This window comes from Ferrimicrobium sp. (assembly GCF_027364955.1).
Taxonomy (GTDB): Bacteria; Actinomycetota; Acidimicrobiia; order Acidimicrobiales; family Acidimicrobiaceae; genus Ferrimicrobium.
Genome location: NZ_DAHXOI010000005.1, coordinates 115,343 through 173,013 on the forward strand (window position 1 = coordinate 115,343; position 57,671 = coordinate 173,013).

Consider the following 57,671-nt stretch of genomic DNA (forward strand, 5'->3'; position numbering starts at 1 on the left):
TCGGGAAGACAGGTGGTCGGCCTTCGGCTCTGTCGCGATCAACCTTGATCGGCTATCGCCTGCTAGGAACACTACAGTGACACAGCGAGCCCGTGTAGTGACTGACTACACCGCTAAAGAACCTGGAGCCAACAAGGAGCATATCGTCAACCCCAATCGGATGGAGGTGGCCACTGCCGCCACCCATCCCCGTGTTTTTGAGCATCAATGGCCTATGATGGCAGGAATCAGCGTGTGACTCTCAAACAATCTGATGGACCACAAAGGAGCAGAACATGACCAACAGTCAGTCCCGAGCTGCAGGCAGGTACGTGTCGGTTCGCGCACAGGAAATCCTCGAGTTGGCTGCATCATTTTCAAACAGCGAAGGATATCAAAAAACTACTGCCATCCACGTGCTGCAGGCGATGCTCGCCGTTGGACGATCGCCGATTCGCGACACCCTAAACCAACTTGGGTTGACTGGCGAGCTCCTCCATCGCTTCCTCACCGAACATCGAGGCCGCCTAGAAACCATGTTGGCGAATGAGCATGATTGCTATCTTGAGTGGGACCAGATCGTGACCTATTCCTTTGGTGCCAGCGCGTCGCATCGCTTTGCGATGGCGAAGCTAGTCGATGATGTAGACCTACTCTACGGGTTCGCTCTTATGTCACGGATGGCAGGACTCGCTGATCTCATCCGTCAAGCTCATGGACGCCCTCGCATGTTCACCATCCGCGTGATCCACAACTGCAAGAGGATGAGTAAGGATGGCAACATTGCAGCGACCGTTGATCCTACATCTAAGATTCATCTTCTTCTCACCGATGTTCGCGATCGCTCAGCCCTTTTTGCGGCCCGGAATGATCCTGGTCCCTACGCGTACACCCTAGCGTTGTGGATGGTGTTTGCTGGAACACTACACTATTACTACCACAACCCGTGGGTGTTCGCCTCCATTGTTGGCCTGCTAGTCGCCTACGTACTAGGTGCTAGTATCGCGAAGGCTCTTCTATTCGTGAGGAAACGTATCTCCCTTCGGAGCGATGAGCCCTATGTATTTCAGTAACAACACTGCCAGAGGGACGGCCGCCCTTTTCCTCGTCTGAGGAACGAGCAATCGGCCAATGTCCATTCCAGAACTATCGACCCACGATACTGATACTCTGTTGGACTATTGACCCACTAGAGTGGACCGGTTTGGCGGTAAACACAAGGATGATGATGGGCAAGGTCACCACAAGGATGGCAATCACCAAAGCAATTGCAATTGCGCGGCCACTCCAGGTTCTCGTAGGCTCACTCGGCTGCACCTCACCTCCGTAACACTCCCAGTGTAGTGCGTGCTCGAACTCATGACCACCTCACTCGATCAGCACAACCTGGTTATCACGATACAACTTCGGGGCTCCGCTTCGAGCGGCGCGACTATCTCGGTCCCTCTTGGACAGAGGCTGGGCTCACCGTCATCGTTTGCGCTGGATCGCCGTTCTTTTCTCTACGCATCCACCAGAAGGGAAGATTGAGAAGGAGAAAGAAGACGATAGCGACGAGCCCTGCAACGACGATATACCAAGGCCACGGTCCAAAGAGGTTGAGAATACTCCAAGAGTGCGGGGTCCTGCGTAAGAACATGTAGTTGCCACCGGTCAACCAATCGATTAGCCCGGTGCCAGCAGTGAAGAGTAGCGTAAACCCATAGACCTTGACAATGGCGAACCGCCGAGGATAAAGCTTTAGCCCGACAACTAGATAGACCGCAGCTGCAACGACGGCGAGATGTCCGAAGGTGTACTGAAAGACGAGTAGATGGGAGAGGGTGCGTGGTAGATCGGGCGTGATCAATGCCTGAACCACCCCCGCGAGTGCCCAGAAATAGGTGACCTCGACTAGCAGTGGCGTGCGCCACCAGCAGGCGGCTGCAGCAACGAAGACCGCAAAATCACACAGGTAAAGGGGCAGGCCATAGCTTGCATGCCATGGCCCATCGGTGAAGATTGTATAAAACCATAACGCACCTTTGGCCAGGAGAAGGATTGCGAGCACCCGAGAGAGGACGATGCCCTTACCACCGGGATCGGTGCGCGCAACGCGGCAAGCAGCGACCGTCAGGATGATGGCAAGGCCAATTCCACCCAGGTAGCAATCCAACGTGTCTGGTGTCATCTTCACCCAACTCTACGGTGCTCTGGTAGAAATTCTATCCACAAACCAACAGTGGTACGGTGTGCCACGACCGGGCTCGCTTCAGATGGGTATTATGGCGGCTATGAATGCGTCGCTGTTACCGTTCTTTCGGCGTGATCGAGGTGGTGCGCATAGGGGTCGTAAATAAGAACGCCGGTACCGCACGCTCGCAGCGCCTGTAAGCGATGGCCAGCGCCTATGCACATGGTTTCACTTATCCGATCTTGGCAACGCGATGGATCACCACAACTTTGAAGGCGGTGCAACGGCTGCGCGACCTGTCAAGTTAGGACCCCCGCAAAAGTAGCCAGTGCTCAGGCAGACGCACCGGACCCGGACCCAAGTACTGGATAGCAGCGATCCTTGAGGCAAGCGTTACCCGTTCCTGGTGCAACGGTCCCTGGTAAGGCAAGACTCCCAGACGATCGCTTTGACTGCTCTATCCATCAAAGCCGTGGCCGCAGCCTTCACTAACGCACCATGACACCACCGCTTACCCAACCAAGTTGCCATCCAGGTCTGTCCTCAGCTGGGCGCATCAGGTGATGACGATAGATCATCGTAGAAGTTTCTATCCGCACTAGTGTGATAGATGCCGCAGACAAGTAGATAGGTGTCGGCGGAAGTAGCGAAGAATGCCTAGCATGGAGTTAGGTTTTGTTCAGCACGATCCGATCCAATGACAAGAAACCCTAGGGTGGTTCGGATGTCAAGAAACCTCGGACGTGCCCTATTGGCCAAGCGAGAGGAGTCAATATGAAGAGAACCTGGGGATTCAGGACCGGCCCAGGACGCCGAACGCTTATCGGTGCCACTGTTCTCGTGGCCGCTGGCCTCACGCTATCAGCCTGCGGCTCCTCATCGAAGCCGACATCGAATTCACAAAGTTCGACGAGTAAAACGAACTCCTCAAAGGCCACTAACAAAACGACTAAGTCAACTGACACCTCCACCGCGAATCGCGCAGGACGTTGTCGGTCAGCCAATCTGGTGGCACACATGGTCTCTGTAGAGGGTGCTGCTGGCAGCACCATTCGTACCTATACCCTGGTGAACACCGGAACAAACACTTGTACGTTATATGGCTATCCCGGACTCCAGCTTCTCGGTACAGGCGGCACCAAGTTGACGACCCGGGTGGTCCGAACTCCAGCGACCGAAAAGTCAGTGAAGCTCGCCCATGATGCAAAGGTCGCATTCATGATGCAGTTCGCCAATGCAACGGGGTACGGTAACGAATCTTGTCCGACGTCCTCCTCGCTAGAGATTACCCCACCCAATGACTATCACTACCTTACGCTCACGGGTCCGGCAGGAACCATCCAGGCCTTTGGTGGCACCGTACAAGATCTCAAATGCGGCACTATTGAAGTACAACCCGTAGCGGCTGAACCTTCCTAGGGCCAAAGACGGCTGAACCATCCCAAGACATGAGCTCATGGTCCCAATGAGCCATCAAATCGGTTGTAGTCCGGTAACGTGATATCGTTACCATAGGTCGTTTCGTGCTTGCGAGGGAGAATCAATGTCTGACGCCAACGAGTTGCGGTCCTTAACCTCGACCTATCAAGAACTAGCGGCGCGAGTAGAGAAGATCGAGCGAGAGCTGCTTACGCGTAAGCAGGAATCTCCCGCGCAACCGTTGCGCCAAGTGGGAGCACACTCGCGAGCCATCCTCCGAGAGCTCGAAGAGGCAGTACGACGTCTCGAGCGACATGAGGGAGGCCAATGACCTCATCCAAAGCACTCGGAACGCGATGGGTCGCGCTCGTTGTCACCGCGATATTCATTGTCGGCATGGGCGTCGAGGGCCTCACAGCTGGTAAGAGTGCGCACACAGGAGTCGATCACCGAGCTCTGTTGACCGCTCTGGTGCGTGCACTCATTAGTGCGCTGATGGTTCTCTTCGTCGTCGGTGTGGGTCTGGTGGTTTTCGCGGCCTTGCGTCGAAACGCAGGACAAGGCGCCCGCTGGTTCACCGGCCAACAGAGCCCCTTCACCTTCCCGCTATGGTTGCGGATACTCATCGCCACTGGGGCCGTCTTCTTCTTAGCCTTCCTCGGGTTCCTGTTTTATGCATTTGCTCCACGTCGCAAACATCAACAAGCGTCGATCGAACGACTCAGGGCGAATACGGGTATCCATACGAAAGGACCGGTTCCGGCACCCACCCACTTCGATTACCTGCTTCCCGTCGTGGTAGGCCTCCTCTTCCTGGTCGCCTTGGGTGTTGCTACCGTCCTACGACAACGTGCGCGACGCCGCAGCTATGCTGGTCATGAGCGCAAATTGCCACGGCATACGACAGCCGGTCAACGACTTCGCCCAATCCAAGAACTCGAAGACATCGAGGATCCCCACGATCAGATCCTTGCCTGCTGGGGTTATGCGGAGGCTCGCCTAACGCAGCTTGGCTTTGCACGTTTGCAGTATGAATCATCCAGCGAATTTGTGCAAAGACTAGCGCCAAGCCTTCCATTTCCTCCTCTGGAACTGCAAACACTGGCAAACCTGTTCGTGGAGGCGCGGTACTCGAATCATCGCGTGAGTCAGCGAGACGGAGAACTCGCCTACACACTCATCACGCTCTTTGAAGCCTCTTGCACGAGGTCCACGACCAATGCGTAACTCGACCATCCTTGGTGTACTGGTTATCATCACCTTAGGGGCCGCTCTTGCCTTTTTCCATATCCTCACCACCGTGGTGGCGCTCCAGGCCGTGCTCATCACGAGTAGCGTACTGCTCATCCTTGCCTCGCTGCCTCTCGAGGTCCGCGCCTGGTGGAGCTTGGGAAGCAGTCGGTCGCGAAATTTCGATTGCCCACTTGACTCTGACCCCATCGACATTTTGCTCGCCACCTATACCGTTGACAACGTCGCGGCACAGAACCTGAACGCTATCTTGAATGACCTTCTCTTCGCTGCCGAACGTAGGTCAACTAGCGGCGAAATCACCACCCTTAGATCAACACTCTCGGCAACAGCGCGTTCAGAGGTCGACCGATCCCGTGCGCTCGACGACGATCTGCTACAACGCGCACTTTCACTACTGGAGGAAAGTTGGAACCAGCAATAGCGAGATATCACGCCACCATGCGAGACATTATCGATGAGATGAATCATGCCATTCATGGCAAAGATGAAGTAGTGGAGCTGGTTGTTGCATCGGTGTTTGCCGGTGGCCACGTACTCTTAGAGGACGTGCCAGGAGTGGCGAAGACGCTACTTGCGCGTAGCCTGGCAGGGACATTAGGTCTTGGTTTCGCACGCATTCAGTTCACCCCCGACCTCCTGCCAAGTGATATCATTGGTCTCACGATTTGGGATGCCAAGAACCAGCACATGCAGTTCAAGAAGGGGCCAATATTTACCAATATATTGCTTGCCGACGAACTCAATCGTGCCTCACCGAAGACACAGTCAGCGCTTCTCGAGGCGATGGCAGAATCCCAGGTCACCGTCGATGGCGTCACATACCCGCTACCGGACCCCTTTATCGTGATTGCGACACAGAACCCAATCGAGTTCGAGGGAACATACCCGCTGCCAGAGGCCCAGGTAGATCGCTTTCTCGCCGCTACCACAATCGGCTATCCCAGCCAAACCGATGAGGAACAGATCGTGAACGATCATCTTATAACCGGACTGACAAACACCTCTGTGCAGCAGATCTTTCATAGCGAACAGCTTCAAGAGGTTCGGGAAACACTGCCGAAGGTGTTCGTCTCCGATGCGATCGTCGCCTATATCGTTGCTCTCACGCGCTACACGCGTGATCGTTCCTCGGTTTCGTTAGGTGCGAGCCCGCGAGGAGCCATCGCACTTGCGTTACTTGCCCGAGCATCGGCGGCGGTAGCTGGTCGTGACTTCGTCACCCCGGAGGATGTGAAGGCGATGGCGCTGCCCGCTCTAGGCCATCGCATTCGACTGAGTCCAGAGGCGTGGATTCGCGGAGTACGCCGAGAAAGCATCGTCAAGGAAGCGGTGCAGGCGGTGCCAGCACCCGTCACTCTCAACGAGGGTAGCAGTCCACGCTAATGCAGCGCCGCTACACGGCTCGATTTGCACTGTTGTTACTAGTGACATGGGTAACCCTTATCTTGGCGGCAATCGATGGCCCCGTCATCATCGCCATCGGCACGCCTCTCATACTCCTGGTCGCCATCGGACTGCTGTGGCCTCGGACACCCTTTGGTGCTGTCAGGCTCGAGGCTTGCGGCTCTGGGATTTGCTTTGAGGGTGATTCGGTTACGTTCCGGATCAGCATCGAGGAGCTGCGATCCCAACGCTATCGAATCCAGATACGTAGCGGAGATCAGCTTTTTGGGGATGCTAACGTTACGTCTGATTCAACGATGATCACCGTCACTTTCCCCCGTTTCGGGGATCACCACCTCGACGCGAGTACCCTCGTGAGGGAAGGACCATTCGGACTCTTTGAGGATGTCCTACACCCCGAAATAACTGACTCTATCAAAGTCTTTCCCGCTATCGAGGAGATCAGTCCACTCTCTCGAGCCGTGGATGCACAGTTCGCCATTGGACGTCATCGCTCGACCATGAAGACCCATGCTGGTCTCGAATTTGTCGATGTTCGCCAGGCAGGTCCTGGTGACGTCCTCGCTGACGTCAACTGGAAGGCGACTGCCCGGACCGGTACAGTATGGTTGAACCAACGTAGCAGTGAGCTTCCACTTGACCTCGTCATTTTCCTCGACAGCTTTTCACCAATGCAGCTTGCCAACCTCACCAAAATCGCCTCCAACCTAGCCCGGGTCCATCTACGCAACTACGATCGCGTAGGTCTTGTCGTTTTTGGTGGAACCATCGGTTGGATTCCTCCGGCCTCCGGTCGCTATCAGGAACGGTTGATCGCCGAGCGCCTCCTGCTCGTTCGACCGTACGCGACCGCTGCTGACAAACGCATCGATCTCCTGCCGCGAAACGCAATCCCTCGGTCAGCGGCGATCGTGGTTCTCAGCGCGCTCCAAGATCGTCGAATGGTGCAGGCAGTGCGAGACTTACGCTTGGCAGGGCATCCCCTGACGGTCGTTGGGCCCTTGGGGGCGCAGACGACCGATGGCAACGACGCCCAACGGCTGGGCGCCTTGATGCGCCGGCAGCTCCTCGAGGACATCGCACGGCTCGGTGTCACCGTGGTGAACTCAGAGAACCCGACCCTCTCCCCTACGTTCGGACCATCCCCTCGTGTCGGTTAGTTCGACCAGATATAGCGGCATGGCCCTTCTCGTTGTCGGCGTCGCCTTAGCCCTTGTCGTCGTGGCTCATCGAAGCACTGTGACCTGGCTCATCGGCGCAGTGACCATTGTGGCGATTGTCATCGGCACGGCGAAGGGAAAGAAAAGTGCTTCGCTTTTGGCCGGAGCCGGCTTGGTTGGCCCAATTGCGATGGTGGCCATTAGCCCGCCTCGCACGACACTACATCTCCTCCTTCTGGTCCCCCTGGGCCTCTTGGACCTCATTGGCTTTCTTCTCGCTAGCTCTCCGGAGCCATTACGCTCCACATTAGGTCCGCTAGAGTGGAGCCTCCTGCTTGGTGCCGGCGTCGTCTCCGCTCTGGTCATGGTCGTCACCTTGGTCACCCCGCTCACCAACCTCGTGGGTCACCTGATCTCAGGTATCCTCATCTTGGCAGTTGTTTTCGCCCTCTACCGACTGGTTCCGGAGGCGAGACAGAACCCACCACGATGAAGTAGGCCTGACTCGTTCTCGGTGGCGCCGGTCACTCGCTCGCGGACGGATGATTAGTCATCTTGATAACGATCGGTGATCGAAAGAAAACCCTCGCCCACGATCTGGACCTTGATTAAGTTGGTGGTGCCGCGCACACCAAAGGGAATGCCAGCCACCAGAGCGCAGAGATCACCCGACTCACACAGGTGGAGGTCGATGGCGTTCTCGATCGCCTCCTGGATCATGACCTCTGTGCTTGGAGAGCGGGGAATCACGACCGGGATAACACCGTAGCTGAGTGTCAAGGATCGTGCGGCGAAGCTATCCGGTGTCGCTCCCAGGATCGGTACACTTGGGCGATAGCGGGAGATCGTCCGAGCGGAATGGCCCGACTCGGTCACCGCGATCACCACCTTGAGCAGCAGATGACGGCTCAGATCGGCGGCAGCGGATCCGATCGCGTCGGCAGTCGAGTGGATCGTCCTGGTGGGATGCGTGAGCAGCGTGAGACTTTGGTCCGATACGATCCCTTCGGTAGCGCGGGCAATACGATCCATCTGCCCTACCGCATCGACAGGATAGGATCCAACTGCCGTCTCGGCGGAGAGCATGATCGCATCGGTTCCATCGAGGATCGCATTGGCCACATCAGAGGCCTCAGCTCTCGTCGGAGTTGGCGCACTAATCATCGACTCAAGCATCTGCGTGGCGGTGATCACCATCTTGCCGCGAGCATTGGCCATGTGAATGATGCGCTTTTGCTCGATCGGCACCTCCTCGACCGGGATCTCAACACCGAGATCACCTCTCGCCACCATGACCGCGTCGGCAACATCGATAATCTCACCGATATGTCCCAGGGCATCACGACGTTCGATCTTGGCGACCAGTCGCGGCGTGTTTTGGGTCGTGGCGTGAGATCGGATAAATTCACGAGCTAGAGTCAGATCTTGGGGTCCCCCCACAAATGATAACGCAAGGAAGTCGATATCATGCTCGAGGAGAAAACTGGCATCGGCAAAGTCCTTGTCAGTCATCGCAGGGATTGAGAGATGCGAGTCGGGCAGGTTTACGCCTTTGCGCATCGCGAGTGAACCACCCTGGGTCACGAGTACCGAGACTCCTTCGTCGGAGATACCCTCGATGACACCACGAACTGCCCCGTCGGCAAAGGCGATGCTTTCGCCCACCGCAACCTCACCCAACACGCCAAGCGACGTGATGGTAAGTTTCTGGGGAACCTCCTCGGGGTCACTCTCCGAGAGGATAAATTGATCTCCAGGCTTGACGAGATGGAGACGCGCTGGCAACCCAGTAATCCGTAACTTCGGTCCACAGAGGTCACCGAGAATCCCGATGATCTGGCCAGTTCGTTTGGCCGCCTCTCGGACGTTCTCGATGGTCATGGTGTGCTCGGCGTAGGTTCCATGGGACATGTTGACGCGAGCCACATTCATCCCGGCTTCCACAAGTGCTACAAGGCTCTCAACTTCTTGAGAGGCGGGTCCAATACTGCAGACGATCTTCGTTCGCCGAGGTGCGTTCATCAAGGCTCCAGTCACATTTGCCTATCACCCTACTTCGCCTCTGGACAGAACGCGATGAGACGAGCACGCAATTCCGTGAATGACCTCAATAACCGGCCGCTGACACGAGAGCTGGCGAGTCATGGCGCCAGAGGAACGCTCCTCGGTTACGGGACCTCGTCGTCTTGGACCTGACTCTTGAGTGAACGAGCAAGCCGTAACAAAAATCCACGAATACTCGAGTCGGCGAGTCGATGAAAGACCGCTTGATCCATAAGCTGGCCAGGTCTCCCGAGTGGCGCACGATAGGTGCCCTCGAGCCAGAGCTGACTCATCTCGGCCTCCATGCGTGAAATCCCTAGTGTACCCTCGAAAGTCGGAAGCAGGCGCGATCCCGAAACGGGCGCCCACGTGATGGGAAATATTACGCTGTCTCTCGAACGTGACGGTGCAGCAAGGGTCACCACCACGGAGGCACCAAAAATCCTCGCAGCTCGCAACCCCATGCGGGCCTGCACAGGACTCTGACTGAGGCGTGTTCCCGTGATCAGCTCTCCGAGCCAGCTGCTGGGGTGCTGGGTCAGCTGCAGCGCTGCCATCTCCCAATTCATATCGAGGTCAACAAAATCTCGGACAAAACGGACCGGAGACTCGTCACCACTAAACGCAGCGTCGCGATCTGCATACTCAACCATCGTGGACCTTCATCTTGTCCTTTATCGTAGGGAGAACCACGGTTAAAGACCAACACCTACACGCAGGTGTGACTTAAGTCCCTTAGGTAGAGGACTCTTGGGGTAATGTCGCCCCGCCTGGCGGGGTGATGGAGACGAGAATCATGGCCACTACGACGATCATACCACCGATCCAGACGGTCAAACCCTCCTGTTGGTGGAGCGCGATGAGGGCAACGAGGGCAGCGAAAACTGGTTCAAGGGAGTAGATCACCGATAGCTCAATCGAATTGAGCCAGCGCAAGGACCAGGTTTGGGCCATGAACCCGAGGGCTGAGGCGCCAACACCGTTGATAGCGACGGTTACCCAAGCCTCCTGGGACGCATGCAGTGGAAACAACCCCCCTCCTCCAGGTGCCATCGCCACCAAGGCTGCCAAGGCGGTGACGGCTAGCATCTGAAAAAGGGTGAAGCGGATGACAGCCACTGTGGTAATACGGTAGTATTCGACAGCGACCAGCTGGAGGGCGAAGAAGAGCGCGCAGGCCAGTACAAGGGCGATACCAAGCAAGCCCTCGTGCCCTTGGGGCCTTGCGAGTAGGTAGAGGCCAGCAGCCGCGATCAGGGTTGCACCAAGCTGACGACGGGTAAGACCCCGATGTAACACCCACAGGATCAGGGGTACGAGCACAACCGAGAGGCCAGTCAAAAAGCCCGCTAACGATGCTGAAAGAAAGCGCTGCCCCTCCGTCTGTGTGAGGTAGCCGCCAAACAGCAGAGACCCGGTGAGTAGCCCGCCAAGGAGTTCGGCACGGTGCACGTCGTGCCAAAACGACCGACGGAGGCCAAAGCCCAACAGAAGGAAGAGAGAGGCTACCAAAAAACGGAGGAACGTCAGCGTCGGAGCCGCCATCGAATGGAGCGCGACTTGGTTGAGCGAGAAGGTCACGCCCCACAGAGCGGTGACCGATACGAGGCCGAGGCGAGCTCGTCGGTGACGAGAATCGATCATCGCCGACCTAAGATCGCCAGTGGAGCAGATATGCTACCCTGCACATGAGTAACTCCCCCCTCAAATCATCGAAGCTGGCGAACTATATCTCAGGAACCGAGACGGTATTTTATCTCATCGTAGCGTTGTTCTTGGCCCTCATGGCCGCAGCTGTCCTCTACCAAGCGGCCCATAGCTTCATTGACATCAATCTCGACGCCGATGTCACACGCTCTCTCGTTGCCACGCTCAATGAGATCCTGTTTGTCATCATCCTGCTAGAGCTCATGAGTACCGTCTATAACCACCTCAAACACGGCGGCTTTCAGCTCCGACCCTTCCTCATCATCGGAATCGTCTCCTCGGTACGACGCATTCTGGTGCTCGGCGCCGAACTCTCGACGATTAATCATGCGTTAAATGCACCAGAGTTTCACTCGGCCGTCACCGAGCTTCTCGTCGAGACACTCGTCGTGCTGGCACTCACGGTGGCCCTCTACCTTCATGCGCTGACCAAGCGCAAGCAGAAAGCTTCTACAGAGGCCGCTGATCCTCGGTGAGGATTGGCTTTCTCGCTGCAAGCGCCTCATCGAGGCGGCGAACCGGGGTATTGCGCGGCATCGCGAGGATGGCTTCTGCGTCCTTATAGGCGGTCGCGACGATCTCCTCCAACGCCAACGCCAACGCCTCAAGCGTCTGCGGGGACTCGGTCTCGGTTGGCTCGATCATCAGTGCTTCATGCACCACAAGGGGGAAATACACGGTTGGCGAATGGAAGCCACTGTCGAGAAGTGCCTTCGCAACATCAAGGGCGCGTACACCCGTCTTTGTCTTGAGGGCCTCTGCTGACACGACGAACTCATGCATGCAGGGTTGCTCGTAGGCAACTGCAAAAGAATCGGCTATCCGAGCACGCAGCCAGTTCGCGTTTAGAACTGCCAACTCTGACATGGTCCGCATGCCATCACTTCCAAGGTACTTCATGAAGGCCAGAGCACGCGCAAGCACCACCGCGTTACCGTAGAAGGCATGCACCCGTCCAATCGAGCGCTCCGGGGTCACCCACGAGTAGGAGGAGCCACCATCGAGCGAGCGCGGGAGCGGACCAGGGAGAAATCCCGCAAGATGCTCGACAACGGCGACCGGTCCAGCTCCTGGGCCCCCACCCCCGTGGGGTGTCGCAAAGGTTTTGTGGAGATTGGAGTGCACGATGTCAAACCCCATATCACCTGGACGTGCGACTCCAACAATCGCATTCAAGTTCGCTCCGTCGTAGTAGGCAAGGCCATCCACCGCATGTATCACCGCGAGTATCTCGCGGATCTCCTCCTCAAAGAGACCGAGGGTATTGGGATTCGTGAGCATGATACCGGCGGTATCAGCGTCGACTAGATCGCGCAGCTTCGCCAAGTCCACGAGTCCATTGGCGCCACTTGGTACGGTGACGGCTTCAAATCCGGCCAGCGATACCGAGGCAGGATTAGTTCCGTGTGCGGAGTCCGGAATAACTACCTTGCGCGGTGAGCGACCACGTGACGCGTGGTACGCACGCATGATCAACAGTCCCGTCAGCTCACCGCTCGCCCCCGCCGGCGGTTGCAGCGTTGCTTGAGCCATGCCGGTAATTTCACACACATAGCGTTCGAGCTCATGAAAGAGTCGAAGCCAACCCTGAATGGCCTCTGGTGGTGTGGCGGGGTGGACGTTGGCAAGTCCGTCGATGCCAGCTACCTGATCTGCAAACTTTGGGTTGTACTTCATCGTGCACGAGCCCAGAGGATACGCGCCAAGGTCGACTGAGTAGTTTCTGCTTGCGAGACGTGTGTAGTGAGCGACGAGGTCTCGCTCAGACACCTCCGGCAACTCGACAGGCTCATCGCGAATCCATGCCACTATCGGGGCAAGATCCATCGCCGGGACCCCAGTGTCACGGAGGGAGAAGGCTCGGCGTGTCGGGACCGAAAGTTCAAAGATTGTCGGCTCCTCAGCGTCACCAACGAGTGGCGCTGAACGAGCCCGTCCACCTGGGGCACTGGTCGAAGCGAATCTCATCGCAGCTCCTTCGCAATCGTATCAACAAAACTATCGATCTCTACCCGTCGACGTGCCTCAGTGACGGCGATGACCAGTCGATCATCAAAGCCTGGAGGGATAACCCCGGCGAGAAAACCATGGGTAAGCAGTCGATGCGCCAGCTCGCTAGCACTGATCGGTGTGCGCACCGTGAACTCACGAAAAAAATGCGTGGTGCTCGGTGCCAGACCGATCTCGTTGAGCCGCTCCGCAAGGTAGTGGGCGCCATCGTAGTTCCGGCGAGCGAGTATTCCAAACCCTTGTTTGCCGAGCCAAGCCATGTGGATAGCTGCTTGGATAGCCATGAGTGTTTGATTGGTACAGACATTCGATGTCGCCTTCTCACGGCGAATATCCTGCTCACGGGTGCGAAGTGTCGTCACAAATGCCCGTCGTCCCTCCGTATCGAGAGTCTCGCCAACAAGCCGCCCTGGCATCAATCGGACATATTCGCTCCTTGCGGCGAAGAGTCCTAGATACGGACCACCAAAGGACAGCGGTATGCCAAGCGGTTGCCCCTCCCCCACCACGATATCCGCGCCAAACTCCCCAGGAGACCGAAGGAGTCCGAGCGCAATGGGGTCAGCAACCACGATCAGCAGTGCCCCGTGTCGATCCGCTAATGCCCGCGCAGCCTTTAGGTCTTCGATGGCACCGAAGTAGTTTGGGTAGCCAACGATCACCGCTCCAGCCTTGGTGTCATCTGTTCCATCGTCTGTGAACGGAAATGATGTGGCGTCACCGGCGCCGAGTTCAATCGTCTCGAACGATAGACGGGTACCGGCACCAAAGGTAGCGAGCGCCTCGCGATAGGCGGGGTTCACGCCAGCGGAGACAAGGATGTGTCGCTCCTTGGTGAAGCCGACTGCCATATTCACCGCTTCAACCAGACTGGCTGCCCCGTCATAGAGGGATGCATTGGCAATCGGAAGACCAAAAAGACGCGCAATGATCGTCTGAAATTCAAAAAGAGCCTGGAGAACACCCTGAGCCACCTCAGGCTGATACGGAGTGTAGGCGGTGACAAAGGCAGATTGGGTGCCGAGGTGGCGTGCAGCGGCGGAGAGGTCATGGTCGTAGGCTCCGCCTCCCGCAAAGCTGACCAGGGCAGTGCGCACGGCAGCGTTCTGGGCACCATACTGGACGAATTGTTCGAGGACTTCGATCTCCGACTGATCCTTGGCAACTGCAAGGGGCTCGGTCCGCAACAGTGCGGCAGGTATCGAGGAGTAGAGTTCTTGGAGCGAACTCATCCCCAGATCCGCCAACATCTGTTGGATCTCTTCATCGGTGTGCGGCGCGAAAGATGGCAACCGATCCTCCTTCTCCATTCAATCAGTCATTCAATCAGTCATTCAATCAGTCATTCAATCAGTCATTCAATCAGTATGGCCTATAGGACGCTGACAACCGGTGACCCACAACGCCGCTATCCACTCTAGTGCGCCCGTTTGAATGCTGCTTGCTACCGAGGGAGGTCAACGAAGGGGTAGGTGCATCGCTGGAGCGCAATAGTGGAGGTACCACGCCGCAGGTGCAGCGCGTCTGGGGCATCAGCGTCGAGAAAAGCCAGTCCGATGCCTTCCTTGAGCAGCGGCGAGAATCCACCACTCGAGACCCAGCCGACCTCGACATCGCCGGCATAGACACGCTCCCCGGTGCGCAACGGAGCCCGCGAACCCGAACGCAATCCAGCCAGAAGGGGGGAGACCCCTCGACGTCGCTGTTCGAGCAACGCTCCTTTGCCAGGGAACTCACCTTTCTCAAACTTTACCACCCAATCGAGCCGCGCATTCAAGGGGGTGAGACCATTGCCGAGCTCGTGACCATGGAGTGGTAGCCCTGCTTCAAGTCGAAGGGTATCGCGTGACCCAAGCCCACACGGGCGGACACCCGCCTCGACGAGTGCGAGGAAACACTCCTCGGCAACGGCGTTGGGGAGCGATAGCTCTACCCCATCGCCTCCTGTATACCCCGTTCCCGCAATAAGAACCGAAGCACCACGGTAGGTCCCAGCGATGATATGGTTCTTAGCCGGTAGCTCTTCGATGGCTAGTACACCGCGGACATACCCGCGCGCCAAAGGTCCTTGGACGGCGAGAATCGTCCGGTCGCGGGTGATGTCCTCGCCGCCGATACTGGCTAGCACATTCGCCGTATTGGCCGCATTAGGCATCACCTGAAAGCGATCATCATCGAGCCACCAGACGATAATGTCATCCAGGACGGAGCCATCGTCATCGAGCAGATGGGTGTATTGTGCACGGCCAGGCCCTATCCGACTGAGATCATTGGTAAGCGCGGCTTGAAGGCGCCCGAAGGCGTCAGCACCAACGACCTCGACGGTGCCAAGATGGCTGACATCAAAGACCCCAGCGTCCTCGCGCACCGCGAGGTGTTCCGCCAATGTACCCCCGGGATAGGCTAACGGCATTTCGTAGCCACTAAATTGCGTCATTTTTGCACCAAGCCCAAGGTGGGTGGCGTGGAGAGCAGTGGTCTTCGTCACTTCTCACATGCTAACCGTCAGACCCGCCATCACCCCACATTCTTCTTTGGCACCATCGAGAGTTCAACTGCCTCGGTGGTGTAGGAGCGAGACAAGCGGAGTCGGTTGCCCAGGTGATCGAGTTCAACGCGAATGCAGGCCTGCTGCGTGCACCAGTTCTCCAGTCGCTCAAAGACCCCAGCGTCCGAGCCAAACGCGACAAAGGTGCCTTGTGCCCTAGCTACGTCCTGAGCGGCATGCAGGTACGGTTGGTACCCGATGAGGACTGATTCCTCCGCGCGCATCACGTTAGTGATGAGCACCTCGGGCTCATAGGCCATCGTCTGTGAGAGATGATTGGCGTTAAACTCAGCCGCACGCCTTGCCCGAATCGAATTCATAAATCGAGTGTGTCGCCGCCAACCAACTAGGAACGCCACGATTCCCATCAAAACGATGGTCGATGGGAAGACGACGAGTGAAAGCATGGATCCCTGTGGCACACCTCCATTGTACTGTAGGCTGTTTGGCTAAACGGAGAATTCCCACAATCGACGGCGCGCTCTATGCTGAGAGCCGTGAACAAGCATCGGCTATTGGCCATCATACGCACGGCGATCCCTTCGCTCATCACGGCAATTCGCGTACTCCTCCTGCTTCCCGTGTGGATTCTGCTCTCACATGGGCGACACGACATCGCCGCCGCAATCCTGCTAGCGGTGATGGGCATCACCGACTTTCTCGATGGCTACGTCGCGCGTCGCACTGGCGCGGTGACAACCTTTGGCAAGATATTTGATCCACTTTCGGACCGCGTCGTCCTCATCGTGGTGGCCATCGCTGCGCTCTTAGATCACCTCGTTCCGACCTGGCTTCTCGTCATCGTGCTTCTACGGGAGATACTTGTTGGGATCACCGTCCTTGCTGACCTGCTCATCCACCGTCATCGCAACGACGTGGTCTGGATCGGCAAGGCGGGCACCTTTGGCTTGCTGCTAGGATTTCCTTTGGTAGTTCTTGGTGACGGCCTGCACCAGCCGATCGTGAAGGAGACAGCGGTCGCCCTCATGACCTTGGCAGTGGTGCTGCTCTACGTCGCACTGGTGTTCTACGCCCTAAACTTTGCGAGAACAGCTCATCCGGAGGAACTGCCCTAGCACGACCGCACAGGATCGTCGGTCACATAGGAGGTTTGCATGCAGGCAGTCATTATCGCGGGAGGAGAAGGAACCCGACTACGGCCGCTCACGAGCACGACACCAAAGCCGATGTTGCCAATCGCCAACAAACCAATGATCGGGCATGTCGTGGAGCTACTGGCGGCGCATGGCATTACCGATATTATTGTGACGGTCGCGTATCTTGGTAACGCCATCCGTAACTACCTTGGTGATGGCGCTGAATTCGGTGTATCGGTGCGCTACCTACAAGAGGAGACACCCCTTGGTACCGCAGGCGCGGTAGCCCACGCGAGGCATCTTGTGCGTGGCACTTTTCTCGTCCTCAGCGGGGATGTTCTCACCGATATCAATCTGAGCGAGGCAATCGCGTTTCACCAACACCGCAACGCCAAAGCCACCATGGTGCTCACCTCTGTCGACGCACCAACCGAGTTTGGTATCGTGGCGACCGATACCACCGGAAAAGTCGAACAACTGATTGAAAAGCCGACCTGGGGTGAGGTCTTCACCGATACGGTCAACACCGGTATCTATGTGCTAGAGCCCGAGGTTTTAGACACGATCCCAACAGATCGACCCGTTGACTTTTCGAGCGAGGTCTTCCCTGGCCTCCTCGCTGACGGTGAGGCTCTCTACGGCTACATCTCCGAGGGGTATTGGGCCGACGTTGGCACCTTCGGAGGGTTTTTCCAGACGGGACGCGACGTCCTCGACGGTCGTAGCCAGACACACCTGGAGGGTTTTAGCTTTCAAGGCGGCGTCATGATAGGCAAGGATTGCGAAGTGCATCCGACTGCCAAGATCGAAGGACCCGCACTGATCGGCAACTACGTCTATCTCGGGCCTGGCGTTGAGGTTCGTCCCTACACGATCCTCGGGGACAATGCGCGCGTTGAGACGGGCTCGGTGCTCTCTGGAAGTGTGGTTTTTGACCATGTCTTTGTCGGCGAGGCATCCCGTATCCGGGCCGCCATCCTCGGTCGAGGCGCGGAGATCCGTTCCCGTTCCGTCGTCAACGATGGGGTCATCATCGCCGATGGGGTCTACGTCGGCCGCGAGGCCGTGTTAGCCCCCGACATCAAGATCTACCCGGCCAAGAAGATTGAACCGCTCTCTACCGTCACCAACTCGATCGTTTGGGAAGCGGGTTCACCCCGTACGGTCTTTGGTCCACTAGGCATCGCTGGCCTGGCCAACATCGATATTACCCCAGAGCTCGCATGCCGTATCGCAATGGCCTATGGTTCCATGTTGCCCTTGCACTCCGTCGTGATGGCCGCGCGAGATACCTCGCGATCCGCCCGCGCGATCAAACGCGCCATGATGGTCGGATTCAACTCGGTAGGGATGGATGTCGAGGACTTAGAGGTCTCGACGCTCCCGGTTCTCCGGCACCTGGTTGCTCGCTCTGACAGCCGAGCCGGCGTGCGTGTCGCCCTCGACCCCCAGGACCCGCAGGCGATCCTCATCCATCTGGTCAATGAAGTTGGGTGTGACCTTCCTTCGGGTGATCGCCGCAAGATCGAGCGCGCGCTGGAGCGGGAGGACTTCCGACGCGTCTCAGGTTCAGAGGTCGGCGACCTGCGTGCCTACCCACGCTCCTTTGAGAGCTGGAAGGCTGAACTCAACGCGCAGCTCCCCATGACGCGCATCCGTAAGCTCGGCGCGAAAGTCGTGATCGATTTCTCCTTTGGGAGCGGCAATCTGTCGCTTCCTCAGGTGCTCAGTTCACTGGGCATGGATGTCCTCGCCGTCAACTCCTATCCATCGACGATCCGGTCGATCACCCATGATGCCCACGCCCAACTCCAGTCTCTCGCCCGCCTTGTCGTTGCATCCTCGGCACAATTGGGCCTCTTGGTCGATGCTGGGGCAGAGCGTATCACCGTTATCGATGACGAAGGGGTGACGCTCAGCGATGCTGAACTCGCGGCACTCTTGACCAAACTGGTCATCCAAAGCGATGGAATCCAAGAGGTGGTGGCGCCCGTCAACATGCCAAGCACGCTGGAGAAGTTGGCCAACGATGCAGATATCACCTTTACCTGGGCCGGACTGGACCTAAACGATATTAGTCGTCGTGTGCGTGCCAGCGGAGTCCCGGCACTCGGCGTGGGCGGGCAAGGACTTTTCCTGTTCTCCAATCTCACCTCTGTTCCTGATGCTGCCGTGAGCCTCGCCTATTTGCTCTCTGGGCTCGAGCACGTCCGCCAGCCGCTGTCGAGGTTGCGCAGGGGCATCCGGGTGCCAAAGGTCCACGTGGATGAGATTTCAGTGAGCTATGCGCAGATGGGCTATACCATGCGGGAGTTACGAACGCGGGCTGAGTCTGACTCCAACGAACAACTGATCGTTATTGACGGCATCCGCGTCGGTGACGGTGATCGGTTTTGGCTCATCGCGCCAGACCAACAGGAGCCTCTCTTGAAGGTTTGGGTCTCTGACGACGATGAGGCTGCGGCGAATGCCACGATCGCCCAGCTTCATGAACAGGTACGCACCATCCGTGATAATGCTCCGCACCTGTCATAGTTCACATCCTGCCCCTCCTTGGGGGCACTCGATGATGATGATTCTCAGTTTTTTTCGCTGCGAGTCAGCACCGACGCCGATTACCCGTTAGCCTTGGCAACTATGAACTTTCCAGAACATCTTCAATACACCGCCGAGCACGAGTGGGTCCTGAGTGATGGCGATACCGCAACGATGGGGATCACCGACTACGCCCAGGATGCCCTCGGTGATGTCGTCTTTGTTGGACTCCCAGAACTTGGGAGATCCGTCGCCGTCGGCGACTCGATCGCTGAAGTCGAGTCAACAAAATCCGTCTCCGATATCTTTGCTCCAGTCGCAGGTGTCATCGCCGAGGTGAACGGAGAGCTCAACACCCGCCCCGAGCTCCTTAACAGCGATCCCTATGGAGAGGGTTGGATCTGCCGGATCACCGTCGCCGTCGACACAACCGAACAGCTGCTCGATCTCGAGGCCTACCGCAAACTACTCCACAGCGAGTAGAACATGTCTACCTGTCCGCAGTGCCTAGAAGTGAATCCACCATCAGCACATTTTTGTGCTGCCTGCGGTGCGCGGTTACTGGAGCGTCCCGAGGAGACCACTGGGTCACTCGACGTCATCGATCCATCCCTGCTTGTTCACGAGGAGGGGACCGAAAGCATGGAGCCCGCCCCCGCGGGCGGCTACGGATATCTGATGATCCAGATTGGACAGGAGGCAGGTTCATGGTTTCAGTTGGATCGCAAGATCATGAGTATCGGCCGACATCCTGATAGTGATATCTTCTTAAACGATGTGACCGTCTCCCGACGCCATGCGGAGGTGGAACTGCGTGACGAGGGATACTACATCAAAGATGCTGGTTCGCTCAACGGGACCTATGTGGACCGGGAGCGGGTGGAGGAGGAGAAATTGTGCCCGGGCAACGAGATACAGATCGGCAAGTTCCGCCTGTTATTCCTGCAGCAGGGTCAGGGAAGCTGACAACGCCGCGCTGGGAGGTTTTGCGAGGGGAATCAGCAAAAGAGTTTTCCATCAAAGAGGTGCTCACGCTCCTCCAACAAGAGTTCCCCGAGGTAACGATCTCCAAGATTCGTTTTCTCGAGAGCCAAGGGTTGATCGCACCCGAGCGTAATGCCGCTGGGTACCGAAAGTTCTATCAGCCAGATATTGAACGACTCTGCGAGGTCCTACGGCTCCAAAAATCGACCTACATGCCACTTCGCAAGATCAAGGAACATCTCGACGCGGACACGCGTGTCGACCTGTTCTCCCAGGCGACCGAAGAGCCATCGACCCCAGAGGCCACTAACAGCAGCGATGCTCCGCTCTCCGCTAGCCGACCAGAGTTGTTTCCCATCGATGAACTCGCCCGCCTGACCGGAGCTCCCGCAACTGCCATCGATGAGATGATTCGAAACGGGCTCATCGCTGGTGTTACCGTCGCTGGGCAGCGTCATTTCGCTCCTATCGAGATTGAGATCGCCCGTACCATTCACTCCTTCGCGAAGTTTGGACTTGAGCCGCGACACTTGCGGCACTACCGCACCTCTACCGATCGCGAGGTGGGGCTCATCGAACAGCTCCTCATGCCGCTCGTTCGTCAGCGGAGCCCAGAGGGTCGACGGCGAGCCGGCGAGGAGCTAGAGGAGCTTGTTGAACTCAGCTCGAGTCTACGTGGCCTGCTGCTCGAGAATGCGCTGGTCAGCCTCAAAAGGTTGACGGATCAATCGTCATGAGTCGTGCCGTCATCATAGAGTTCATCCTCATCGCGGAGTGGTCGGCGAAAGAGCGCGAAGCCAAAGACAATCATGAAGAAAATACCCCCAATAGTTGCCGCCACGCCGAGCGACGTGGATACGAAGTAGGCGCCGACGATGCAAACAATGAGCACACCAACGACGATGAGCGCCACCTTCACTGGATACGACCTCCTCGTTTTTCTTCTGTAGCGTAATCAAATCAGCGACAAGGAGAAGTGAATCCTTCGATTTGCAATCGTGGCAAGTCGCCACTATGCGGACCAATGTACGCCCCTATCGCAGCGTGGCGACGTACCGGGGCAACGGGTTCGCTACTCGGAAAAATCCTCCGGCCGTATCGACTTGAGGAAGTCACGAAACTCGCCGACGATCTCCTCCTGTACAACTTCAGGTCCGGAGTCGGCTTGCTGGGTATCATCAAAAACCGTCCCCTCCGAGTTCATCACCGCATCATCAACATAGATCGCAGCCCCACTACGTATCGCGAGCGCCACCGAATCTGAGGGACGAGCACTCACACGGTGTTCGATGCCGCTTGCAATGAGCGTGATCTCGGCGTAGTAGGTCCCGTTGCGAACCTCGGTGACCACAACCTGGGAGATTCTGGCATCGAGCACGTCGAGAAAGGTGCACGCGAGATCATGAGTCAAGGGACGGGGAGGGTCAACATTGGCGATGGCGAGATCTATCGCATTTGCCTCAGGGACACCAATGAAGATTGGTACGACACGGTACGGGGCAGTCAGTTCTTGCAACAGCAGCACCGGCGAGTTCGAGCGAAGATCCACCTTGACACCTGCAACCTCGACCTCTACCATGTTGGCTATTCTAGTCGTGAGCGCCATCATGCCGTGGTTCCTCGCCCTGGCATGTCGGCGGTTTGTAGGTCAACTCCAAGTATCTGCTCCAGGGTTTTTGGCCACGACTGCGTCCTATCCACCCGCGTACCCGGTCGCTGGTGCCTAGCCAAGACGGTTGAGCGACGAGAGCCCAACGGCTGAGGCAAGCGACTGTAGGTGAGTGGTGATCCACGAGAAATCATTCAGCGCCATAACGACGCCAAAAACCAAAAGCACGACAGCGGAGCCAATCGTGAGAATGCGAGTGTGTTGTTTGAGAAACTTGAGCGCCCCGACAGCCCGGGAGAAGACAAGCCCAGTCACTAGAAACGGAACCGCCAAGCCCGCCGAGTACGCGAGCAGCAAGATAGCACCCTTGACCAGCAGTGCTTGGGTAGCAGCGATCGCTAAGACTGAGCCAAGGATGGGGCCAATGCAGGGTGTCCATCCAAAGGCAAACGCCATTCCTGCCACCGGTGCAGCGAACTTGCCGTAGCGCTGCAACGAGGGATGAAAACGGCGCTCCATGGCGAGTTGCGGGGCCGACAGAAACTGGGTTACTAACAAGAAGAGCGCCATCACGATGAGGACAACCCCGCCGATGCGTTCGATGGCGACATGATCGCGAGCGAGTTGCTGACCAAGCGCCGATGCGGTGAGTCCAAGGGCGGTGAAGACGACCGTGAAGCCAGCCGCGAACAAGAGCGTCGATGTTGTCACCTTACGAAGCTGTAGAACACTGCCTGAGGCGATCTCTTGTGCATCGAGCCCCGACACCACCGACAGATAGGCGGGGACAAGAGGTAGTACGCATGGCGACAGAAACGAGATCACTCCCCCACCGAAGGCGATCACGTAGCTCCCATCAACTCCCACAGCCACAGTATAGGGGAAAGGGCATACCCACTAGGAATCTTACAGCGGACCTCTCTCTCAGGTCACCAACGGATGGGGCACCATTGCGCCGTCACTTCCGATCGCTACCATGGCGATTTGGGAAGCATCGTGTTGGAGTACGAGGGGTCAATGCTCTAACATAAGAGTGAGGAGGTGTGGTGGATACTTTTCACTATCTGGGGTTGTTGACCGCGTGGTCGCTTAGCCCGTTCTCGATCGCCGTGTTATTTTTCCTCATTGCGATCACGTCGTGGTATCTCGACAGCGTCATCAAAGTGCGGGCGAAGGGTCGAAAGTGGTCGAATGCTCGCGTGGGAGCCTTTGTCGGCGGCGCATTTGCCATCGAGTACGCCCTTGGTGGACCGGTTTCGGTATACGTGATGCATTATTTCACTGCCCACATTGCCCAGCACCTTCTCTTGATGATCGTGGCACCGGGCCTGCTCTCACTTGCCGCTCCCGTCACGTTGGCACTGCAGACCTCAAAGAAGCATACCCGCCGACTCATCGACGGGTTCCTGCACTCGCGCTTCCTCCAGTTCCTCACCTTTCCCCTCGTGGTTTTTGTCCTGTATTACGGGGTCATGTGGTGGTTCTTCACCTCTACCGCCGTCGGCTTCGCAATGGCTCACATGTGGCTAATGGACATCTTGAACATCATGTTTTTTGCCGGTGGAGTCCTTTTCTGGTGGCCAATCATCGGCAAGGACACCATTTTGCACTGGCGCCTTGGCTTTGGGGGGAGAATCTTCTCGCTTGCGATTGGGATACCATTTGAGACGTTTCTTGGTATCACCATCAGTTCGAACAAGGTCTCCCTTGCTCCGACGATCTACTCCCTCGGCGACTGGCACGCCGGAGGGCAGGTTCTCTGGGGGGCTGGTGAAGCCATGACCACGATAGGTCTCGCGATCGTGATCGGAAGCTGGATCGCCTCCGAGGATCGCGCACACCGACGGATGGATGCGAGCACCGATGCGTTCCCTCTGTCGACACGGGGCGAAGGCATGCCCAAGGAGTACTACTGGGCACAACAGACCCTTTCGCGTACACCGGTCGATTCCCCCATGCATCAAGAGGCGCTGACGGTCCTCAAACAGATTGAACGTGAACAACTCAAGCAACGACAGAAAACCATAGCTCCCCCAGACCAGGACGTATCCCTAGAAAACGCCCGAGGCACGCAGGCGAACCAGGCAATCGCGCCAACCAGTAGCTCCTTGGACTGAGCACAAACGCCTCGTTGATCGATGCCGTCAGGTGGCCAAGCCACTCTTTCATGATGACGTGTTCGCTATAACGTGGCCCGAGGGTGATACGTTTGGTAAACCTTGGTGAGATGGGCAACGGAGACTTTGGTATAGATCTCTGTCGTCGCGACAGAGGCGTGCCCCAGGAGCTCCTGCACCACGCGTAGATCAGCACCAGCCTCGACGAGGTGCGTCGCACACGAATGCCGTAGGGTGTGTGGCGAGAACTTGTGGTCGAGGCCTACCGCTTGGGCACGTTGCTTAAGTGCGAACCAGGCGCCTTGGCGAGTGAGGCGAGCCCCGTGACGATTCACAAACACCGCTGCTTGGTCGCGATGAGACCCGAGAAGTTGGCTTCGATATCGCTCGAGATAGCGAGTGAGCTGGCTCGCGGCAATCGGTGGTATTGGGACCAGCCTCTCCTTGGCGCCCTTTCCAGAGACAGTGAGCCAAAAGGAATCCTCTCGCAGGTCCTCAACATTGAGTCCGATCAGTTCCGAGATGCGCATCCCAGAGGCGTACAACACCTCGAGCATGGCCCGATCCCTTGATCCAAGCGCGTCCTCAATCGCGACGCTCTCGAGTAGCATCTCGGTCTCAGCAATCGAGAGCGCCTTTGGCAGCGACGGTATGGTGTTGTGCAGGCGAATACCCTCCGTTGGATCCCGAGTGAGGTACTCAGAGGTGATCAGATAGCTATAGAGCCCTCGAATAGCCGAAGCAGCCCTCGCGGCGCTGCGAGCGGATGTCGCCTGTTGATAGGCAGCGAGAAAATCGTCAACATCTCGTTGAGTCGCGTCCAGCAACGATGTATTGGTCGCAGCGAGATGACGGAGCAACCGCACCAGATCAGCGCGATACGCCACCACCGTGAGTTCACTGCGTTCCCCCATGACGGCGAGAAACACCAAAAACTCATCGACAAGCGGAGCACTTGGTAGCTCAGCGAAAGCGTCCACGAACCCCAGGCGAGTCAGCATACGCCGACAGTTCCTCTTGGTGCGACATGAGGTAGAGCTTGGCCAAGGCAATGCCGATGATCGATTTGCCGTCAGTAAACCCAAGAAGGGCTGAGAAGTCACCAGCGGGGCCGATAGGAACTGCGCGCACCTCCATGTCTTCCTCTTCAACCGATTGCGGTGCCTGTGGCGCCTCCGAGAGTCCTACGGCCAACACCACGTGGGTCATCTCATCCGTGAATCCGGGAGAGTTGAGAAAGGAACCAATCGTAGACAGGTGCTGGGCCTGCAGTCCACACTCTTCCTGGAGTTCTCGCTCGGCCGTGACCAGAATACCCTCATCAGGAACGTCACGCTTGCCAGCAGGCAACTCGATAAGATACTCCTCGACAGATGGCCGAAACTGGCGAACCACCACGACGCGCGTGCCATCGACGATCGGGACGATGACGACCGCTCCTGGATGCGCAATAATCGTGCGCCGATACTGCGCACCACCACTGAGAAATGCCTTTTCCACCATGGTGAGAAAACCATTGGTCGCTACGATCTGCTCACCAGTCTTGGCAAACGCCATCTCAATGATCCTTGGCGAACTCGAGTGCAGCACCGATCAGGCCGACGAAGAGTGGGTGCGGACGGTTCGGTCGTGATTGGAATTCCGGATGCGCCTGGGTCCCAACCCAAAATGGATGACCCGGCATTTCGATAAATTCGACCAGGCGTCCATCCGGAGAAAAGCCGGAGAGATTGATACCCGCACTCAATAGTCGACCATGGAAGCGCTGATTCACCTCGAAGCGGTGTCGGTGCCGCTCGTAGACCACCTCAGAGTTGTACAGTTCATGCACTAACGTACCAGGCTCTAGGCGAGCTGGATACGTACCCAATCGCATGGTACCACCCAGATCAGTGAGATCTCGTTGGTCGTCCATGAGATCGATCACCGGATAGGTGGTGCCACTATCGAACTCGGTCGAGTGAGCGTCGGGCATTGCACCAAGATGTCGCGCCACCTCCACCACCATCACCTGGAGTCCAAGGCAGATCCCGAGACACGGGATACCTCGCTCTCTCGTGACCATGGCAGCGGTGATTTTTCCTTCAATTCCACGTGGTCCAAAGCCACCAGGGATCACCACACCATCCACTCCGTCAAAGAACGAATCCGCCATCATTGGAGTCACCTCTTCTGCCGAGATCCACTCCACAAGTACCTTGGCATCATGACGAAGACCGCCGTGTCGAAGCGCCTCAACGACAGAGAGGTACGCATCTGCATGGTCGACATACTTCCCAATAATGCCGATCCGCACATCTCGAAGCGGAGCAGATGACCGGCAAGCAAGATCTGACCACTCCCCAAGCTCTGGTTCGGCTACTCCATCAAGATGGAGCAGCTCTACGATATAGTCATCAAGCTGCTGGTCATGGAGGACCAGTGGAACCGCCAGCAGGTTATCGGTATCGATCGCCGTGACGACCCCCCGCACTGGCACATCGCAGAACATCGAAATTTTCTGCCGTACGCCTGCCGACATCGGACGGTCTGATCGACACACGATGATATCTGGTTGAATTCCTCGGGATCGGAGCTCCGCCACCGAGTGTTGCGTCGGCTTCGTCTTCTCCTCCTGGGATGGACCGATGTGTGGAACCAGGGTGAGATGCACAAAGCACGCATGATCGCGCCCAATCTCGTTGCGTAGCTGACGGATCGCCTCGAGAAAGGGAAGAATCTCGATATCCCCAACGGTGCCGCCGATCTCGGTAATCACGACATCGATATCGTCGGTAGCAAGGGCTTGGATCCGCGTCTTGATCTCATCAGTGATGTGGGGAATCACTTGGACGGTCTTGCCTAAATAATCGCCATGGCGTTCTCGTTCGATGACTGTCTTGTAGATCGCTCCCGTCGTCACCGACGATCCTCGACGGAGTTGAATATCTACAAAACGTTCATAGTGTCCGAGATCTAAGTCTGTCTCTGCACCATCAGCGGTCACAAAAACCTCACCGTGTTCGAAGGGGTTCATGGTGCCGGGATCAACGTTGATGTAGGGATCGAGTTTTTGCATCGTGACACGAAGGCCGCGTGCCTTGAGTAGACGACCGATCGACGATGCCGTAATGCCCTTACCCAGCGAACTCGCGACACCGCCAGTGACAAAAATATGCTTAGTCAACCCCGCTCCCTTCCGGTTCAGTATACGTGCGATTCGCCCGAAAAGCGTGCGATCAAGTCGCTTGCGTGGTCGAGTGCCTGCGGAGAGCTGGCATGACCAGAGAGCATGCGGGCGATCTCCTCTACCCGTTGCGGGCCACGTACAACGTGGAGTGAGGTCATCACTCGATCGGCGGTGGTCGACTTTGTGACCACGATATGTTGGTTCGCCGCTGCCGCGATCTGGGCAAGATGGGTCACCACCAACACCTGGTGATCCTCGGCCATCGATCGCAGTACCTGGGCGATGCGTAGACCGGTCGCACCACCGATGCCAGCGTCAATCTCATCAAAGACAAGCGTCGGCGTTGATGCTCCCGCAATCTGCGCGATAGCAAGCATCAGACGCGAGAGTTCTCCACCCGAGGCAACTTTGCCAAGTGGCATCAGGGGAATGCCAGGGTTAGCGGTGAACAGAAAGGTCGGAAGAATCTCATCGGGATCGTCAAAGCTGATCGCAAATTGCGCACTCCCAAGCGCGACCTCAGCAAGCAGATCCTTGACCTGGTGCACTAACTCACTTGCAGCCTGTTGACGTAGGATCCGTAGCTGCGTAAGCGCCTCATCGATCTGTGGTGCGAGCGCTGCCAGCTCAGCAACGATTGCCGTCTCAGACTGCGTGGCATCTTCGAGGTGCGCATACTCCACCGCGAGCTCCGATTCGACTCGAAGGACCTCTGCCAACGTGGAACCAAAGCGGCGTTTCATAGCTACGAGGACGCCAAGACGTTCCTCAAGCTCCGCAAGCGCGATCGGATCCTCGAACTCTCCTTCTAGGGCGTTGCGACTTTCGTGAGCAAGGTCATCGATCTCATCCAAGAACGCATCAAGGCGGTTGCCGATCGTTGGCATCAACTCCTTGGCCTGACCATGCAAAGCAGCAAGCTGGTCACTCAAACCCCCATCCCCAACGAGGAGATCATGCAGGGCCGAGAGCAGCTGCTGTCGGTCGCGCGTTGAGGCAAGCCGGGCAATCTCCGCCTCGACTTTGGTGTCCTCCTCGGGATCCTCAAGCTTGGCATCGCGAAGGAGAGCCAGTTCAAACGCGAGAAATTCGAGGCGGCGTAGACGCTCACCGCCACGTTCCCGGATCTCCGAGAGCTCGGCCTGGAGTCTGGATGAGCGAGCTCGAAGCTCCCGTAGCTCCGTGTCGTCGATGGCACCAAAACGATCAAGGATGCGAAGTTGGGCCAACGGTTGGGTTAAAGTCGCGGCGAGATGTTGTCCGAAGATCTCGACTTCGTGCGCTATGCGCTCGCCCAATTCGCCCAGCGTCACCGCCTCGCGATCGATACGGACTCGATTTCTCCCCGCCATTGTCAGCTCACGCCGCAACAGCACCTGTCCCTCACGCTCGGTCAGCTGAGCAGCGATGCGCGCGCTTTCTCCGTAGGGGCCAATCAGCTCGGGAGAGCCACGCGCCCCCAACAAGAGACCAAGTGCAGTCGTGAGCAAGGTTTTGCCCGCTCCTGTCTCGCCAGTAATGACGACGAGTCCCGCTTCGAACTCAAGTTCCGCGTACTCAATCACCCCAAGATTCTCGACTACCAGGGAATCAAGCATCGGGGATACTTTCGGAGTGATTGAGTCGAAACTTCCGCTTCACAATATCGTAGAAGGGTACATCGACGACACGAATGAGTTGTACCGGCGCAGGATGGGCATAGATAGAAACGGCATCAAGCGGCGCAAGTGAGTGAACGACCTGCCCATCGACCATCACCGATGCATTGGGTCCTCGAGCGAGATGGAAATCAATACGCTGATCGCTATCGAGTACGAGTGAACGATCGAAGAGCATGTGGGGCGAGAGCGGTGTGAGAATGATGGCGCGCAGACTCGGTGCGATGATGGGTCCACGGGCGGATAAGTTATAAGCGGTCGAACCAGTGGGCGTCGCAATGATGAGGCCATCCGCTTCGTAGCGCAAGAACGTTTTACCGCCAAGGAGGACATCGCCGCGGATGACGTGACCGGAGACCTCCCGCTCAACGACCACCTCATTAAAGGAGATGATCTGACGAACCTGCTCATCAACTTGAAATTCGGCACAGAGGGCAAGGCGTTCCTCGACCGTGAACTCTCCCGAGATGATCGAGGCCAACGCGTCAATCATCTCGCTCGGCTCAACCTCAGTAAGGTAGCCAAGCTGGCCGAGATTGATTCCGAGCGCGGGCACACCTTGGCGATGAGCACAGGCCATCGCACGCAACATGGTGCCATCCCCACCGATGCTGACCACCGCATCGACGCTCGGTTCGGGTCTTGTCCACGGCTCTGACTCCGTTCGGCCAAGCTCGGGTTGTGCAGTTTCGGCCGCCAAGAGTTGTGTGCTCTCACAACCATGGGTCGCGAGATAGCTCTTGGCCTCAAGAAAGAGGCTGCTACTTTGAGCATGGGCGGGGTGTAGCACAAATCCCAAGGTCTTCATCTCCAAGAGAGCCTAGTTCCTTACCAGTGCATCAGCGATAAGGTCTTCGACCGCTGGCATCGACGGCGGGGTGGGGGTCGCTACGTACGCGAAGTACTCCTGGTTGCCCTTCGACCCCTTTCTCCTGGACCGTACCAACTGGGTAACGACCAAGCCGTGCTCGCCAAGGTCCACCAGCATCGCCCGCAATACCTCAGCATGGATCGTGAGGTCAGTGACCACACCCTTAGCTTTGGCGGCGATCCGTCGGTCTACCTCAAACTGTGGTTTGATCAGGATGAGCAGCTCGGTACCGGGGCTCGACAGGGAGCAAAGCGCGTCGATGATGTGACGAATGGATATGAAGGACACATCGACCGTGATGAGCTCGGGAGCGGTCGCCAACGGCCAAGCAAAGGTACGTATATCCGTTTGTTCATAGCTGGTAACCCTCGCATCATGCTGCAGTTGTGCATCGAGTTGTGCAGTACCCACATCGACCGCCACCACCGACGCCGCGCCGGTGTCGAGTAGTGCCTTCACAAAACCCCCAGTCGATGAGCCCACATCAAGACACACCTTGTTGGTCGTGACTACCCTACAATCCTCCAAGGCTCCAGCGAGCTTGTCATACCCACGAGGATGCCAGTCGGCCGAACCAAGGACCTCAATGGCGTCGGAGGTGGCTACAAGCCGTGAAGCCTTGGTCGCCAGGGAGCCATTCACGAGGATCTGCCCATCACCGATTAGAAGGTCGGCCTGTGCGCGCGAACGCACTAAGCCCCGACGCTGCAAGACGACATCAAGACGTTGTCGGATTACCAATAGCATCTCCCATCACGCATTCGAACCCGTTGCTCCCTGTCGTCACTATTCACCTGGAGTGTATCGGACCGCACCATGGTCGCAATCCTTGCCCCGCACGAATCGATCGTGTAGAATGCGTCCCAAAGGGGGTCCGATGACAAACAAGCCACGCCAACATGTTACCGTCCAGGCTGAGGGTGATTTTCTGGTTATCACGATGAATCGACCATCAAAGCGCAATGCTCTCTCGCTTGCGCACATGGAGGAGCTCACGGAGGCCTTTGAGGAGGCACGAGCCTCCGACGCTCGCGGTGTGGTGTTGGCGGGGAATGGACCAGTCTTCTCTGCCGGTCATGACTTCTCTGAGATGGCGGGTCAAGATTATGCCTACATGCACCGGTTGTTAGAGGCCTGTACTCGGTTGATGCTCACCATTATCGGCACGCCGCAGCCGGTGGTGGCCCGCGTCCACGGACTTGCCACGGCGGCGGGAGCGCAGCTGGTGGCTACCTGTGATCTTGCAATCGCATCGTCGAATGCAGGCTTTGCTGCACCTGGCGGCAAGGGCGGCTGGTTCTGTCACACCCCGATGGTAGCAATCGGTCACACCATCGGCCGTAAACGGGCGGCTGAGATGGCCTTAACCGGCGACACAATCGATGCCCCAACTGCTCTTTCGTGGGGTTTGATCAACCGTGTGGTGGAACCCGATGAGCTAGACCGGGCCACCTTTGACCTGCTCGATCGTGCGAGCAGAGGCTCTCGGTACTCGAAGGCTCTTGGGAAAAGTACCCTCTATCGACAGCTCGACCTTCCTGTCGTCGATGCCTACTCCGTCGCTATCGCCGCGATGGCAGGTGCGTCCCAGACGCACGATGCGCAGGAGGGTATGGCGGCTTTTCTTGAAAAGCGTCCTCCAAAATGGACCGATTCTTAGCTCCACCGGCGAAAGACCCACGTTGGCTGCACCATCGCATGGCCGATGCACGCCTGTCTATCGATGCTGCAGGGCAGGCGGAACCACACAGGATAGTGAAGCGCTGACCCATACCACATCGCTGACGAGAGCTCGCAAATGACAACTGGCGGGCCAGGGCGCTGCGGTATCAATGACGGGTTTCACCTGCGCAGACCGCCGGGTGCCAAGCGCTCTGGATCTCACCATCACCGAAATCCGTAGCTGGGTACGAGCCATTTTTGGGTCATCAAACGGGTTCAATATGGCCGGTCATGGGTTCGTGGGCGTCAGTCATTCCCAACTCCTGACTTGGTGCAATCGGACGCGGCAAGCGACACCGAGGTCCCATGCTGATTATCGTGTTAGCGTGATCGCATCCACTCCCAACTCGCACGACCCCTATCGGTTCTTCACCAACACCGATCAACATGTTATCGATGCGTTTGCGCAGCTCCATGGCAGGTGGCCACGTCTCGATCGAATGGCGACGTATTTAGCAGCAAATGCTCCCGAGATCTACGCCCTTGGCTTCATCGCTGCCTGGTATGGGCTCAAACCTACGAATTTAGAGACGCGGACGGCGATCATCCGCTCGGTCCTCACCGGTGCCGCGAGCGTCATGGGTGCGCGCCTCATCGCACAACTAGCCCCTAGAACGCGTCCCTTTGCATCGCCCAACCCGGCAATCTCGAGCCTGGTCGACCATCGTCCCTCTCAGTCGTTCCCCTCTACACACTCAGCAGGATCGGTAGGTTTTGTTGCGGGGCTTGGAGCTCATCCAACTGCGTTAGCATGCCTGTTTCGCCCACTCACGCTTGGTGTGCTTGGCTCACGAATCTACTCCGGCCTCCACTGGCCGAGCGATGTCGCCGCTGGTGCACTTGTAGGCGCTGGTTGCGCAGCGGCGCTGCGGGCCCCGACCCATCGGCGTTGGCAGCGGTGGCTGACCCAAGAGATCGCCGATCTCACGCCATGGCTCGGCTGACTGGCCATGGCTCGGCTGACTGGCCATGAGCGACGTGATCGGCTACCATCACTCGTCGCGGGTCGCAATCTCTTGGATGAGTAGAGAGCGCCCTACCATGACGGCCACCGCCGCAACGATCACCATGGCCGCAGCGAATCGCCAAGCAACTGCATAACCGAAGTGGTCAACGATAATGCCAAAGACCAGCGGGCCAAAGACTGAACCCGCGAAGGCACCAGCTTGCGTGATACCGGTCGCATGGCCGGTCGCATTCGGGTGTGTACGTGCGACGGCGTAATTGAAGACCCCGTTCCAGCCCCATCCAGCAGCGTAGGCCAGGACGGCAGCAGCGACCACCAATGGCCGCAATCCAAAGGAGAGGAGCAGGTAACCGAGTGCACCAAGTGAGAGCATGGCTGCCACGACCACAAAATGATTACCACTACGACGATCCGCTAGGTAGCCGGAAACGATTCGGGTGAGCAGTGACGCCAGACTACCAAGAGAGGCGAGATAGCCCGCGGTACCCACCGCCCCACCGATTCGGGCTGATGAGCTGATAAAGAAGGCACCGAGTCCATTCGCCGCGCCCGCGCCAAGTCCGATACCGATGGCCAAGAAGATCAACGGCTTGAGCACCACCGTCGTCTTCGCGGTCCCCCCACGAACGCCGGTGCGCATCCCTTGCGATTTCGGGAGTAACACGGTCACCGTCAAGGCGACAATCGCGGCCCCAAGGTAGGCGTACCTCCAACCAAAGGTGAGGGCAACAAGGGGCACCGAGATGCCAGCGAGCAGCGTGGAGACAGGGATCGCCGCCTGCTTGACCCCGAAAGCGAAGCCTTGTCTCGCAAGGTGCACGCGACTGGTGAGATAGAGGTTGACCGCCGGCTGCATCGCTCCGTTGGCGATACCAGCCAGGACGAGAGCGCCGAGGATCACGACGAAGGAATCCCCCACGCCGGCGATCACCGCCAACGCAGTCGTTGCGGCGAACCCCGTCACCCGCATGATACGCTCGGCCCCGATCGCTGCGACTCGAGGGGCTATGAGCAGTGAACTCGGAACAGCCGCCGCAAAGAAACCTGCGACCAGCAACCCTAGGTCGGTCGAGCTCAACCCCAGATGCTGTCGGATCACCACCGCCAGCGCTCCAGTTAAGAAGACAGGCAGTGTGGTGATGGTGGTCGCAGCGATGCAGAGGACCAGTATGAGCGCACTCGAACGCTCCTCATCGGTACCCAAACTTCATCCAATCTGATAATAACCTTAAGGTTTCCTTAAACCTATGTTCTTCTAAACTATACAGCGTGACGCAAAGTCCCTGAACCCCTGCATATTCAGCGATCAACTACCTTCGAACTCGAAAAGTTTTGTGTGAAATCTCAAAGAACTCCCCGAGGGGGTGGCGCATTCCATGCAGAAATAGCGTAACATAGCTTCGACCCCTGCGCGTAGGAGTGCACGGGAACGAGATACATGGGAGGAATTGGGGAACCAATGAAGAAAACGTCAAGGCGGAAGACCGCCGCAATTATCGGAACCACCGCTGCGGCTGCAATGCTGCTCGCGGCTTGTGGTTCGAGTTCAACGAGTACGAAGTCCACTTCGAGTAGCTCACCCTCGACAACAAAAGTCAAGGGTGGAGTTGCCTACTTCGCAGAGGCTTCAGGGGCGAATCCGAACTATATTTTCCCGCTGACCCCGAGCACCGACTTCTCTATCGATAACCTTGCGCAGTTCCAGACGCTCATGTACCGCCCGTTGTACTACTTTGGAGTTGGAAACAAGGCCGAGCTCAACACCAGCCTGTCGTTGGCCAACACGCCGGTCTATTCGAACAACGACAAGACGGTCACCATCACCCTGAAAAAGTACAAGTGGTCTGACGGTGAGTCGGTCACCTCGCGCGATGTAATCTTCTGGATGAACCTCCTGAAGGCGAACAAGACCGATTGGGCGGCCTACGTACCCGGCGACTTCCCCGATAACGTCGTATCCTACTCAGCCCCGAACGCCTCGACCGTGGTGTTTCAGCTGAGCAAGTCCTACAGCCCAACGTGGTTCACCTACAACGAGCTCTCACAGATCACTCCGTTGCCAATGGCATGGGATCGTACCTCGCTCACACAACCGGCGCCGAGCCCGACGGCGGCCAACTTGCCCGATACCACCACGAGTGGCGCACAGGCAGTCTATAAGTTCCTGAACGGCCAAGCCGGCGACCTCTCCACGTATGCCACCAGCCCCATCTGGTCCGTCGTTGACGGCCCATGGAAGCTGCAGAGCTTCACCACCGCTGGCAAGGCGGTCTTTGTGCCAAACACCGACTACTCGGGTCCGGTCAAGCCAAGCCTGTCAGAGTTCGTTGAACTGCCATTCATCTCCAATTCGTCTGAGTTCAACGTCCTTCGCGCCGGCAACAACGCCATCACCTATGGTTATTTGCCGGTTACTGACCTCTCGCAGAAGCCCTACGTCGAGTCCCTCGGCTACAAGGTGGAGCCTTGGATCGATCTCGGCTTTGACTACTGGGTAGAGAACTACAACAACCCGACCTATGGACCGCTCTTCAAGCAGCTCTACTTCCGCCAGGCACTCCAACACTTGGTTGATCAGCCTGCGTGGATTTCGACCTTCTTGAAGGGGTATGCGGTTCCGAGCTACTCACCAGTACCGCTCGCACCTGCGAACCCCTTCGCAGATGCGAACTCCAAGTCGAACCCGTATCCCTACTCCGTCTCCGCCGCCAAGAACCTCTTGACCTCCCATGGTTTTAAGATGGTCAATGGCGTGATGACCTGTGAGAGTCCTGGGTCTGCGGCTACCGAGTGTGGTGCTGGTGTCTCGAAGGGCCTGGCTCTCAACCTCAACCTGCAGTACGCTTCTGGCAACAGCTCGGTGACCCAGGAGATGGCTGCGTACGCGTCTGCCGCAAAGCAGGCGGGGATCACCATCAACCTGACGTCGGCAACGTTCGATACGGTGATCACAAACGCCGCTCCCTGTACTCCATCACAAGCTTCATGTAAGTGGGAGATGGAGAACTGGGCCGGTGGCTGGGAGTACAGCCCGGATAACTACCCATCCGGTGGCGAACTCTTCGGCAGTGGATCTGGCTCGAACTTTGGAAGTTATTCCAGCAATACCGCGAACACGTTGATTGCTGCTACCCACACGTCGTCTGATCCACAGGCCGCCCTTGACGCATACCAAAACTACATGGTCAAGCAGCTTCCTGTGATCTACCAGCCATCGCCCGACTACGCCATCTCATTGGTATCGAGCAAGCTCGGTGGCGTGACCCAGAACCCGTACCTGGACCTCACACCTGAGAACTGGTACTTCACTAAATAATAATCGTGCCATGCCAATGACGGCCCTGTCCAATAGCTGCTACGCTGCAGGTCAGGGTCGTCATTGTGCTGGCGACATCTACTACTGCTGCTAGAGGGGAAGCCATGGTTGGTTACACCATTCGCCGAATTATTCAGTCGCTCATTGTAGTGCTCGGCGTATTAGTTATTATGTTCATCCTGCAGACGTTGCTTCCAGACCCTGCACGCGCGATCGTCGGCTTCCATGCGTCGCAAGCCCAGGTTCATGCCTTCATCATTCAGAACTACCTGAACAAACCCTTCTATTTTCAACTCTGGCACTACCTTTATCAAGTGGTGTGGCAACACACCTTAGGTCAGTCCTATAAACTCAACGAATCTGTCGGCTCGATCCTCAAGCGTGATGCACCAAAGTCCCTCCTCCTGGTTGGCGTCGCACTACTGATCTCGATCGTGATCGCGGTACCGATTGGCATCTTTCAGGCGGTTCGCCGCAACAAGTTCGCGGACCAGGGCATCACTGGTATCTCCTTCATCCTGTATGCCATGCCAACCTTCTTCCTTGGTGAATTACTCATCTTCGGCTTCTCCGAGTACCTGCACCTCCTCCCCGCCGAGGCGCCGCAGGGATCGACAGTTGGGCAGATCTTAAGTCAACCGATGGCCCTGATCCTTCCGATAGCCACCTTGGCACTGGTCAACTTCGCTGGCTACTCGCGTTTTATGCGCTCCTCCGCCATTGAGTCACTCGCCCAAGACTTCATCAGAACCGCAAGGGCCAAAGGTCTCTCAGAACGAGTGGTGCTCTTCAAGCACATGTTACGCAACTCACTCATCCCCATTGTGACATTGATTGGCCTAACACTCCCCGCCGTCTTAACTGCCGGCCTTGTGACCGAGATCACCTTCAACTATCCGGGGATCGGCTCTGATTACATCAACGCGCTCACCAGTCAGGACTACCCCACTGCCCTCGGCATCACACTGGTGGTGGCGATCGCTACCGTAGTTGGAAACCTACTCGCCGACATCGCCTACGCGGCGCTCGATCCCCGCGTACGCTACTAGGAAGGAAGCTTCGCATCATGTCGATCACCGAAGATCTCAATCCCGAAGTTGAGCGTGAGTTTGCCGCTCCCTTCGCTGGCACCAATCTCCCCTCGACACCCGATGGCGGAGAAGTCTCGGGCTCGGGCTCAGCCTGGCGTCTCCTGCTACGATCATTTTTCGATAATAAACTCGGTATCCTAGGAGTGACACTACTTGTTCTTCTCATCCTCTTTAGTTTCGCGGGGCCTATCTTCTACCACTCCGACACGACAGTCGCGACCTACAATATCAACCTGCCACCGGGTGCCGGCCACCCACTTGGCACCGATCCGAGCGGACGCGACGTCCTGGGAAGGCTGATGACAGGCGGGCAAGATAGCCTGATCATTGGCATTATCTCTGCCATCATCGCAACGGTCATCGGAACCATGTGGGGAGCCATCTCAGGGTTCCTCGGTGGCTTTGTCGACACGATCATGATGCGTATCGTTGATGTGCTCCTCGCGGTACCGACCATCTTCATCCTCCTCTACCTCGAAACGATCTATCACCCGACGGTTTTGCTCTTGATCATCACCATCTCGATCGTCTCGTGGCTCACGGCGGCACGGTTGGTGCGCGGTGAGACGCTCAGCCTGCGCACAAGAGAATACGTTCGTGCCGTGCGGATCATGGGTGGGGGACGCCTGCGCACAATCATGCGCCATATCATCCCTAACACCATCGGCGTGGTCGTGGTGCAGGCAACCTTCACCGTGGCGAACTCAATCCTTATCCTGGCGACCCTTGGCTTCCTTGGCTTTGGTCTCGCACCACCAGCGGCTGACTGGGGCTCGATGCTCTCTGGCGGCGTCAGTTACATCTACGATGGCTACTGGTGGCTCATCTATCCTGCCGGCCTTCTGATCGTCCTTACCGTCCTCGCTTTCAACTTCATTGGTGACGCATTGCGCGATGCACTTGAGGTTCGCCTACAGCGCCGTTAAGGGGAGCTGAGATTCCGACTGCGCCGATGGCAATGACGCCTACTAACCTATTCGAATCGTGACTCATCAACACCAAAAAAAGATCGTCAAGTCCTCCAAACTGCGCCGTAGGCGTCGCTTGGTCACCGCACTAGTCGGTTTTCTCGTACTGATCCTGATCCTAGGGGTCAGCGGCTATGTCTATGTCCACTACCGCTACGACCAGATAGGTCGCGTCCACGTTGATGGGCTCACCACGCAAGCCACGGGTGGAAAGCCCGAGAATATTCTTCTCGTCGGTGACAATAGCCGCTGCACCTTGAAGAAGTACTCGAGTTTCTATCAAAAACAGAACAACCACTTCGGCACGTGTTCCGAAGTCGGAGGTGGACGCAGCGACGTCACCATGGTACTGCACCTTAACCCAGCGACGCATTCAGCCTATCTACTCTCCATACCGCGAGATCTTTGGATGCCCATGCCCGGTGGAACTGGGTTACAGCTGCGGGTCGATGATTCGCTGAACTCCGCCGAGGACACCTACCTCAATCGCAAGTTTGGCCCAACGATGCTCGTCAAAGCGATCCAACAAGACCTTGGCATTCCCATCAGTCACTACGTGGAACTCAACTTTTACACCTTTGAAAAAGTGGTAAATACCCTCGGCGGCATCACTATTGACTTCCCGACCAAGTTGAAGGACTACTATTCGGGACTCAATATCACGCAACCCGGATGTCAGCATCTCAACGGTACCCAGGCGTTAGCGCTCGTTCGCGCGAGGCATCTGTACTACTATGACCCAACGACGGGAACATGGAAGTACGATGGGACCGGTGATCTTGGTCGCATTCAACGAACGCACATCTTCTTAAGAGTTCTCGCCTCCCAAATCAAGACATCGGCGTTATCCAATCCCTTGAACGCTAACGCGTTGTTGGGCTCTATTCTCCCCGCACTGAAGCTCGACCAAGGCTTCAGCCTCAGTGATCTCGTGTCACTGGCCTTGACGTATTCGCACGTAAGTCCTGGCTCCATTCCTACGACCACCTTGCCGGTGATCATTCCCAATGGTACCTTTCATGATCTTGCCAACCCCAGTAACTATCAGGCTCCTGGATCGATCGTCCTTCCCTATCAGCCCAATGATCTTACGCAAATATCTAAGTTCCTAGGGTCGAGTGCGGTGGACTACCAGGCAGTATCACCGGGGTCCGTTACGGTTTCAGTCCTGAACGGATCTGGTATTACGAACGAGGCCGCACAAACGGCCTCGGGCTTACGAACTCTTGGTTACAAGATCGACTCGATCGGTAACGCCACCTACGCCGGAACCGACTCTGAAGCAGTCGTGCGGTATCGACCTGGCGACTTGGCAATGGGGGAAAAGGTGCTCTCTTCATTGACCGGACAAGCGATTATGGCCGAAGGCTCCAGTTCGCAGTCAGCGGATGTCGTCCTTACCACAGGATCGACCGTCGCCGTCGACCCGCCACCCAGTGCAGCAAGTTCTTCCTCAAGCACCGGCAGCAGCACATCATCGTCTAACTCGAGTGCAACCAGCAGCGGCTCCTCCAGCAATCTTCAGAGCGTGACCCAGCTCGCTAACACCAACCTTTGGAGCGCCTCTGAGCCGATCAGCTGGTGGGATCCAAAGGCGTGCCCCACCAAGTAACGGGTTTGACTTGCTACTGATGGCTAAGCATGCTTCTTAGCACGCTTGGTTGAAGGAGCGGCGTGTTACCGCCTTCCGTAGGAGATTTCGAACCTGCCACCACAGCCAAGGGTGACAGGCGATGAAGGTAACAACCAGCTATTCGGACCCATCCTCGTCGTCTCTATGGGAACAGCTACTTACCATCACAACGCGGCCCACGCAATACAAGAGAACGACGCCGTTGACCAACCAATGCAATCCGCTGCATTAGGACTCCAACAGATGGTTCCACCATGCAGCACCGAAGGCGGGCGCTAAAAGCTGGTTCTACCCCGCCCTCTCCACTCACACAACGACCATGATCGTTACCCACATCACAACGAGAAGCTATGCCTGGCCTGCAACCATTTGCCACCGTCGGAGGACTCTCGCCAATATTGCCACTGAACAGTAACGTCAATGAGCGGGTTCCCCGGAGGTGCAGAAACTCGATCGCTCGCAACATCGCCGGTAGTGCGTAGTAGGCTACTCCCCCACAACCATCAGGCCACCGTCAGTACCTCGAGGCGCGGCTATAGCGACGAGGGCCTTGCCCACCTTGGGTGTCAATGCGCCCAAAGAGGGTCAATCACAGGCGGCGGCGAGCCAACGACCATCCTTAGCCGATAGAGCCAGCCAGATACCCTACCAGAACGAGTCATTACCCTCTGCGGCTCACCCATCAATGGCGGGCAAAACATCACAGCCTTCCATCACCGTGTGATCTACCCACTTCGGTGGCGCCATCTCCGTCAGCATCTGCGAATGTGTTCACCAACAGACGCGGAGGTTAGCCTCATAGCGATCACGACCAGTGCTTAGCCAGCAGCCTCAACTTCGGCAAATCGCGGTGGACGCGCCATCGGAAAGAAGCAGGCTGCATAGTGCTCCTGCCCATATTGGGTGTAATCCGGCTGCTCCTCTGAACATCGATCCTGGGCAAAGGCACAACGCGTACGGAAACGACACCCGGAGGGTGGGGTAATGGCGGAGGGGATCTCGCCACGGACGGTGCCATGCTCCTTAGCTAGTTCCACCTCCGGGTTCGCCTCTGGGACGGCATCGAGGAGCATATGAGTATAGGGATGCTTAGCCCGCTGAAAGATATCTGCCTCTGTTCCAAGCTCTACAAGCTTGCCAAGGTACATCACGGCGATTCGGTCGGCCATGAATCGAACAACGGAGAGATCGTGTGAGATAATGATGTAGGTGAGATCGTGCTCTGCCTGGAGATCCTTCATGAGGTTTAGCACCTGCGAGCGAATGGAGACGTCCAGTGCCGACACTGGCTCATCAGCGACGATGACCTCCGGCTGTAGCGCCAAGGCCCGAGCAAGCCCAATACGTTGTCGCTGACCACCGGAGAACTCATGCGGATATCGGTCAGCGGCCGACGGCGAGAGTCCGACCTCGCGGAGCAACCGCGCAACCGTCGCATCACGCTCACGTTGGCTGCCAAGATGGTGGATGGTCAGCGGCTCAGAGAGGATATCCTTAACCCGCATTCGTGGGTCGAGCGAGGCGTAAGGATCTTGGAACATGAGCTGAAGATCCCGACGCACCGACTTCAAGTACCGACCCTTGTCCTTGATGATCGAGCGACCTTTGAAGCGAATATCTCCAGCAGTGACATCCTCTAGGCCGACGATCATCGAACCCGTCGTCGTCTTGCCGCAACCGGACTCACCGACGATTCCAAACGTCTCGCCACGATAGACCGAGAACGTCACGTCAGTCACCGCCTTGACGGTACCAATATGGCGCTGGACAAGGGCACCCTTTGTCACAGGATACTCCTTCACCACGTGATCGAGTTCGATAATCGCCTCACGATCCGTCTTCGAGCTCGCCTGATCTCTCTTGATCACATTCACCGGGACGCGATCCGGTGCAGAGACCGGGTAAAAGCAGCTGAACGGGTGTGAGTAACCATCAGGCGTCTCGAATGGTGGCTCCTCGATTCGGCATCGATCCTGGACATAACGACAGCGTGGGGCGAACCGGCAACCAACTAAATCAGTGCTAAGATCTGGCGGCAACCCAGGGATCGAGTAGAGACGCTCAGGGATCGAACCCTCTAAGGGTGGAATTGATGCCAAAAGGGCTTCAGTATAGGGGTGATAAGGGTTCTGAAACAGATCCTTGGAGGAAGCGAACTCGGCGACCTCGCCCGCATACATCACCACCACATCATCAGCACGTCCAGCGATCACACCCATATCGTGGGTGACGAGTATCATCGCCATCGAAAGACGTTCCTTCAGATCCTCAAGGAGCTCAAGGATCTGTGCTTGAATGGTGACATCGAGTGCCGTCGTTGGTTCATCAAGGATAAGCAACTTTGGATCACAGGTGAGTGCCATCGCGATCATCACACGCTGGCGCAGTCCTCCCGAGAGTTGGTGGGGAAAGTAGGTGAGCCGCTCCTTTGGGTTTGGCATGCCAACCATGTTGAGCACCTCAATCGCCCTCGCCTCAGCATCGGTCTTGTTCATGCCGAGATGCAGGCGCGCCGTCTCGGCGATCTGGTCGCCTATCGTCAACACCGGATTTAAGGACGTCATTGGATCCTGGAAGACCATCGCGATGTCATTACCACGATATTTACGCATCTCGCTTTGTGAGAGTTTCGTAAGATCAACGCCATCGAAGAGAATCTCACCATGGGGAATGTAACCGCCAGTTGGCAGCAGTCCAAGGATGGACATGCCGGTCATTGTTTTACCTGAGCCAGACTCCCCAACCAATCCGACGGTCTCGCCAACGTTGACATCGAAGCTTACGCCATCGACTGCCCGGACTTCACCGTTACGCAACCGAATATGCGTATGTAGATCTTTGATTTCCAAGAGTGGCACGTGCGTTCCCCTTACCTCGGTGGCCTTCTAGTATGTTATCCGGTCTCCGCATACTAAGGCGCTACCTACTCATACAGAAAACTTCAGCGATGCGTAGGTCCCCAGGCCTGTTGGTTGGTAGTATGAATCTCTCACGTCGGAGTGGCGGAATAGGTAGACGCGCTAGGTTGAGGGCCTAGTGACCGATAAGGTCGTGCGGGTTCAAGTCCCGCCTCCGACACCAGCATTTGTCGTTGGTCATTGCTCGCGAGCGGGCGCTCTTCGCAATGAAGTAGTACCGTCGGAGCACCGATATGGCTGGACTGCCGAAATAGCTAGATTGCGCTTCTCGTTCCACGAACGTGCACAAGTCGGCAGCGTCCTTGGAACCCTTGTTGATGTACCCAGCATCAATATGCTTGTCCCATTCGTCGAAACACGTGGGCGCACAAGGGCCAAGTCTGTGAACCCCTGGGTCAAGTTCCAAGGACCAGGACCGTTGCCCCAGCGTGAGCGAGCGCCAAGACCGGCTACAACTTGTGCAAGTACTTCTTCATGACGCTGCGAAGCCGAGCCATCACATCCATAAGCTGGATTTGGATCTCATCCCAATCGCTCTCAGGGGCATCGTAACCTCCCGCAATCATCGAGGCGATCCGATAGTGTCCTGAACCGAGCGACTCCCATACAAGCACATCAGGATGAAGGGCGGCCTCGATCGCGTCACGCTGCTTGAAGAGAACCTGATAGATCACGAGCGCCTCCCGTTGCCGCTCCCCTACCCCCGCAATTCGTACCTCCGCACCGCATTCGGCCGCATCGGCCACAAAATTGTAGGTCACCCCGGCAAGCCTGGTCAGCCGATGCGTCACCGAGGTCATACCCCTCCTCGGGGACACCATCACTGGAGCATTCGCTTGTGAACACAAACGGTCAAAGAACGCTAATCGCAAGTCACTACGCTCCACCATACGTCGCCGTTCCGACTCCGCTGAACGCACCAACGGTGACGGCCCAAGTACACGGGTGATGAGATGGGTAATCGTTCCCTCGGGTCCCTTAAAACACTGCAGCTGCAAAAGATAGAACCTTGCAATACCGCTGCGGTTTAACCAATTCATGGCAGCCACATGTTCAGCTGCGATCTCTTCGACGATCCATACGGCCATCTCGGCCTGCAGGGCACTGACGTAGGTGACCAATCGTCCAAGTCCTGTGTTGCCAGCACGGCCGAGTGCTACCTCAAGAACGCAAAGACCTCCACCTGGATCCTCTGCAAGCAAGTCAGGGGCAATGGCCGCGCCCCTGCGACCTCGAGTAACCGTAGATAACTCCAAATCGAGCGCATCATTAATCGCGCTAGGGTGTTCGAGTAACCAAGTGACCAGCTCCTGGGAGCCGCCAGTCCAGACCTCACGCGTGGGTACTCGTACTGGTCTTCCTATGACCTGTTGCGCCATTGCCACCCTCCTTGGTAAGGTTGCCCCAGTTCCGTACTGGCACCCCAAATAACTCACTTATTCTATCGGGTCCAACAGTCACGAACGAGTTTTCTTACATCTTTCCACTGGGTTTAGTTATTCTTCCAACAGTAGCCACGTCCACGCTATCAACAGAGCATCCCCCACCATTTTCTACGCGGCGTTACCACCACATGTAGTGCTTCTACTACTACTTATTGCGCTATTTCCAGCAGTTCGACTGCGCATAATGGCAGCAAGCACCTCTATTGACTCCCGCACGGAATCGTCCGAGCAAGGTCGCGCATCAACGAAACTGATGCGGCCATACGCCGTGTACGGCATGATCGTCTAGGGTTTACAGATTCAGCAAGGCAACAGGGCAGAATGTACCAATCTCCCCACTCTCAACGAGTTCGAGCGCCGCCTGGATGTCGGGTGCCATGAAATGATCAACATCGTAGTGCGGCACGACTTGGCGTAGGCAGTCCATGACGTTGCGAAGCGTGGGGCTGGTCGTCACCGGTGCCCGCAGTTCGATACCCTGGACAGCCGCCAACAGTTCAATCCCAATAATGGTGGCTACATTATGCGCCAATGGCGTCAACCGACGCGCTGCGAAGGTCGCCATGGAGACGTGATCCTCTTGGTTCGCAGAGGTAGGTAGTGAGTCTACCGATGCTGGATGGGCGAGGCTTTTGTTCTCAGAAGCCAGTGAAGCCGCCGTCACATGGGCAATCATGAAGCCAGAGTTGACTCCACCGTTACGGACAAGGAACGGTGGCAAGCCACTCAAGGTTGCATCAATCAAAAGGGCGATTCTCCGTTCAGCGAGACCCCCAACTTCGCTCGCCGCGATAGCCAAAAAGTCGCAGGCCATCGCTACTGGTTCGGCATGGAAGTTTCCCCCCGAGAGCACCTCACCCGTCTCAGTGAAGACGAGAGGGTTGTCTGAGACCCCATTTGCCTCGACCATGAGTCGTTCGCCTGTCCACTGCAAGACGTCAAAGACGCTTCCCATCACCTGGGGCTGGCATCGAAGGCTATAGGGATCCTGGACCTTTTCACAGTCCTGATGCCACTGCGTGATTCCCGAACCCGCCAGCAGCCTACGATAGGCCCCAGCCGCTATCTTCTGTCCCCTATGACCACGGACCTCCTGGATCCTCGGATCAAACGGCACGACCGAACCCGCGGCGGCATCAACGCTGAGCGCGCCAGTCACCACGGCCGCCTTCGTTACTCGGTCGATAGCAAAAAGCCCTTCAAGTGCCAAGGCGGTGGATACCTGGGTGCCGTTGAGTAGGGCAAGACCTTCTTTCGGTCGGAGCACAATTGGATCCCGGCCAAGCGTTGCTAATCCCTCCAGAGCTGACATCGTCTGGCCGTGACAACGCACCTCACCAACCCCGATGAGAGCAGTAGCGAGATGTGCCAACGGAGCCAGATCGCCCGATGCGCCTACCGATCCCTGCGATGGAATCACCGGGAGGATGTCGTTGACCAGAAAATCAATCAGCATCTCCATGAGCTCACGAGAGACGCCCGAGTACCCCTGTGCGAGGCTTGCGATCTTGAGCAGGAGGACCATGCGAACGACCGTGGCGGGGAGAGGATCTCCGACGCCAACCGCATGTGAGAGAACCAGATTGCGTTGCAACAGTTCGAGCTCAGCAGGAGGGATCTGTGTGTTTGCCAAACGTCCAAAGCCCGTATTGATACCGTAGGCCGGGGCACTCGCCGCGGCGATCTCCGTGACCGTAGCGGCTCCAGCACCAATACGCTCCCAGGATTGCACCGGTAGCTCAAGGCTGTCAACACCCTCCCGAACAGCTTGCAACTGCGCAAATGTCAGTGCTCCAGGCTCGATTCTCATGGTACTCCTTCACAGTAAGTGGACCTCGTGGATGACGATCGCCACCCTTCCAAACTATCCCAGGCCGATCAGACCACGCCACTCGTGGTGCCAATGATGGCTGCACCACCCATGGTGGCTTCCTCTGTCTGAGAGGGGTAGGTGTCGCCGACCACACCAAGGGCCGCTCTCATGTCGGCCAACTAGGCAACCCGGACACGGCATCGAGCAATTCTCGACGGTAACAGATCAGCTCGACCCCGGGAAAGCTCATGTCACGCTCTGGTAGGCGACGAAACCCCTGGCGCTCATAAAGGAGTTGTGCGGCGTCCATGCGCGTATCCGTATGAAGTATGACTGCAACCTTACGTACAGCTCGCGCACGCCTGAGACACTCCTCGACCAGGGCTTGACCAACGCCCTGCCGGTGCACTTCCGGAGTCACTCCAAGCATGCGAATGCCCGCTTCACCAGCGCGCAATCCTTCAGCCAACGGTGAGGTCTCATCGAGCACCAGTGAGACACAACCCACCACCTCCCCATCCATGAGAGCGACGAGAACCGTTGCATGGCCGATGCGTTGCTTGACTTGGGCCACCTCATCGATGTACCCACCCTCAATACCGGGAGGATAGATTTGGTGATACGCGTTGCGCAACACGAGACCCGCTCGATCAGTCTCCGCTTCCCCAATTGGCCGAACCTCGAGTAACTGTGCCATGCCAACATCTTAGGGCCTTCGAGCAGCCAAGGCACTATTTGCCATAGTGCCCACACTTGCCATAGTGCCCGCACTTGCCATAGTGCCTACAATGGACCCATGACACAAGAGCGCACGCCCACGATACTCGCGACCTCAGGCGGATTGATCCGCGGACAACGCACTGAGGTAGCCTTTGGACCCCTTCTCCATCATGCAATCGAATTGAGCGGTGCCACCAGACCAAGCCTTGTCTATATCGGCACTGCCATGGGAGACGGGAGTGCGCAAGGACTCCGCATGATCGAGGCAGGACAGGCGGCTGGGATTCCGGTTCGTCTGCTCAAACTCTTCCCGATGCCCAATGTCGATGATTTTGACGACTACCTTCTCAGTCACGATGTCGTCTGGGTCGGCGGTGGGAGTGTCGCGAATCTCCTGGCCCTCTGGCGTCTCCACGGGCTCGATACCGCCCTCATGCGGGCTTGGCAGGCTGGTGTCGTGCTTGGCGGGGTCTCCGCCGGCTCCCTCTGCTGGCACCAGGGAGGAACGACCGACTCCTTCTCCCCAGAGCTCACCCCGGTGACCAATGGGTTAGCGCTCCTCCCGTACTCGAACGGCGTTCACTACGACTCCGAACCGCGACGGCGGCCACTCTTTCAACAGCTGATTGCAGCCGGAACCCTCGCTGACGGCTACGCGACCGAGGACGGTACTGGCCTTGTCTTCAAGGGTACGACATTGGTCGAAGCGGTGACCGAAATCAAGGACAAGAGAGCCTACTCCGTCCGACGTAGCGGCGAGGGATTCGAGGAGGAATCACTACCAACCCGTCTGCTCTCGAACGGGTGAAAAGAAGGCAGAACGCGCTTTCAGCGCAGCCTTGAGGGAACGATGACTACCGAACCCACAAACGCACACTAGTGTTTGAGCTTGCGCCCGACGGAGTCCAACAGTGCATTCCAGTCATCGGTAAAGCTCTTAGCCCCCTGGACCTGCAGCTCATTCGCCAACTCCTCTAAATCCAACCCCGCACTCGTCAGACGGCCAAACAACTCCTGTGATTGTTCCAGGGCGTTGTCTCCTAGGACCGAGGCAACTTGGCCATGATCGTCAAATGCAAGCAACGTCGTCTCTGGGATGGTGTTGACCGTTCCCGGAGCCGCAAGTGCCGAGACATAGAAGGTATCAGGATACGCTGGGTCCTTCGTCGAGGTTGAAGCCCAGAGTACCCTTTGCATGCGATCCGCGCCATTGCAAAGCTTTTGGCAACGCTCTGTCGCTAGTATCTGGAGATGAGCCGCCCAAATACCCTGCATCACTGCTAGCCCTGTTTGCTGGACAAGCTCGGGTGGCAGCTTCGGATTGGCAGCCGAGTCCCACCGAGAGACAAAGACTGACGCGACCGAGGGCACATCAAGGCTCAGGCCCGCTCGTTGGCGCAGCTCAAGACCATCGAGAAAGGCGGTCGCGGCTGCAACATAGTGCTCTACCCCAAAGAGGAGGGTAACGTTCACGCCGATACCATCGGCGATCAGATCACGTATGGCCTGCGCGCCCGCCTCCGTTCCTGGAACCTTGATCAAGACGTTCTCAGTAGCAAAACGACTCCGGAGGCGCCGTGCCCACGAGATCGTCTCTGGCATTGAGTTGGCATACTCAGGGGGGACCTCGATCGATACGAAACCATCCCGACCGCCACTGCGCTCCCAGACCCCATGGAGAAGTTTTGCAGCATCGGTGAGGTCGACGATAGCAAGCTCGTAGACCATCTCTTCTGCATCGAGTACACCCTCTGACTCAAAGTGGTGGAGCGCCTGGTCGTAGTCGTCAGAGTGACCGATAGCATGGGCAAGAATCGATGGGTTTGAAGTGAGGCCCGTCACCCCGACATCAGTGATGTAATGGGCCAAGGTCCCAGAATCAAGCAACTTCCTCGAGATCGAGTCGAGCCAGACGCTCTGGCCCAGAGCCGCTAGTGAACGTACACCTTGCATTATTTACCTCCAAGTATTTCCTGGACCGCAACGGACACCTGAGCCGGGGTGAAGCCAAAGGCCTCCAAAACCTCATCTTTGGGCCCAGAGCCTCCGAAACGATTCATACCAATGACAGCGTCAACAAATTCGTACCAACCAAATGGCGATGCCGCCTCAATGGCGATCCGTGGAACAGCACCGAGCAGTGCGTCACGATCCGCGACCGTACGCCCTCGCAAAAGTTCAAGAGAGGGAACCGATACGACCCCTGCATCAACACCGCTCTCATGGAGTACTTCGGCCGCGCTCAGTGCAAGACTCACCTCTGATCCGGTGGCCACCAACGTCACGTCCGCACCCGCTCGTAAACGATGGCCCGCCAAGGATGTCATGTCAATCGTCTTGGTTCCAGACAGCACTGGCAGTCCCTGACGGGAGAGGACGAGGGCAGTAGGACCGTCATCTCTACCAAGCGCAAACGCGACACTCGCCGCCGTCTCCCGAGCATCGGCGGGCCGCAGTACCACAATTCCGGGCATGGCACGAAGCCCTGCCAACTGTTCGACCGGTTGATGCGTTGTCCCATCCTCACCAAGGGCGATGGAGTCATGGGTAAAGATGAAGAGGGTGTGGAGCTCCATGATCGAGGAGAGCCGTAGGGCCGGCTTGAGGTAGTCGGAGAAGACAAAGAAGGTACTCGCGAAGGGAAGAAATCCACCATGGGCACCAATCCCATTGGTGATAGCAGCCATCGCATGTTCGCGAACACCGAAATAGATATCCCTCCCCGCATAGGTCGGCCAAGTGACTTGGGTATCGAGTCGAGTCTCGGTGGAACTCTCGACGTCCGCTGCCCCTCCGACAATCTCAGGAGTCACCAAAGCTGCGGCACGTAGCGCCTGCCCAAGCGCAACACGAGTAGAGATGGAGGCTCCATCATCAAAGGAGGGCCACTCGAATGGAACTTTGCCTAACTCGCCGTCGAGTACGCGACGCTTGAACTCTGACCAACGAAGCGGATCAACCACGGCGGCCTCTTCACACGCCCGCGTCCAAGCACGATACCCAGAGTCTCGATCCGGACGCCACTTGGCATAGGCCTCATCAGGCACCACAAAGGGTGGATGCACCCATTGCAGCTGTTCGCGGGTCGACAACAACGCTTCGGCACCGAGGGCAGCACCATGAGAGCGATGATCATCATGGAACGGACTCCCTATGCCGATATGGGAGTTCATGATCACCAAGGTGGGCTGACCACGAGTTTGCATCGCCATCTGCAGCGTCGCATCCACTTGCGCAAAATTATCGACATCAGTGATACGCAGGATGCGGAATCCGTAGGCCAAATACCGCGCGGCGACCTCCTCGTTGAAGGAGAGCTCACTCGGCCCATCGAGTGTGACGGCGTTGGAATCATAGAGGATCGTCAACTTCTCAAGGCGTAGATGCCCGGCGAGTGATGCGGCCTCCGATGCGATGCCCTCCATCATATCGCCATCGCCGCAGAGCACCCAGGTCCGATGATTCACAACCGGTGCTTGCGCCACATTGAACTGCTCGGCAGCCATGCGCTCGGCCAGGGCCAGCCCAACCGCGTTAGCAACACCTTGGCCAAGTGGACCGGTGGTAACCTCCACGCCTGGGGTCATCCCTCGTTCGGGATGGCCTGGGCAACGCGAAGGGTAACGGCGAAACTGCTGTAGGTCCTCCAGCGTAAGATCGTAACCATTGAGATGCAACGCGCCATAGAGCAGCATCGACGCGTGTCCACCGGACAGGACAAACCGATCCCGATCCGCCCAATCCGGCTGTGCTGGATCGTGACGGAGAAACTGCGTAAAGAGTCGATAGATAACGGGTGCCATTGCGAGTGGGGTTCCTGGGTGACCGGAGTTCGCACGCTCAACGGCATCAACGGCTAAGAAGCGCAGAGCGTTCGATGCGACGTCGAAGATGTCCGGCGAACGCAACCCTCCAAAATCCTGCTTGTGATCGGTCATGTAGGTCGTCCTCTCATATGTCGGTAGCGTGCAATTAAATCGGCCGTCGACGCGTCCAAGGCGTCAAGCGCTGGAGCGGTAGCGGAGGTAAGGATCGGAGCGAGCTCCGAGGCGAGCTCCTTGCCGAGTTCGACACCCCACTGGTCGAAGGAGTCGATGCCCCAGATCACTCCCTGAGTAAACACACTGTGTTCGTAGAGCGCGATCAGCGCACCGAGAACTTCTGGTGTCAAACGCTGCGCGAAGATCGTAGTAGTCGGGCGATTGCCAGGCATGCGCCTCGGGGGACGTAGTTGCGCGGGTACTCCTAGCTTCTCCAGCTCCGCATCGTCGCGCCCGAAAGCGAGCGCCCTCGTCTGCGCAATGCCATTTGCAAAGAGCAGATCCTGTTGCGCGTTAGGACCGCCAAGGGGTTCTGCAAAGAGAATGAAATCTGCGGGAATCAGCACCGTTCCCTGGTGGAGAAGCTGATAAAAGGCATGTTGCCCGTCAGTACCTGGTTCACCCCAATACACCGCGCCCGTGTCATAGTCAACCGTTGCCCCGTCGATGCGAACCGACTTGCCATTGGACTCCATCGTGAGCTGCTGAAGATAGGCGGGGAACCTCGACAATCGTTGGCTATACGGGAGGATGGCCTGCGATTGTGCGCCCAGGAAGTTGCGGTACCAGACCGCTAACAACCCAAGTAATACTGGACCGTTCTCTGACAACGGAGTCTCTCTCAGATGCAGATCGATACTCGCAAACCCACGCAGAAACGATCGAAAACGTTCTGGACCAATCGCGAGCATGATAGTCAAACCAACCGCCGAATCGACAGAGTAGCGCCCACCGATAAAGTCCCAGAATCCGAACATATTATCGGTGTCGATACCAAACTCGGCGACGAGCTCTCCATTCGTGGACACCGCTACAAAGTGCTTGGCGACCGCATCTTCATGCTCACCCAACGCTTGCAGGATCCATTGGCGTGCAGCCTTTGCATTCGTCAGCGTCTCAAGAGTTCCAAAGGTCTTCGAAACGACGACAAACAAGGTGGTCGCGGGGTCGCAACGCTGGAAGACCTCTTCGATAGCGATGGGATCGATGTTGGAGACGAAATACATGTCGCGGCTTTTATCGCTGAAGTCATAGAGCGCCTTCGTGACCATCGCAGGACCTAAATCCGAGCCACCGATGCCAATATTGACGATAGCCGAGAACGGTTTTCCCGTACAACCCACCCGTTGGTTGTTCCGCACGGTGCGCGCAAACTGCTCCATCCGCGCGAGTACCTTCTCAACCGCAACCGCTACCTCGATACCGTCGATGGGGCCCGACAACGTCGCCCCGTTACGCAAGGCAGTGTGGAGCACAGCACGATCCTCGGAGACATTGATACGCTCACCAGTCAGCATGGCGGTGATCGCCTCTGGCAGGCACCTCGCCCTTGCCAGGTTCTCAAGGAGGGAAAGCGTCTCTTGTTGAATCAGGTTCTTCGACAGGTCGATGTGCAACGGTCCCACCTCGAAGGTGCTCCACCCGAGGCGGTCGGAATCCTCGGCGAAGAGGCGACCGAGATTGGTCTGTTGCAGCTGTTTGGCATGCGCTGCCAGGGCTTTCCACTCAGGAAGTTGATTAGGCGAAACTCCTACCACCGGATACGGCACAGTCTCCTCCGATCCATTCTCTCTACCATCCTAACCATGATGCGTTGATCCGCCGACCTCAGAGATGGTCACGAGAAGCCGACGTGCAAACTTACCTTCAAAGAGTCGACACTTGCGGCGTAGTGCATACCGCTCCGCACTGAGATCACTATTGGCTTGTAGATCGAGCTCGACGGCGGCCGCACTGATACTGCACTGGAGATCTGTGACCAGCTGCTGATGTGATCGGTCGAGCGCATCGGCGAGGCGAAGGAGTGCAGCACTGAATTGGATCTCGTCCAAGTCAGAAGGATCAAGATCCGAAGGTGCCTCCACCTCTCCTTTGGTATGCGAACCGATAATAGCTCCAATTACCGCGATCTCACGTCGGCTAAATCCTCTGGGAGGTGACGCCATGATGAGATATTGCCCATGTCGATCGTGTTGATCACGGTTGATAAAGGCACCAATGTCGTGGAGTTGAGCGGCGACCCCAAGACGCTCGCGCGCCTCAGGCGCGAGGCCATGCAGTGGCGAAAGTTCATCGAATAAGCGAAGTGCAAACCTTGCCACGAAGGCGGCGTGACGACCATCCACACGATAGCGCAGCATGAGCTCTCGTACCGAATCAGCCCTGAGCTCTGCGGAGTTGATGGCGAAGGCAAAGTGCTCTTGGCTCTGCGCCTCGTGCAATACGATACCCTCTCGTAGCGCCCAGGAACACAGCCATACTTCATCGAGCGCCGTGACACGGAGCACCTGTCCGAGAATGATCGCGCCATAGCCCACCGTCGCTGCTCGACGCTCATCCACTCCCTTTAGCGTCGATCGTTCACTCTCAGGCGTGGACAAAATCAACTCCACTGCCTGTTCAAGGGCCGATCGCCCAACAGCCCTGGCCAACAGTCCATCGTCGCGGTCGTCGTGCTCGCTATCGAGTGCTAGTGCGAGTCGCCCGATGGCGTTCATCGTCCCACTGGTCAGGACTAAACGGGTGGGAAGGTAACCGGTCATGGTCGCGAGCGGCTCCCCAAGCTCCCGTGCTACATAGTCCCTGATCGCAGCTTGGTGCTCATCGTGAAACTTTGCTCGAAGACGACCAACACCAAGCCGCAGACTCCTCGCAGCGATTAACTGCCGTTGATCCCCGAGCATAAGCTCGAGACTGCCTCCCCCAAGATCCGCGCCAAGAACCGGTCGTGAACCGAGATGACACGCAGCACGAATCGCATCAAAGATCAGCGTCGCCTCTTCGTGTCCGCTGATGACCTGCACCTTGACTCGGGTGCGTGCCCAGATCGCATCGATCAGCTCCTGGGCATTTTCGGCATCCCGGAAGGATGCTGTTGCCTTTGCGACGATGACTTGGGCACCAAAGCTCTCACTAATAGCGTGGAACTGGGCCACGGTCCGAACTGCCGCGCTGATCGCTTCATCACTGAAGCTACCGTCACGATAGACATGCTCACCTAGTCGAAGCATCTCCTTTTCCTTGGCAACCGGCTCGAGGGTCAGATCTGGCCGTACCCGGAAAACGGCCAGATGAAAGGAGTTCGACCCCAGATCCATGGCAGCGACGACAACCCCATTCATCTCCTTGGTGGGGCTCAGCATCCCTCGTGCGCCGTTCTGCGTGCCGCCCATGGTGGTAACTGGCAATCGACTCCATCAAGCAACTGCACCAATCGACGCCCGAGCTCGGGCCTCGATTGGCTGGGGGATGCAAGGCCCAGAGTGTATTGGGTCTCACCCATGAGTGCAGTGGCGAGCTTTGATTGGGAACTCGGAGGTACCGTCGGGAATAGATGTGCAAACTCGTCGCCCAGCCAGTCGAGGACACTTCGCTCGTGCGCCTCTACCTCGAGTTCGAGAAATGCATACGGTTGTGGAGCCTCGACCGTCACTGCATCAAGGCAGACCTCGAGCTCAACCCCCGACAGGTCGATGACCCAGCGTTCACGGAGTGTCTTGAACCGAGCGATCTCAACCAGCTGGTCAGCAACCCCAACACCACGGAGTGCCACCACCAATACCGGCGGCATCACATCCCAGGACCCATCTATCTCAAACTCCGCTGCCTCGCTAACGCCACGTTGATCGGGCAACGCCCCAACTTTGATAGTCCACCGTGCGGGAGTTTGCCCCTGACGACCACGAGCACGGAGCCCCACCTGGCCGAGTGCCAACGCATGGTCGCGGCTATCGAGATACCGTGACGTTAGCTGCTCGGGGTCGCTGTGGGAGAGTTGTTGACCCCCCAGGGCAATAATCGCCCTCACCATCTCCAAACCCACCTCGTGGTCTTGCGGGCGGCGCTTGAGTTCGCGTTCACGAGCCATGAACCACCGCCTCCTCTGGGCGAGTACCATTGAGGATCAACTGGGAGGAGATTCCACGAATGGGGGGTAATCGCTGCCAACCTCCTTGAGCATCGAGGGTCCAGGCATTGGTGTCATCCTGCCACTCAAGGGCGAGCATCGATATGACGCGCCGACGGAGTGCGGAGTCCTCCAAAGGAAACAGGACTTCGACACGTCGATCGAGGTTGCGCTGCATGAGATCGCTGGAACCCACCAGCACCTCTGAACGCACATCCTCGGGGTCTCCAAAGACAAACACTCGCGAATGTTCCAAGAACTCGCCCACGATAGAGCGGATAACGATGTTCTCGGATAAGCCCGGCTCCCCAGGTTTGAGAGCGCAGATACCTCGCACGAGCCCCCGGACCTCCACGCCAGCCTGCGACGCTCGGTAGAGGGCCTCGATCACACCCGGATCGACGAGTCCATTCACTTTGAAAGTGACAAACCCCTCATCTCCTCGGGCCGTCTCTCGCTCGATCAATTCAGTGATACGCGCCCGTAGCGCCATCGGCGCTAGAACCAGCTTCTCAAGATGTGACGGTCGCGAGAACCCAGTGAGATAGTTGAACACCTCCCCGAGGTCGTGCCCTATCTCCTCATCGACGGTAAAGAGCCCGAGATCCTCATAACTTCTCGCCGTTTTGGCGTTGTAGTTGCCGGTGCCAAGATGGCAATAGCGCATCAAGGTACCATTCTCCCGTCGAATGACCATGATCGCCTTACAATGCGTCTTCAGGCCGACGACCCCATAGACGACGTGAACACCAGCATCCTCGAGCTTGCGTGCCCAGCCGATATTGGCTAATTCGTCGAAGCGTGCCTTGACCTCCACAATCACGACGACCTGTTTGCCACTCTCGGCCGCATCGATCAACGATCCCACAATCGCGGAATCTCCGGAGGTTCGGTATAAGGTCTGCTTGATCGCCAAGACATCTGGATCCGTGGCGGCGGCAGACACGAAGGCTTCGACGGTAGACGAGAAACTGTCGTAGGGGTGATGGACGAGCACGTCATTACTCTTGAGCGCCGCAAAAAGGTCCGTCGGTTCCCCGTCGAGATGGGAGAAGGGTGGCGGCGTACGACCCGCTGCCCTTGGCCCGCGCTCTCCTTCGAGGCCAAGGTCGTAGATCTCAAACAGACAACGCATGTCAAGCGGCATTCTGGTGGAGTAGACATCGTCGCGGTGTAACTCCAATTCGTCGATCAAAAGGGACTGAATGGCCGGCGATGCATCGGCTGCCACCTCAAGACGGACGGCGCGTCCAAAGCGTCGACGGCGTAACTCGGTCTCGACAAGGGCCAGCAGATCATCAGCTTCGCCCTCCTCAAGGACGAGGTCTGTGTTTCGAGTCACGCGAAACAGCGCACTCTCACCTATCTCCATCCCCGGAAACAACAGCCCAGCAAAGGTCTGGATCAGGTCTTCGATGAGGACAAAGGAGCCACTGCCGATCGGATAGAGTCGTGGAAAGTTCGTCGGCACTTTGATCCGTGCAAACCTCTCCTCATGATCTGCGGAGTCGCGCACCGCAACCGCCAAGTTGAGCGAGAGATTCGAGATGTAGGGGAAGGGGTGGGAGGGGTCAACCGAGAGAGGGGTCAGCACTGGGTACAGCTCCGCCTCAAAATTACGGCGAAGGCGCTCTTTGGTTGATCCAGGGAGCGACCGCACCCGCTCGATCTGCACCCCTAGCTCAGCCAAGCGAGGCACGAGCTGGTTCTCATAGCTCTCTTCGGCACCCTCAAGGATGGGAATGAGCCGTGTCCGTATGGCACGCAACTGCTCACGGGCCGTTAAACCATCGGTCGAGCGGATCGTAAAAGGGGAGACGAGTTGATCCTTCAGCCCAGCCACACGAACCTGGAAAAACTCGTCAAGACCGGATCCAAAGATAGCGAAAAACTTCGCCCTTGCCAAGGCACCAAGATGCTCGTCCGCCGCGAGCTCGAGCACCCTTGCGCCAAACTCGAGCCAGGAGAGTTCGCGATTGAAGTACCGTGATGATGCCTGAGAAGTACGACGTGACTCAGGTTCATAGGGAACCTCAAAGGATTGGGACATCTCACTCCTCACGTTCGCGCAGCCGCCAGGCTATAGTCTAAAGCGTGAAAACAAATGAGCAGGTGGGGATCCGCACACGCGGTTATGAACGGCGTCGGCGTGAGCTCGAACTCGTCATCGTCGCTGACCTGATCACCATCTTTGCATGGGTGCTGGGCTACTTCGGGCTCCACCCCAATGGGCATATCACCCTCGCCCAGCCCTGGCTCGCGATCGTCGTCTTGGCGCCCCTTGGTGCCCACGTCACCAATCGTTACTTCGCCTCCAACGCCGATACCATCCTTTTGCCCATCGCAGCGCTCCTTAACGGTCTTGGCTTTGTGATGATCGGGGTGCTCGATACCCAGGAGGCCCACCTGCAGGCTATCTGGACCTTGGTGTCCGTATTGGCCTATGTGGGTACCATCGTGTTGGTGCGCAACCCTGATTCGCTCGACCGCTACCGCTATCTACTCGCTATCGCGGGTATCGGCCTTCTGTTCAGCCCCCTTATTCCCGGGATTGGTGAAGACATCGGCGGAGAACGGCTTTGGGTTCACTTTGGTAGCCTCAGTTTCCAACCTGTCGAGATCGGCAAGCTCCTCCTGGCCATCTTCCTCTCTTCACTCATCGTTGAAAAGAAGGATCTCCTTGCTCGGCTTCGCGGGGGTGGTCTCCGACGTTTTGGCCCCATTGCACTCACCTTCGGCATTGCACTCGCGATCATGGCAGCGGAAAAAGATGTCGGCTTTGCGCTGCTCATTTTCGTCACCTTCGTACTGGTCATGTGGATCGGCACGGGCAACCGTACCTACCTCTTTTTTGGAGCCATCACCTTCGTTTTTGGACTCATCGTGGGCGGTGCGCTCTTGCCGCAGGTGCACCAGCGGATCACGGTTTGGCTCGATCCCTGGAAATACGCCGCAACGACTGGTTATCAGCTGATTCAGGCTCAATACGCCTTCGGGATCGGCGGACTCAGCGGTACTGGTCTCGGGCTAAGCCACCCGACCGTACCAGTAGCCACCTCGGACTTCATTTTTGCCGCCTTTGGCCAGGAGCTCGGCCTTCTTGGCACCAGCGCGATCATCATCTCGTTCCTCCTTCTCACCGGTGCTGGAATCCGGATAGCGCTACGAGCAAACGGTGAGTTCAGCTCCCTGCTCGCCATGACCTTGACGGTGATTCTCGCCCTGCAGACCTTCTTCATCCTGGCTGGTGTCATTCGCGTACTACCGCTCACCGGTATGACCCTTCCCTTCCTGGCCTATGGAGGATCATCGCTCTTGGCCAATTATGTCCTTCTTGGTGTGCTGATGCGGGTATCCCATCGCTCCAACCAACACGCCGATCCACGAGAGGCGC

General features: G+C 57.3%; 53 protein-coding genes and 1 tRNA gene (2 of these 54 running past the window's edge). 26 read left to right on the forward strand and 28 right to left on the reverse strand.

The features are described 5' to 3' along the window. The 3 genes in view from M7Q83_RS05100 to M7Q83_RS05110 are tightly spaced (at most 37 nt apart) and all read left to right on the forward strand, a layout consistent with a single transcriptional unit that may run on beyond the window. A protein-coding gene (locus M7Q83_RS05100; RefSeq protein WP_298336039.1) for a hypothetical protein crosses the window boundary here: on the forward strand, positions 1 to 48 show its final stretch. The gene continues 699 nt to the left of window position 1, outside the view; only the last 48 of its 747 coding nucleotides appear in the window; the start codon falls outside the window, past its left edge; the stop codon is at positions 46 to 48. A 28-nt stretch (positions 49 to 76) separates the two neighbouring features. Beyond that, the gene (locus M7Q83_RS05105; protein ID WP_298336041.1) at positions 77 to 238 is read left to right on the forward strand and encodes a hypothetical protein; all 162 of its coding nucleotides are present in this window, start codon (positions 77 to 79) and stop codon (positions 236 to 238) included. A gap of 37 nt (positions 239 to 275) precedes the next feature. Beyond that, positions 276 to 1,052, forward strand: coding sequence for a hypothetical protein (locus tag M7Q83_RS05110; RefSeq protein ID WP_298336043.1), 777 nt, complete (start codon positions 276 to 278; stop codon positions 1,050 to 1,052). 359 nt (positions 1,053 to 1,411) lie between these two features. Here M7Q83_RS05110 and M7Q83_RS05115 read toward each other — a convergent pair whose 3' ends face one another. Continuing rightward, complete coding sequence (locus M7Q83_RS05115; protein ID WP_298336045.1) at positions 1,412 to 2,149, reverse strand: TIGR02206 family membrane protein; 738 nt, start codon at positions 2,147 to 2,149, stop codon at positions 1,412 to 1,414. A gap of 777 nt (positions 2,150 to 2,926) precedes the next feature. On the opposite strand from M7Q83_RS05115, the gene M7Q83_RS05120 reads away from it, so the two are divergent. The 7 genes from M7Q83_RS05120 (at position 2,927) to M7Q83_RS05150 (ending at position 7,882) form a co-directional block, all read left to right on the forward strand. Continuing rightward, positions 2,927 to 3,571, forward strand: a complete 645-nt coding sequence (locus tag M7Q83_RS05120) for a DUF4232 domain-containing protein (RefSeq protein WP_298336047.1) — start codon at positions 2,927 to 2,929, stop codon at positions 3,569 to 3,571. Positions 3,572 to 3,695: 124 nt separating this feature from the next. Then, on the forward strand, positions 3,696 to 3,902 hold the full coding sequence (locus M7Q83_RS05125; protein ID WP_298336049.1) for a hypothetical protein: 207 nt from the start codon (positions 3,696 to 3,698) through the stop codon (positions 3,900 to 3,902). After that, complete coding sequence (locus M7Q83_RS05130; RefSeq protein ID WP_298336052.1) at positions 3,899 to 4,798, forward strand: DUF4129 domain-containing protein; 900 nt, start codon at positions 3,899 to 3,901, stop codon at positions 4,796 to 4,798. Before M7Q83_RS05125 ends, M7Q83_RS05130 begins: the two co-directional genes overlap by 4 nt. Next, a complete protein-coding gene (locus tag M7Q83_RS05135) occupies positions 4,791 to 5,246 on the forward strand; it encodes a hypothetical protein (protein ID WP_298336054.1) in 456 nt (151 codons plus the stop codon). The genes M7Q83_RS05130 and M7Q83_RS05135 overlap by 8 nt, the downstream gene beginning before the upstream one ends. 17 nt (positions 5,247 to 5,263) lie before the next feature. Continuing rightward, positions 5,264 to 6,208, forward strand: a complete 945-nt coding sequence (locus M7Q83_RS05140) for a MoxR family ATPase (RefSeq protein ID WP_366526374.1) — start codon at positions 5,264 to 5,266, stop codon at positions 6,206 to 6,208. Next, positions 6,208 to 7,389 carry a DUF58 domain-containing protein gene (locus M7Q83_RS05145; RefSeq protein WP_298336058.1) on the forward strand — a complete coding sequence of 394 codons (1,182 nt, stop codon included), beginning with the start codon at positions 6,208 to 6,210 and terminating at the stop codon, positions 7,387 to 7,389. Before M7Q83_RS05140 ends, M7Q83_RS05145 begins: the two co-directional genes overlap by 1 nt. Before the next feature lie 19 nt (positions 7,390 to 7,408). Then, positions 7,409 to 7,882: a hypothetical protein gene (locus tag M7Q83_RS05150; protein WP_298336060.1), complete on the forward strand. Its 474-nt coding sequence runs from the start codon at positions 7,409 to 7,411 to the stop codon at positions 7,880 to 7,882. A gap of 53 nt (positions 7,883 to 7,935) precedes the next feature. On the opposite strand, the gene pyk is transcribed toward M7Q83_RS05150, so the two are convergent. The 3 genes from pyk to M7Q83_RS05165 form a co-directional block, all read right to left on the reverse strand. Next, positions 7,936 to 9,411, reverse strand: coding sequence for a pyruvate kinase (pyk, locus tag M7Q83_RS05155; RefSeq protein WP_298336062.1), 1,476 nt, complete (start codon positions 9,409 to 9,411; stop codon positions 7,936 to 7,938). 146 nt (positions 9,412 to 9,557) lie between these two features. Next, a complete protein-coding gene (locus M7Q83_RS05160) occupies positions 9,558 to 10,085 on the reverse strand; it encodes a hypothetical protein (protein ID WP_298336064.1) in 528 nt (175 codons plus the stop codon). 82 nt (positions 10,086 to 10,167) lie between these two features. Beyond that, on the reverse strand, positions 10,168 to 11,076 hold the full coding sequence (locus M7Q83_RS05165; RefSeq protein ID WP_298336066.1) for a DMT family transporter: 909 nt from the start codon (positions 11,074 to 11,076) through the stop codon (positions 10,168 to 10,170). A gap of 44 nt (positions 11,077 to 11,120) precedes the next feature. Here M7Q83_RS05165 and M7Q83_RS05170 point away from each other — a divergent pair, with 44 nt between their 5' ends. Next, positions 11,121 to 11,615 carry a phosphate-starvation-inducible PsiE family protein gene (locus M7Q83_RS05170; protein WP_298336068.1) on the forward strand — a complete coding sequence of 165 codons (495 nt, stop codon included), beginning with the start codon at positions 11,121 to 11,123 and terminating at the stop codon, positions 11,613 to 11,615. Here M7Q83_RS05170 and gcvPB read toward each other — a convergent pair. From gcvPB to M7Q83_RS05190, 4 genes are all read right to left on the reverse strand, one after another. Further along, positions 11,590 to 13,107, reverse strand: a complete 1,518-nt coding sequence (gene gcvPB, locus M7Q83_RS05175) for an aminomethyl-transferring glycine dehydrogenase subunit GcvPB (protein WP_298336069.1) — start codon at positions 13,105 to 13,107, stop codon at positions 11,590 to 11,592. The two genes, M7Q83_RS05170 and gcvPB, sit on opposite strands and share 26 nt — an antisense overlap. Next, entirely contained in the window at positions 13,104 to 14,441 is a 1,338-nt protein-coding gene (gcvPA, locus tag M7Q83_RS05180) for an aminomethyl-transferring glycine dehydrogenase subunit GcvPA (protein ID WP_298336071.1), read from the reverse strand. The genes gcvPB and gcvPA overlap by 4 nt, the downstream gene beginning before the upstream one ends. A gap of 152 nt (positions 14,442 to 14,593) precedes the next feature. Further along, positions 14,594 to 15,637 (reverse strand): glycine cleavage system aminomethyltransferase GcvT, encoded by a 1,044-nt coding sequence (gcvT, locus tag M7Q83_RS05185; RefSeq protein ID WP_298336073.1) that lies wholly within the window; start codon positions 15,635 to 15,637, stop codon positions 14,594 to 14,596. Between the two features lie 29 nt (positions 15,638 to 15,666). Further along, entirely contained in the window at positions 15,667 to 16,119 is a 453-nt protein-coding gene (locus M7Q83_RS05190; protein ID WP_298336074.1) for a hypothetical protein, read from the reverse strand. Between the two features lie 93 nt (positions 16,120 to 16,212). Here M7Q83_RS05190 and M7Q83_RS05195 point away from each other — a divergent pair, with 93 nt between their 5' ends. The 5 genes from M7Q83_RS05195 (at position 16,213) to M7Q83_RS05215 (ending at position 21,050) form a co-directional block, all read left to right on the forward strand. Further along, positions 16,213 to 16,773 carry a CDP-alcohol phosphatidyltransferase family protein gene (locus tag M7Q83_RS05195; protein WP_298336076.1) on the forward strand — a complete coding sequence of 187 codons (561 nt, stop codon included), beginning with the start codon at positions 16,213 to 16,215 and terminating at the stop codon, positions 16,771 to 16,773. Between the two features lie 39 nt (positions 16,774 to 16,812). Continuing rightward, positions 16,813 to 19,329 carry a sugar phosphate nucleotidyltransferase gene (locus M7Q83_RS05200; RefSeq protein ID WP_298336078.1) on the forward strand — a complete coding sequence of 839 codons (2,517 nt, stop codon included), beginning with the start codon at positions 16,813 to 16,815 and terminating at the stop codon, positions 19,327 to 19,329. 102 nt (positions 19,330 to 19,431) lie between these two features. After that, entirely contained in the window at positions 19,432 to 19,812 is a 381-nt protein-coding gene (gene gcvH / locus M7Q83_RS05205; RefSeq protein ID WP_298336080.1) for a glycine cleavage system protein GcvH, read from the forward strand. A 3-nt stretch (positions 19,813 to 19,815) separates the two neighbouring features. Beyond that, entirely contained in the window at positions 19,816 to 20,295 is a 480-nt protein-coding gene (locus tag M7Q83_RS05210) for an FHA domain-containing protein (protein WP_298336082.1), read from the forward strand. A 20-nt stretch (positions 20,296 to 20,315) separates the two neighbouring features. Beyond that, positions 20,316 to 21,050 (forward strand): MerR family transcriptional regulator, encoded by a 735-nt coding sequence (locus tag M7Q83_RS05215; protein WP_298336084.1) that lies wholly within the window; start codon positions 20,316 to 20,318, stop codon positions 21,048 to 21,050. Here M7Q83_RS05215 and M7Q83_RS05220 read toward each other — a convergent pair. The 3 genes from M7Q83_RS05220 to M7Q83_RS05230 all read right to left on the reverse strand — a co-directional run bounded on the left by M7Q83_RS05220 (position 21,038) and on the right by M7Q83_RS05230 (position 22,789). After that, positions 21,038 to 21,232 (reverse strand): hypothetical protein, encoded by a 195-nt coding sequence (locus M7Q83_RS05220; RefSeq protein ID WP_298336086.1) that lies wholly within the window; start codon positions 21,230 to 21,232, stop codon positions 21,038 to 21,040. The two genes, M7Q83_RS05215 and M7Q83_RS05220, sit on opposite strands and share 13 nt — an antisense overlap. A 153-nt stretch (positions 21,233 to 21,385) precedes the next feature. Next, positions 21,386 to 21,892, reverse strand: coding sequence for a bifunctional nuclease family protein (locus M7Q83_RS05225; RefSeq protein ID WP_298336088.1), 507 nt, complete (start codon positions 21,890 to 21,892; stop codon positions 21,386 to 21,388). 144 nt (positions 21,893 to 22,036) lie between these two features. After that, a complete protein-coding gene (locus M7Q83_RS05230) occupies positions 22,037 to 22,789 on the reverse strand; it encodes a cytochrome c biogenesis protein CcdA (RefSeq protein ID WP_298336090.1) in 753 nt (250 codons plus the stop codon). 179 nt (positions 22,790 to 22,968) lie between these two features. On the opposite strand from M7Q83_RS05230, the gene M7Q83_RS05235 reads away from it, so the two are divergent. Next, positions 22,969 to 24,039, forward strand: coding sequence for a cytochrome c oxidase assembly protein (locus M7Q83_RS05235; protein WP_298336092.1), 1,071 nt, complete (start codon positions 22,969 to 22,971; stop codon positions 24,037 to 24,039). A gap of 65 nt (positions 24,040 to 24,104) precedes the next feature. On the opposite strand, the gene M7Q83_RS05240 is transcribed toward M7Q83_RS05235, so the two are convergent. Genes M7Q83_RS05240 through M7Q83_RS05265 form a run of 6 tightly spaced genes read right to left on the reverse strand, consistent with a single transcriptional unit; the run spans position 24,105 to position 30,478 of the window. Continuing rightward, positions 24,105 to 25,040 carry a tyrosine recombinase gene (locus M7Q83_RS05240; RefSeq protein ID WP_298336094.1) on the reverse strand — a complete coding sequence of 312 codons (936 nt, stop codon included), beginning with the start codon at positions 25,038 to 25,040 and terminating at the stop codon, positions 24,105 to 24,107. Then, positions 25,003 to 25,596 (reverse strand): NUDIX hydrolase, encoded by a 594-nt coding sequence (locus M7Q83_RS05245; protein ID WP_298336096.1) that lies wholly within the window; start codon positions 25,594 to 25,596, stop codon positions 25,003 to 25,005. Before M7Q83_RS05245 ends, M7Q83_RS05240 begins: the two co-directional genes overlap by 38 nt. Before the next feature lies 1 nt (position 25,597). Then, complete coding sequence (locus M7Q83_RS05250; protein ID WP_298336098.1) at positions 25,598 to 27,205, reverse strand: CTP synthase; 1,608 nt, start codon at positions 27,203 to 27,205, stop codon at positions 25,598 to 25,600. Between the two features lie 17 nt (positions 27,206 to 27,222). Further along, complete coding sequence (locus M7Q83_RS05255; protein ID WP_298336100.1) at positions 27,223 to 28,806, reverse strand: AAA family ATPase; 1,584 nt, start codon at positions 28,804 to 28,806, stop codon at positions 27,223 to 27,225. Continuing rightward, positions 28,799 to 29,674, reverse strand: coding sequence for an NAD(+)/NADH kinase (locus M7Q83_RS05260; protein ID WP_298336102.1), 876 nt, complete (start codon positions 29,672 to 29,674; stop codon positions 28,799 to 28,801). Before M7Q83_RS05260 ends, M7Q83_RS05255 begins: the two co-directional genes overlap by 8 nt. 12 nt (positions 29,675 to 29,686) lie before the next feature. After that, positions 29,687 to 30,478: a TlyA family RNA methyltransferase gene (locus M7Q83_RS05265; protein WP_298336104.1), complete on the reverse strand. Its 792-nt coding sequence runs from the start codon at positions 30,476 to 30,478 to the stop codon at positions 29,687 to 29,689. Between the two features lie 136 nt (positions 30,479 to 30,614). On the opposite strand from M7Q83_RS05265, the gene M7Q83_RS05270 reads away from it, so the two are divergent. Then, positions 30,615 to 31,397 carry an enoyl-CoA hydratase-related protein gene (locus M7Q83_RS05270; protein WP_298336106.1) on the forward strand — a complete coding sequence of 261 codons (783 nt, stop codon included), beginning with the start codon at positions 30,615 to 30,617 and terminating at the stop codon, positions 31,395 to 31,397. 172 nt (positions 31,398 to 31,569) lie between these two features. Further along, on the forward strand, positions 31,570 to 32,403 hold the full coding sequence (locus M7Q83_RS05275) for a phosphatase PAP2 family protein (protein ID WP_298336108.1): 834 nt from the start codon (positions 31,570 to 31,572) through the stop codon (positions 32,401 to 32,403). Between the two features lie 48 nt (positions 32,404 to 32,451). Here M7Q83_RS05275 and M7Q83_RS05280 read toward each other — a convergent pair whose 3' ends face one another. Continuing rightward, complete coding sequence (locus M7Q83_RS05280; protein WP_298336110.1) at positions 32,452 to 33,630, reverse strand: MFS transporter; 1,179 nt, start codon at positions 33,628 to 33,630, stop codon at positions 32,452 to 32,454. 255 nt (positions 33,631 to 33,885) lie between these two features. On the opposite strand from M7Q83_RS05280, the gene M7Q83_RS05285 reads away from it, so the two are divergent. From M7Q83_RS05285 to M7Q83_RS05300, 4 genes are all read left to right on the forward strand, one after another. Then, entirely contained in the window at positions 33,886 to 35,742 is a 1,857-nt protein-coding gene (locus tag M7Q83_RS05285; RefSeq protein ID WP_298336112.1) for an ABC transporter substrate-binding protein, read from the forward strand. A 104-nt stretch (positions 35,743 to 35,846) separates the two neighbouring features. Beyond that, positions 35,847 to 36,791 (forward strand): ABC transporter permease, encoded by a 945-nt coding sequence (locus tag M7Q83_RS05290; protein ID WP_298336114.1) that lies wholly within the window; start codon positions 35,847 to 35,849, stop codon positions 36,789 to 36,791. A 17-nt stretch (positions 36,792 to 36,808) separates the two neighbouring features. Further along, positions 36,809 to 37,759 (forward strand): ABC transporter permease, encoded by a 951-nt coding sequence (locus M7Q83_RS05295; RefSeq protein ID WP_298336116.1) that lies wholly within the window; start codon positions 36,809 to 36,811, stop codon positions 37,757 to 37,759. A 58-nt stretch (positions 37,760 to 37,817) separates the two neighbouring features. Beyond that, positions 37,818 to 39,413, forward strand: coding sequence for an LCP family protein (locus tag M7Q83_RS05300; protein ID WP_298336118.1), 1,596 nt, complete (start codon positions 37,818 to 37,820; stop codon positions 39,411 to 39,413). Between the two features lie 839 nt (positions 39,414 to 40,252). Here the strand turns inward: M7Q83_RS05300 and M7Q83_RS05305 are convergent. After that, positions 40,253 to 42,292 carry an ABC transporter ATP-binding protein gene (locus tag M7Q83_RS05305; RefSeq protein WP_298336120.1) on the reverse strand — a complete coding sequence of 680 codons (2,040 nt, stop codon included), beginning with the start codon at positions 42,290 to 42,292 and terminating at the stop codon, positions 40,253 to 40,255. 135 nt (positions 42,293 to 42,427) lie between these two features. Here M7Q83_RS05305 and M7Q83_RS05310 point away from each other — a divergent pair. Then, positions 42,428 to 42,515, forward strand: a tRNA-Leu gene (locus tag M7Q83_RS05310). Positions 42,516 to 42,801: 286 nt separating this feature from the next. Here the strand turns inward: M7Q83_RS05310 and M7Q83_RS05315 are convergent. The 3 genes from M7Q83_RS05315 to M7Q83_RS05325 all read right to left on the reverse strand — a co-directional run bounded on the left by M7Q83_RS05315 (position 42,802) and on the right by M7Q83_RS05325 (position 46,307). Next, positions 42,802 to 43,731: a DUF4268 domain-containing protein gene (locus tag M7Q83_RS05315; protein WP_298336122.1), complete on the reverse strand. Its 930-nt coding sequence runs from the start codon at positions 43,729 to 43,731 to the stop codon at positions 42,802 to 42,804. Between the two features lie 358 nt (positions 43,732 to 44,089). Beyond that, on the reverse strand, positions 44,090 to 45,607 hold the full coding sequence (hutH, locus tag M7Q83_RS05320) for a histidine ammonia-lyase (RefSeq protein WP_298336124.1): 1,518 nt from the start codon (positions 45,605 to 45,607) through the stop codon (positions 44,090 to 44,092). 169 nt (positions 45,608 to 45,776) lie between these two features. Further along, positions 45,777 to 46,307 (reverse strand): GNAT family N-acetyltransferase, encoded by a 531-nt coding sequence (locus M7Q83_RS05325; protein ID WP_298336126.1) that lies wholly within the window; start codon positions 46,305 to 46,307, stop codon positions 45,777 to 45,779. A 99-nt stretch (positions 46,308 to 46,406) separates the two neighbouring features. Between M7Q83_RS05325 and M7Q83_RS05330 the strand changes: the two genes are divergently transcribed. After that, the gene (locus M7Q83_RS05330; RefSeq protein WP_298336127.1) at positions 46,407 to 47,138 is read left to right on the forward strand and encodes a peptidase E; all 732 of its coding nucleotides are present in this window, start codon (positions 46,407 to 46,409) and stop codon (positions 47,136 to 47,138) included. 68 nt (positions 47,139 to 47,206) lie between these two features. On the opposite strand, the gene tal is transcribed toward M7Q83_RS05330, so the two are convergent. The 6 genes from tal to ppk1 are packed head-to-tail and all read right to left on the reverse strand — an operon-like array spanning position 47,207 to position 56,327. Then, positions 47,207 to 48,283, reverse strand: a complete 1,077-nt coding sequence (tal, locus tag M7Q83_RS05335) for a transaldolase (RefSeq protein ID WP_298336129.1) — start codon at positions 48,281 to 48,283, stop codon at positions 47,207 to 47,209. Then, positions 48,283 to 50,268 carry a transketolase gene (gene tkt, locus M7Q83_RS05340; RefSeq protein WP_298336131.1) on the reverse strand — a complete coding sequence of 662 codons (1,986 nt, stop codon included), beginning with the start codon at positions 50,266 to 50,268 and terminating at the stop codon, positions 48,283 to 48,285. The genes tal and tkt overlap by 1 nt, the downstream gene beginning before the upstream one ends. Then, on the reverse strand, positions 50,265 to 51,920 hold the full coding sequence (gene pgi, locus M7Q83_RS05345; RefSeq protein ID WP_298336133.1) for a glucose-6-phosphate isomerase: 1,656 nt from the start codon (positions 51,918 to 51,920) through the stop codon (positions 50,265 to 50,267). Before pgi ends, tkt begins: the two co-directional genes overlap by 4 nt. A gap of 30 nt (positions 51,921 to 51,950) precedes the next feature. After that, positions 51,951 to 53,558, reverse strand: a complete 1,608-nt coding sequence (locus M7Q83_RS05350; RefSeq protein WP_298336136.1) for a Ppx/GppA phosphatase family protein — start codon at positions 53,556 to 53,558, stop codon at positions 51,951 to 51,953. Continuing rightward, the gene (locus M7Q83_RS05355; RefSeq protein WP_298336138.1) at positions 53,507 to 54,238 is read right to left on the reverse strand and encodes a CYTH domain-containing protein; all 732 of its coding nucleotides are present in this window, start codon (positions 54,236 to 54,238) and stop codon (positions 53,507 to 53,509) included. The genes M7Q83_RS05350 and M7Q83_RS05355 overlap by 52 nt, the downstream gene beginning before the upstream one ends. After that, complete coding sequence (gene ppk1, locus M7Q83_RS05360) at positions 54,228 to 56,327, reverse strand: polyphosphate kinase 1 (protein ID WP_298336140.1); 2,100 nt, start codon at positions 56,325 to 56,327, stop codon at positions 54,228 to 54,230. Before ppk1 ends, M7Q83_RS05355 begins: the two co-directional genes overlap by 11 nt. A 44-nt stretch (positions 56,328 to 56,371) precedes the next feature. On the opposite strand from ppk1, the gene M7Q83_RS05365 reads away from it, so the two are divergent. Next, positions 56,372 to 57,671, forward strand: partial view of an FtsW/RodA/SpoVE family cell cycle protein gene (locus M7Q83_RS05365; RefSeq protein ID WP_298336142.1) — the 5' portion only. It continues 17 nt past the right edge of the window; the window shows 1,300 of its 1,317 coding nt (coding positions 1-1,300); it begins with the start codon at positions 56,372 to 56,374; the stop codon falls past the right edge of the window.

Coding starts and splice junctions, on each gene's coding strand:
- M7Q83_RS05110 (WP_298336043.1), top strand. CDS start 276: ATGACCAACAGTCAGTCCCGAGCTGCAGGCAGGTACGTGTCGGTTCGC.
- M7Q83_RS05115 (WP_298336045.1), bottom strand. CDS start 2,149: ATGACACCAGACACGTTGGATTGCTACCTGGGTGGAATTGGCCTTGCC.
- M7Q83_RS05120 (WP_298336047.1), top strand. CDS start 2,927: ATGAAGAGAACCTGGGGATTCAGGACCGGCCCAGGACGCCGAACGCTT.
- M7Q83_RS05125 (WP_298336049.1), top strand. CDS start 3,696: ATGTCTGACGCCAACGAGTTGCGGTCCTTAACCTCGACCTATCAAGAA.
- M7Q83_RS05130 (WP_298336052.1), top strand. CDS start 3,899: ATGACCTCATCCAAAGCACTCGGAACGCGATGGGTCGCGCTCGTTGTC.
- M7Q83_RS05135 (WP_298336054.1), top strand. CDS start 4,791: ATGCGTAACTCGACCATCCTTGGTGTACTGGTTATCATCACCTTAGGG.
- M7Q83_RS05140 (WP_366526374.1), top strand. CDS start 5,264: ATGCGAGACATTATCGATGAGATGAATCATGCCATTCATGGCAAAGAT.
- M7Q83_RS05145 (WP_298336058.1), top strand. CDS start 6,208: ATGCAGCGCCGCTACACGGCTCGATTTGCACTGTTGTTACTAGTGACA.
- M7Q83_RS05150 (WP_298336060.1), top strand. CDS start 7,409: ATGGCCCTTCTCGTTGTCGGCGTCGCCTTAGCCCTTGTCGTCGTGGCT.
- pyk (WP_298336062.1), bottom strand. CDS start 9,411: ATGAACGCACCTCGGCGAACGAAGATCGTCTGCAGTATTGGACCCGCC.
- M7Q83_RS05160 (WP_298336064.1), bottom strand. CDS start 10,085: ATGGTTGAGTATGCAGATCGCGACGCTGCGTTTAGTGGTGACGAGTCT.
- M7Q83_RS05165 (WP_298336066.1), bottom strand. CDS start 11,076: ATGATCGATTCTCGTCACCGACGAGCTCGCCTCGGCCTCGTATCGGTC.
- M7Q83_RS05170 (WP_298336068.1), top strand. CDS start 11,121: ATGAGTAACTCCCCCCTCAAATCATCGAAGCTGGCGAACTATATCTCA.
- gcvPB (WP_298336069.1), bottom strand. CDS start 13,107: ATGAGATTCGCTTCGACCAGTGCCCCAGGTGGACGGGCTCGTTCAGCG.
- M7Q83_RS05200 (WP_298336078.1), top strand. CDS start 16,813: ATGCAGGCAGTCATTATCGCGGGAGGAGAAGGAACCCGACTACGGCCG.
- gcvH (WP_298336080.1), top strand. CDS start 19,432: ATGAACTTTCCAGAACATCTTCAATACACCGCCGAGCACGAGTGGGTC.
- M7Q83_RS05210 (WP_298336082.1), top strand. CDS start 19,816: ATGTCTACCTGTCCGCAGTGCCTAGAAGTGAATCCACCATCAGCACAT.
- M7Q83_RS05225 (WP_298336088.1), bottom strand. CDS start 21,892: ATGGTAGAGGTCGAGGTTGCAGGTGTCAAGGTGGATCTTCGCTCGAAC.
- M7Q83_RS05240 (WP_298336094.1), bottom strand. CDS start 25,040: ATGCTGACTCGCCTGGGGTTCGTGGACGCTTTCGCTGAGCTACCAAGT.
- M7Q83_RS05245 (WP_298336096.1), bottom strand. CDS start 25,596: ATGGCGTTTGCCAAGACTGGTGAGCAGATCGTAGCGACCAATGGTTTT.
- M7Q83_RS05255 (WP_298336100.1), bottom strand. CDS start 28,806: ATGCTTGATTCCCTGGTAGTCGAGAATCTTGGGGTGATTGAGTACGCG.
- M7Q83_RS05260 (WP_298336102.1), bottom strand. CDS start 29,674: ATGAAGACCTTGGGATTTGTGCTACACCCCGCCCATGCTCAAAGTAGC.
- M7Q83_RS05270 (WP_298336106.1), top strand. CDS start 30,615: ATGACAAACAAGCCACGCCAACATGTTACCGTCCAGGCTGAGGGTGAT.
- M7Q83_RS05275 (WP_298336108.1), top strand. CDS start 31,570: ATGACGGGTTTCACCTGCGCAGACCGCCGGGTGCCAAGCGCTCTGGAT.
- M7Q83_RS05285 (WP_298336112.1), top strand. CDS start 33,886: ATGAAGAAAACGTCAAGGCGGAAGACCGCCGCAATTATCGGAACCACC.
- M7Q83_RS05290 (WP_298336114.1), top strand. CDS start 35,847: ATGGTTGGTTACACCATTCGCCGAATTATTCAGTCGCTCATTGTAGTG.
- M7Q83_RS05295 (WP_298336116.1), top strand. CDS start 36,809: ATGTCGATCACCGAAGATCTCAATCCCGAAGTTGAGCGTGAGTTTGCC.
- M7Q83_RS05315 (WP_298336122.1), bottom strand. CDS start 43,731: ATGGCGCAACAGGTCATAGGAAGACCAGTACGAGTACCCACGCGTGAG.
- hutH (WP_298336124.1), bottom strand. CDS start 45,607: ATGAGAATCGAGCCTGGAGCACTGACATTTGCGCAGTTGCAAGCTGTT.
- M7Q83_RS05325 (WP_298336126.1), bottom strand. CDS start 46,307: ATGGCACAGTTACTCGAGGTTCGGCCAATTGGGGAAGCGGAGACTGAT.
- M7Q83_RS05330 (WP_298336127.1), top strand. CDS start 46,407: ATGACACAAGAGCGCACGCCCACGATACTCGCGACCTCAGGCGGATTG.
- tal (WP_298336129.1), bottom strand. CDS start 48,283: ATGCAAGGTGTACGTTCACTAGCGGCTCTGGGCCAGAGCGTCTGGCTC.
- tkt (WP_298336131.1), bottom strand. CDS start 50,268: ATGACCGATCACAAGCAGGATTTTGGAGGGTTGCGTTCGCCGGACATC.
- M7Q83_RS05355 (WP_298336138.1), bottom strand. CDS start 54,238: ATGGCTCGTGAACGCGAACTCAAGCGCCGCCCGCAAGACCACGAGGTG.
- ppk1 (WP_298336140.1), bottom strand. CDS start 56,327: ATGTCCCAATCCTTTGAGGTTCCCTATGAACCTGAGTCACGTCGTACT.